Genomic DNA, 56,283 nt, shown 5'->3' with positions numbered 1-56,283 from the left:
CGGCAAGGAGATCGCGCGCACGGTCGCGGGCACCCGCAAGAAGCTCACGCTCGAACTGGGCGGCAAGGGCGCCAACATCGTCTTCGACGACGCCCCGATCGACCAGGCCGTCGAGGGCATCGTCAACGGCATCTTCTTCAACCAGGGCCAGGTCTGCTGCGCGGGCTCGCGCCTGCTGGTCCAGGAGTCGATCCACGACGAGCTGCTGGACTCCCTCAAGCGCCGGCTGTCCACGCTGCGCCTCGGCGACCCGCTGGACAAGAACACCGACATCGGCGCGATCAACTCCGCGGAGCAGCTGGCCCGGATCACCGCGCTGGCCGAGCAGGGCGAGGCGGAGGGCGCCGAGCGCTGGTCCCCGGCCTGCGAACTCCCGGAGAACGGCTTCTGGTTCGCCCCGACGCTGTTCACCGGCGTCACCCAGGCGCACACCATCGCCCGGGACGAGATCTTCGGCCCGGTGCTGTCGGTGCTGACCTTCCGTACGCCCGACGAGGCGGTCGCCAAGGCCAACAACACCCCGTACGGCCTGTCGGCGGGCATCTGGACCGAGAAGGGCTCACGGATCCTGGCGGTGGCGAACAAGCTCCGCGCGGGCGTGATCTGGTCCAACACGTTCAACAAGTTCGACCCGACCTCGCCGTTCGGCGGTTACAAGGAGTCGGGCTTCGGCCGCGAGGGCGGCCGCCACGGCCTGGAGGCGTACCTCGATGTCTGACAAGCCCGAGAAGACCGAGAAGATCGACAAGTCCGGGAAGACCGGGCGCCTCTCCGTCTTCAAGACCTACAAGCTGTACGTCGGCGGGAAGTTCCCGCGTTCCGAGAGCGGCCGGGTGTACGAGGTGACTGACGCCAAGGGCAAGTGGCTGGCCAACGCACCGCGGTCGTCCCGCAAGGACGCCCGTGACGCGGTGGTCGCGGCCCGCAAGGCGTTCGGTGCCTGGTCCGGCGCGACGGCGTACAACCGGGGTCAGATCCTCTACCGGATCGCGGAGATGCTGGAGGGCCGCCGCGACCAGTACGTCGCGGAGGTCGCCGACGCCGAAGGGCTGTCGAAGTCCAGGGCGGCGGCGCAGGTGGAGGCGGCGATCGACCGCTGGGTCTGGTACGCCGGCTGGACCGACAAGATCGCCCAGGTGGTCGGCGGCGGCAACCCGGTCGCGGGCCCGTTCTTCAACCTCTCCTCCCCGGAGCCGACCGGCGTGGTCGCCGTCCTGGCCCCGCAGGAGTCGTCGTTCCTGGGCCTGGTCTCGGTCGTGGCACCCGTCATCGCCACCGGCAACACGGCGGTGGTGATCGCGAGCGAGAGGTCCCCGCTCCCGGCGCTCTCCCTCGGTGAGGTGCTGGCCACGTCCGATCTGCCGGGCGGTGTGGTCAACATCCTGTCCGGCCGTACGGCGGAGATCGCCGCGCCGCTCGCCGCGCACCAGGACGTCAACGCGATCGACCTCGCGGGCGCCGACGAGGTGCTGGCGAAGGAGCTGGAGATCGCGGCGGCGGACAACCTGAAGCGCGTCCTTCGTTCACAGCCTGTGGACGACTGGTCGGCGACGCCCGGCACGGACCGCATGACGGCCTTCCTGGAGACCAAGACGGTCTGGCACCCGACGGGCTCCCTGGGCGCGTCCGGCAGCGCCTACTGAGCCGCACGCCCCCACGACCGGAGCGCCGTGCCCCTCCTCCGTCCGGGAGGGGCACGGCGCTCCGCCGTGTCGTCCACGCTCCCCGTCAGCGCCTCAACGCGTCCGTCACCGAGCCCACCCCCGGGACGCCGTCCACCGACTCCGCCTGGGCGACCGGGCCGGTCAGCTCGCGCGAGTCCAGTCCGCGGAAGTCGGCGACCTGTGTGGCGACCCCGTTGTCCAGCGGGTCCACGCCCGTGCCCGCGAGCGGGTTGGGCTTGAGGTCCGCGACCGTCCCCACGACCTGCCCGGGATCGTCGGGCAGCACGTTCGCCTCCGCGGCGGACGCGGCCGCCGCCCCGACGCCGAGCGCCACCCCCGCCGTCGCGAGAACGGCCATGCCGCGCCGGACGGCGGGAGTCCTCGGTGCCTTGTGTCGGGCCATCGCTGTGCCACCTCTTGGCTTCGCAGGGTCAACAGTCCGACGCGCAGCGTAGTTGAGATGTGAGCCGCGCTTCAAAGTCGCCCCCACGGGTCGTACGCCACCCGAACGATGCGTCACACTGGTGTCCCGTGAGTTCCCAGTCGCCCATATCCGCGCGAGTCGTGCTGCTCTGCGGCCCCTCCGGCTCCGGCAAGTCCCTCGTCTCGGCCCGCTCCGGCCTTCCGGTGCTGCGCCTGGACGACTTCTACAAGGAGGGCGACGACCCGACGCTGCCGCTGGTGGCGGGCACCTCCGACATCGACTGGGACGACCCCGCCTCCTGGGACGCGGACACCGCCGTCGCCGCGATCGAACGGCTGTGCAGGACCCGGAGCACCCAGGTGCCGGTCTACGACATCTCCCTGAGCGCCCGTACGGGCGAGACGACCGTCGACATCGGCGGGACACCCCTGTTCATCGCCGAGGGCATCTTCGCCGCGGAGATCGTCGACCGCTGCCGTGAGCGGGGGCTGCTGGCCGACGCGCTGTGCCTGAGCCGGGGTCCGGTGCGCACGTTCCGCCGGCGCTTCGTGCGGGACCTGAAGGAGGGGCGCAAGTCGGTGCCGTTCCTGCTGCGGCGCGGCTGGCGGCTGATGCGGCTGGAGCGGTCGATCGTCGCCCGCCAGACGGCGCTGGGCGCGTACGCCTGCGACCGGGAGGAGGCGCTGACCCGCCTGGCCACCGCGGCGGTCGCGGGCCGCCCGACGACCCCCTCTCCGCAGCAGCTCTAGAACGAGCCGATCAGTCCGTCGAGCACGAACAGCTCGGCGAGGTAGAAGGCGACGGCGAACACGGGGGCGAGGACGGCACACCACCAGAAGCGGCGCTCCCCGGCGCGCGCCAGGTGGACGGTCAGAAGCGCCGTGAGGAGCGCGCCGACGGCCAGGAAGACGACCGCCTCCCCCCAGTAGTGCAGCGTCAGCCCCATCCAGAGGCCCTCCCCCAGCACCACCATCGCGACGGCCGCTCCCGCCGTCGCCCGTACCGCCCCCTGCCCGTACCGCACGGTCCAGCCGCCCCATCCGAGCAGCGGGCCTCCCACCAGTCCGGCCACCGACCAGACGGCGGCGGTACCGAGCCCTCCGGAACCGAAGGTGTCCCCCAGGGCGGACGCCGTGTAGTAGCCGGCGCAGGTGGCGAGCATCATCAGGCCCCCGCTCCAGGCGGCGAGCCCACGGGTCCGGATCAGCGCGCCTGCCGCGGCGGTCCAGATGATCCAGGTGGACACGGAGTTGGTGGCCCGCTCCAGCAGGGGTGTCGTCCCGTGGAGGGTGTACGTCGCCCAGCCGAGCAGCAGTCCGAAGGCCGTCACGGCGGCGAGGACGGTGCCGGGGGTGTCGCTGCGCGGCGCGGTCACGGTGGCCATGCACCGAACTATACACATCGCGTATACACGGGGTGTGTAGTGTCGTGGGAACCCACCTCGTGGGAACCCGCCTCCGTGACCGGGCACACGAAAAAGCGGGACCGCGTGACGGGCCCCCCGGCCCCGCGCAGTCCCGCTGTTTCCGCACCCCGTGGTGCTCCCCCTCCTGTCCCCCGGATCCCCGATCCCCCGTTTCCCGCGGTGACGCCCCCGGCGCCCCGCGGTTCCCCCGTGTCCTACTCCCGGCCCCCCGGCCCGGAGTCCCCCGGTCCCCGGTTCCCCGTTTGTTCCCCCGGACCTCAGGCGACGAGCTCGCCGAAGGCGTTCTCCTCGTCACGGCCGAAGCTGAGGACCTCGTCCTCGCGCAGCCGGCGGAGCGACCGCCAGATGCTCGACTTCACCGTGCCGACACTGATGTTGAGGATGTCCGCGATCTCCGGGTCCGTGCGGCCCTCGTAGTAGCGCAGGACCAGCATGGTGCGCTGGAGCTCGGGCAGCCGGGCCAGCGCCTGCCACAGCACGGCGCGCAGCTCGGTGCCACGCATCGCGTCCGTGTCACCGGCCGTCTCCGGCAGTTCCTCGGTCGGGTACTCGTTCAGCTTGCGGCGGCGCCACGCGCTGATGTGCAGGTTGGTCATGGTGCGGCGGAGGTACCCGCCGACCGCCGCCTTGTCGCTGATCCGGTCCCACGCCCGGTAGGTCGAGAACAGCGCGCTCTGCAGCAGGTCCTCGGCCTCGAAGCGGTCGCCGGTCAGGTGGTAGGCGGTGGCGTACAGGGAGGCGCGGCGCTCCTGGACGTAGGCGGTGAACTCCACCTCGCTCAGCGAACGGCGCTCCCCCGAGCCCTCCCCGTACGCGGTTCCCCCGTTGCCGTCCCCCGTGGACGTGTCAACCACCGTCATGATCGCGGTGTGCTGACGCCCGGTGCCGCGAGCGCACCCCCGCATGCCCGCGGCACCGGACTTCTCGGAACCCCGGTGCACGTCGTGCAGACGCGTGACCACTGCGCTGGTGCTGGTGCCGTGCAGCGTGTTCATCTCGCGCCCCCCGTCGTGGACTTCCGGTGCTCTGCCTGCTGTTGTGCTGTGCCGAAAAGCTTGCCGCGCCACTTTCATGGCCGTGTCCGCCGACTGTCACAGACGTGTCACAGGGGTCGGTCACCGTGACGGCACAGTTCCTTCACTCCCGTCCGCGTACGAAAGCGGCACGTATCCGGGCCCAAGGGGCATGAGCCGCCCACGGGTCGTACTGGAAGCCCTCCATGGGCCAGAATGAGCCCGTGCCTTCCCTGTTGCTGATCGAGGACGACGACGCCATCCGCACGGCCCTGGAGCTCTCACTGACGCGCCAGGGTCATCGCGTGGCGACCGCTGCCAGTGGTGAGGACGGTCTGAAGCTGTTGCGCGAGCAGCGGCCCGATCTGATCGTGCTGGACGTGATGCTGCCGGGCATCGACGGCTTCGAGGTGTGCCGTCGCATCCGGCGCACCGACCAGTTGCCGATCATCCTGCTGACCGCGCGCAACGACGACATCGACGTCGTGGTCGGCCTGGAGTCCGGCGCCGACGACTACGTCGTCAAGCCCGTGCAGGGCCGGGTGCTCGACGCCCGCATCCGCGCGGTGCTGCGGCGCGGGGAGCGGGAGTCCAGCGACTCGGCGACCTTCGGCAGCCTCGTCATCGACCGTTCGGCGATGACGGTGACGAAGAACGGCGAGGACCTCCAGCTGACGCCGACCGAGCTGCGGCTGCTCCTCGAGCTGAGCCGGCGGCCCGGACAGGCGCTGTCCCGCCAGCAGCTGCTGCGGCTGGTGTGGGAGCACGACTACCTGGGCGACTCGCGTCTGGTGGACGCCTGCGTCCAGCGGCTGCGGGCCAAGGTCGAGGACGTGCCGTCGTCCCCGACGCTCATCCGTACCGTCCGTGGTGTCGGCTACCGGCTGGACCCGCCTCAGTGACACAGGAGCACCAAGGGGGGAGCCGCGGTTGGTTCGCGGCACGCAAGGGAGTCTGGTCACGGCTGCGCTTCACCAGCCTGCGGCTGCGCCTGGTCGTGGTGTTCGGCCTGGTCGCGCTGACCGCGGCGGTGTCCGCGTCGGGAATCGCGTACTGGCTGAACCGTGAGTCGGTGCTGACCCGCACGCAGGACGCGGTGCTGCGCGACTTCGAGAAGGAGATGCAGAACCGCGCGGGCGCGCTGCCCGAGCACCCCGCGCAGGACGAACTGCAGCGCACGGCGGGACAGATGGCGAACAGCAGCCAGCGCTTCACGGTGCTGCTGGTCGCCGAGAACCCCGAGGGCCAGACCGTGTACGGCAGTTCGGGCGGGCTGAACGGCTTCTCGCTGGGGGACGTGCCGGAGGCGCTGCGTGAGGCGGTGACCGAGCAGCAGGCGATCACCGACGGCAACAAGTACCCGCACCATCTGTACTGGCAGCGGATCGTCGAGGACGACACCCCGTACCTGGTGGCGGGGACCCGGCTGATCGGCGGCGGCACCACCGGCTACATGCTGAAGTCCCTCGCGCCGGAGGCCAAGGACCTGAGCTCGCTGGCCTGGTCGCTGGGGATCGCCACCGGGCTGGCGCTGATAGGCAGCGCGCTGCTCGCGCACGCCGCCGCGACCACCGTGCTCAAGCCGGTGCAGCGGCTGGGGACGGCCGCCCGCCGGCTCGGCGAGGGCAAGCTGGACACCCGCCTGAGGGTGTCCGGCACCGACGAACTCGCCGATCTGTCCCGCACGTTCAACAAGGCCGCCGAGGCGCTGGAGAAGCGGGTGGCCGACATGGCGGCGCGGGACGAGGCGTCCCGCAGGTTCGTCGCGGACATGAGCCACGAGCTGCGGACACCGCTGACCGCGATCACCGCGGTGACGGAGGTCCTGGAGGAGGAGCTGGAGTTCGAGGGCGGCGGCATCGACCCGATGATCCAGCCCGCGGTCCGGCTGGTGGTGAGCGAGACGCGCCGGCTGAACGACCTGGTGGAGAACCTGATGGAGGTCACCCGCTTCGACGCGGGCACCGCCCGGCTGGTCCTCGACGACGTCGACGTCGCCGACCAGATCACCGCCTGCATCGACGCGCGCGCCTGGCTGGACGCCGTCGACCTGGACGCCGAGCGCGGCATCCACGCCCGGATCGACCCGCGGCGCCTCGACGTCATCCTCGCCAACCTCATCGGCAACGCGCTCAAGCACGGCGGTTCGCCGGTGCGGGTGTCGGTGCGGGAGATCCCCGCGACGGCGACGGCGGGCGCGGACGGCACCGGCCATGTGAGCGGCACCGTGGTGATCGAGGTCCGGGACCACGGTCCGGGCATCCCGGAGGAGGTCCTGCCGCACGTCTTCGACCGCTTCTACAAGGCCAGCGCCTCCCGGCCGCGGTCCGAGGGCAGCGGTCTGGGGCTGTCCATCGCGCTGGAGAACGCCCACATCCACGGCGGTGAGATCACGGCGGCGAACTCGCCCGAGGGCGGTGCCGTGTTCACCCTGCGGCTGCCCCGGGACGTGTCCGCGACGGACTCCGAGGGGCAGGCCGGTGACGAGGGCGCGGAGGGGGACGCCTGATGAACGGACGACGGAGGACGGCCCTGCGGGCCGCTGTGGGGCTCGCGGCGCTGGGCGCGCTGCTGTCCGGGTGCGGCATCCGGGCCACCGAGGTGCCGACCGACTTCGGGCCGGCGCCGTCGCGGGTGGGCTGCTCACTGGGCGAGCCGGAGGGGGCGGGACGGGCCGCTCGCGGACTGCCGGTGCAGGTGTTCCTGGTGTGCGGGTCGTCCCTGGTGGCCGTGGACCGCGAGGTGCGGGTGACGGACGGTGCGGCGGACGCGCGCCGCGTGCTGGCCGCCCAGGGGCTGCTGGACGAGCTGACGCGGGAGCCGACGGCCGCCGAGCGGGAGGCCGGGTACACCACACGGGTGCGGGCCAGGACGACCGTGACCGGACCGCGCGCCGGTGACCCGGAGGACACGTTGCGGCTGAGCCTGCCGCCGGCCGCCCTGTCGTCCACCGCGCTGGCACAGGTCGTGTGCACCTTCTCCGACTCGGCGGCGGCCGAGGGTGACGGCTCGGTGATCCTGGGCGGCCCCGACGACAGCCGGCCGCGCCGCTACCGGTGCACGGAGGAGGTCCGGTCCCGTCCGGCGGCCGGACGGCCGCCCTCGGCCGAGGCCACCGGAAGCTGACCGGCGGCCGCCGCGCGGGGCGGCGCCGCAGTGTGGCGCATGCCTCAGCGGTTGAACGGGTGACTTCCCGGAACCGCTCGCGGCGCGCGTCGCGTCTTGGGTGGCGTGCAGCGTCAAGGCGTCATCGGCGGCACCGCCGCGTCCCGTATCCGTGCGACCGGAGGCTTCCTCCTGGCCGCACACCTCGCGTTCGTCGCCTGGTACACGCTGCGCCCGCTGGACGTCCCCTGGGTGATGCCGGCCAATCTGCGGCCGTTCGACGGGATCCGCGCCGACTTCGCGCTGGGCTGGGTGACGGGCCTGCGCCGCACCGGTGAGGCGATGGCGCTGCTGGCGCCGCTGGGCGTGCTGCTGCCGATGGCCGGGGGCCGGCCGGCCGTGTCCCGGCTGGGCTCGCTGATCCGCACCTCGGCGGCGACGGCCCTGGTGTCGCTGGCCGTGGAGCTGCTGCAGACGGCTGTGCCGGGCCAGGTGGTGGACGTCGACTCGCTGCTGCTGAACACGGCGGGCGCGGCGCTCGCCCACGCCGCCGTGGTACCCGCGGGACGCGCCTGGCTACGCCGCCGGGCGGACCGGACCCCGGGGACGGCCGTCCTCCGGGAGGAGCCCCCTCAGGGGAGGACCCCGACGATTCCCAGGGTCGGGATCGCCCCATGGAGCGACGCTTTGCCCCCTTCTTCTCCGTAACGTGGAGGTACGGAGGCAGCCGGACAGGATGCCTCGCACCGTTCACGAAGGAGCCGCGATGAGCAGCCTCGCCCGCCCCACCAACGGCCGCATGATCGGCGGAGTGTGCGCCGCGCTGGCCCGGCGCTTCGGCACCTCCGCGACCACGATGCGGGTCGTGTTCCTGGCCTCGTGCCTGCTCCCGGGTCCGCAGTTCCTGCTGTACATAGCACTGTGGATCCTGTTGCCCTCGGAGGACAAGGCCCGCACGGCCTGGTAGGCCGGGCCGCGCGGCGCCCTCACCCCCGAGGTTCCGCGCGGCGCCGTCCGCCCGGTCCCCGCGCGGCATCATCTCCCTGAGGCCTGGCGTGGGGCCGTGCACCTCCGAGCACGCCGATGGGGCGCGACCCGTTACCGGGTGCGCCCCATCGGCCCGTCGTCGACCGGGAAGGTCAGCGGCCGCCCAGCGGGATGCCGTTGACGTTGACGCCCTGGCCCGGCGCGGCGTCCAGCGGCAGACCGCCGAGGAGACCGGCGCCCGGCACCTTGGAGCCCAGCTCGTCGACGACCGGCTTGGCGGTCCCGAGGCCCTTGCCGGCCACGTCCTGGCCCGCCGACAGCGCCTGGGCCGGACCCGTCAGCGGCGTGGACGCCTGGTCGGCCGGCAGGGCCTGGGTGACGGTGTCCAGCGCCGGGGCGTCCGGCAGCGCCGGGGCCGCCTGGGCGGCACCCGCGCCGACGGCGGCGAAGGCGGCACCGAGAGCGGCGACACCGAGGGTCTTGACAGCAGACTGCTTCATGAAAGGCGTCCTCGAAATGGGATACGGGGATGTGAGCGGTGCTGTGACCGTAATCAGGCGCCCCCTCCGCCGCAAACATCGAAATGCGGACGGTTGGTGGAAGCGGTGCGTGTTCACCTTTCCCAGCGAGGCCCTCTTCAGCCCTCCGTCGGGGAAGAACTGCTGGTGGAGGCGGTCTGGCGGAACAGCCATTCGGATTTCAGCTCGGCGTATCCGGGCTTGATGACGTCATTGATCATGGCCAGGCGTTCATCGAAAGGAATGAAAGCCGACTTCATCGCATTGACGGTGAACCACTGCATGTCGTCGAGTGTGTATCCGAATGCGTCGACCAGGTGCTCGAATTCCCGGCTCATGCTGGTGTGGGACATCAAGCGGTTGTCGGTGTTCACCGTGGCCCGGAAATGCAGCCGCCGCAGCAGCCCGATGGGGTGCTCGGCGTACGAGGCGGCGGCGCCGGTCTGCAGGTTGGAACTGGGGCACAGCTCCAGCGGGACGCGCTTGTCCCGGACGTAGGCGGCGAGCCGGCCGAGCTCCACGGTGCCGTCGTCACGGACCTGGATGTCGTCGATGATCCGCACCCCGTGCCCGAGCCGGTCGGCGCCGCACCACTGCAGCGCCTGCCAGATGGACGGCAGCCCGAACGCCTCCCCGGCGTGGATCGTGAAGTGGTTGTTCTCCCGCTTCAGGTACTCGAAGGCGTCGAGGTGCCGGGTGGGCGGGTAGCCGGCCTCGGCGCCCGCGATGTCGAAGCCGACGACGCCCAGGTCCCGGTGGCGGTTGGCGAGTTCGGCGATCTCCAGCGCGCGGGCGGCGTGCCGCATGGCGGTGAGCAGGGCGCCGACGCGGATGCGGTGGCCGTTCTCCCTGGCCCGCCGCTCGCCCTGGCGGAAGCCCTCGTTGACGGCCTCGACGACCTCCTCCAGGGTGAGCCCGCCGTCGAGGTGCTGCTCGGGCGCGTAGCGCACCTCGGCGTAGACGACGCCGTCCTCGGCGAGGTCCTCGGCGCACTCGGCGGCCACCCGGACCAGGGCGTCACGGGTCTGCATGACCCCGACGGTGTGCGAGAACGTCTCCAGGTACCGCTCCAGGGAACCGGAGTCGGCGGCCTGGTGGAACCACAGGGCGAGCTTGTCGGGGTCGGTGTGCGGGAGGTCGGTGTAGCCGGTCTCCCGGGCCAGGTCGACGACGGTGCCGGGGCGCAGTCCGCCGTCGAGGTGGTCGTGCAGCAGAACCTTGGGCGCCCGGCGGATCTGGTCCGTGGTCGGGGCGTTCGCGATGGTCTGGCTCGTCATTTCCGCACCATAACTCCTACGCGCGTAGATCACCCGGTGCGCGCGGGCGCCGATACGGAACGGTGACCGCACGGAGGGGTCGCGTTCGCCGCCCCTTCTGAGAATGTTCTGTCATGGCACAGCAAGCGACGCCGGTCCGCACGGCCCGGCTGGGGAGGGCGCTCGGCGCGGAGCCGACGACGGTGAGCGGGGTGCTGCTGCTGCTCCCGAACGGCGAGGAGGCCTCCGCCCGCAGACCGTCGCCGATGAGGGCGGCCGTCTCGGTGCGCGGCCTGGGGCGCCGGCTGGCCCGCGCGGGACGGGACCAGCACCTGGCCACCCATGTCGTCCACTACCGCTACCGCGGCTGGAACGGTGACGAGGCACATCTCGCGCACGACGCCGCATGGGCCGCCGACGAGGCCGTACGGCGCTACGGGGACGTCCCCGTCTGTCTGGCCGGGCTCGGCATGGGCGGCAGGGCGGCCCTGCGCGCGGCGGGCCACGAGGCCGTCAACTCCGTGGTGGCACTGGCCCCCTGGCTGCCCGAGGAGGACGGGACGGCACCACCCGAACCGGTGAAACAGCTGGCCGGGCGGCGCGTGCTGATCGTGCACGGCACGAACGACGCGCGCACCGACCCCGAGCTGTCGTTCCGGCTGGCGGCGCGGGCGAAGAAGGCGAACCGGGAGGTGTGCCGGTTCGAAGTGCACGCGGACGGCCATGGGTTGAGCCAGTACCGGGAGGAAGTGCTGGCCCTGGCCGAGGACTTCGTCATGGGTGTGCTGTTCGGGCGGGCGTTCTCCCGTCCCGTGCAGGACGCCCTGGCGGCGCCGCCTCCGCTGGGGCTGCGGATGCCGCTGGCGGCCGGGTTCGGCAAGTCGCTGCGGCGGTAGGGGGCGGACGCGTACGGCTCCGTTGCCCCACGGGCCGCGGGCACGGGTCCGCGGTCACCCCGGCAGCAGGCTCCCCCGCCTCGACAGCAGGAACCTCTTGAACGCCGCCACCGGGGGCGTGTCCGGGCGGCCCGCCAGCCAGGCCACGCCGATCTCACGGGCCGCCCGGGGGGCCGTCACCGTCAGCTCCACCACTCCGGGGCGGGGGAACGGGGGCGGGGGCAGCAGGGCGACGCCCAGGCCGGCCGCGACCAGGCCGCGCAGGGTCTCGGCCTCCTCGCCCTCGAAGGCGACGCGCGGGGCGAAACCGGCCCTAGCGCACAGGTCGTCGGTGATGCGGCGCAGCCCGTAGCCGGGTTCCAGGGTCACGAACGTCTCGTCGGCGGCCTCCGCGAGACGGACCCGGCGGCGGCCCGCGAGGCGGTGGTCGGCGGGGACGACCAGGCGCAGCTTCTGCTCGTCGAGACGGCGCGCGACGAGGTCGGGGGCCTCCGGCACCGGCGAGGTCAGGCACAGGTCCAGCTCGCCCGCGCGCAGGCCCTCCAGCATCGCCTCGCCGTGGTTCTGGACCAGGCTGAAGCGGATGCGCGGATGGTCGGCGCGGAAGGCGTGCAGCAGTCCCGGCACGGTCTCGGCGCCCATGGTGTGCAGGAAGCCGAAGGCGACCTTGCCGGTGGCCGGGTCGGCGTCGGCGCGGACCTCCTCGGCGGCGCGTCCGATCTCGTCCAGCGCGCGCTCGACGGAGGCGAAGAAGGTACGGCCCGCGGGGGTGAGGGAGACGGTGCGGCCGTGCCGGGCGAACAGGTCGACGCCCAGGTCCTCCTCGAGGCGGACCAGCGCGCGGGAGAGGGTGGACTGCGGCACCTGCATCTCCTGGGCGGCCCGGGTGACGTGCTCGGTGCGGGCCACCCCGGCGAAGTGGGCGAGGCGGGGCGCGAGCACCCGGGCCATCTCTTCTCTGTCTCGTGTGTCACCGGACTGTGACAGGCGACCGTCCGACCTCCGCTGATGCTCCATGGGAACGATTATGGCGATTCCATGCATTGGACGGATGAGCGGAGACCTCCGTACGTTCGAGGCATGACTCCCGCCAGTACCGGGGCGTCCACCCGTGTGGACGCCGTCGCCCCCCTCCCCGCCGCCCAGCCGTCCGCCGAGGAGACCCGGATGTCCCCGGGCGGTCCCGGTTACCGCCGGATGAGTCTCGCCCTGTTCCTCGCAGGCGTCGCGACCTTCGCGCTCCTCTACTCCACCCAGGCCCTGCTGCCGCTGGTCTCCGGTGACTTCGCGGTCAGCGCGAGCGACGCGAGCTGGACGGTGTCGGCGGCGACCGGTGGTCTGGCGCTGTTCGTGCTGCCGATGAGCGCCCTGTCCGAGCGGTTCGGGCGGCGCACGGTCATGACGGCCTCGCTGGCCGTCGCGGTGACCCTGGGGCTGCTGGTGCCGTTCGCGCCGTCGCTCGGGGCGCTGGTGGCGCTGCGGGCGCTGCAGGGCGCGGCGCTGGCCGGGCTGCCCGCCTCGGCGACGGCGTACCTCGCGGAGGAGGTCACGCCGAAGGCGCTGGTGACGGCGATCGGGCTGTTCGTGGCCGGCAACAGCGTCGGCGGGATGAGCGGCCGGGTGATCACCGGCTGGGTGGCGCAGGAGTGGGGCTGGCGCGTCGCGGTGGCGGTGATCGGGCTGGTCGCGGTGGCCTGCGCGGTGGCCTTCCGGCTGCTGCTGCCGGTGCCGCGGCACTTCACGCCGGGCTCGCTCGCGCCGCGCGTGCTGGCCGGCACGGTCCGCCGTCACCTGGCGAACCCGCTGCTGCGGCGGCTGTTCGCGATCGGCGCGCTGTTCATGACGGTGTTCGGGGGCGTGTACACGGTCATCGGGTACCGGCTGACCGAGGCGCCGTTCTCGCTGCCGCAGGGTGTCGCCGGATCGGTGTTCCTGGTGTACCTGGTGGGCACGGTGTCGGCCTCCGCGGCCGGACGGCTCGTGGGCCGGCTGGGCCGCCGGGGCGCCCTCTACGCGGGCGGCGGGACCACCGCGGCCGGGCTGCTGCTGTCGCTGGCCGGGTCGCTGCCGCTGGTGCTGCTGGGTCTGGTGCTGATCACGGCCGGGTTCTTCGCGGGGCACGCGGTGGCGTCGTCGGCGGTGGGCAGGACCGCGACGGAGGGCCGGGCGCAGGCGGCGGCGCTGTACCAGTCCGCGTACTACATCGGGTCGAGCGCCGGCAGCACGGTGGGGGCGCTGGCCTTCCACGCGGGCGGCTGGGCCGGGACGGTGGCGGTCGGGCTGGTCGCGGTGGCGGGCGTCGCGGCGATCACCCTGGCCGGGACCCGGGCGGCGGCCCGCGCGGCGGAGGTCCAGCCCGCCTGACGGCCCGTCCGGGCCGCGCACGACCCGTTCGTCCGTGGCCCGTCCGAGCCGCGCACGACCGGGTTCGCCCGCCCCCTTTGACCTGCGGATTAGCTCACTCGGGGGGCCGTTGTCAGTGGGCTGCGGTAGCTTCCGGAGTGGTGGTGCGACGGGGCGCCACGAAAAGGCCACATGGGGTGGGTGGACGATGACGAACGGCACGGCGACGACGGACCTGGACGCCACGCTCGAGCAGTACCGGGTCGAGCTGACCGGATACTGCTACCGGATGCTCGGCTCGTCCTTCGAGGCCGAGGACGCGGTGCAGGACACGATGATCCGCGCCTGGCGCAGCCTCGACAAGTTCGAGGGCCGTTCCAGCCTCCGCTCCTGGCTCTACCGCATCGCGACGAACGTCTGCCTGGACATGCTGTCCGCGGGCAACAAGCGCGCCCGCCCGATGGACCTCACGGAGTCCACGCCGCTCGCGCGGGCCGCCCTCTCGCCCCGCCCCGACCACACCTGGCTGGAGCCGATGCCGGACAACCGGGTGCTGCCCACGCCCGCCGACCCGGCGGAGGCCGCGGTCGCCAAGGAGTCCGTGCGGCTCGCGTTCATGGCGGCGCTCCAGCAGCTGCCCGCCAAGCAGCGGGCGGTGCTGATCCTGCGCGAGGTGCTGGCCTGGAAGGCGAGCGAGGTCGCCGAGCTGCTCGGCACGTCGGTCGCGTCGGTCAACAGCGCCCTGCAGCGCGCCCGGGCCACGCTGGCCGAGCGCAGGCAGCCGGGCGAGGACGCGGCGGTCTCCGACCCGCTGGACGAGGACCAGAAGAAGCTGCTCGACCGCTATGTCGCCGCCTTCGAGGGGTACGACATGTCGGCGCTGACCGAGCTGCTGCACGAGGACGCCATCATGACGATGCCGCCGTTCGACCTGTGGCTGACCGGCGCCGGCGACATCACCGGCTTCATCACGACGCTGGGCGCCCCGTGCGCCGGCTCCCGGCTGGTGCCGGTGCAGGTCAACGGCCTGCCCGGGTTCGCGCAGTACAAGCCCGACCCCGAGAACGGCGGCTTCGCCCCGTGGGCGATCCAGGCGCTGGAGATCTCAGACGGCCGGATCACCGGGTTCCACTGCTTCCTGGACACCCAGCGGTGGTTCCCGCTGTTCGGGCTGCCCCTCCGTCTCGAAGCGGAGACCGACGAGGTCGAGCAGGGCGCATAGCGCCGGGGAGGGGTCCCGCAGCCGTATCCGCCCGCCGGCCCGGCGGGCCGTGAGCTGCAGCCGGGCCAGCAGGTTGACGGCGGCCAGGCCCGGCGGCCCCAGCCCGGCCACGTCGCACACCACCACGGCGCCTCGCCCCCCGCCGTCCAGCAGAGCGCGCAGCGCCTCGCACGGCCCGCTCACCTCGTCCATGGTGAGGGGGCCGCTGAGCACGAGTACGGGCGGTGTCATGGCGTCCACGAGCGGTAGACCGGCGGCACACCGGTAACTCATCGCGTGGCGCCGAGGATCACATTGACCTGGGCACGGCCTCCCCCGGAGGGTTGGCTGTATGCGCCACAGATCATCGCCGCCCCTGGTGTCCGGTGCCCTTCACCGCCAGGGGGAGCCGCCGTGCAGGGGGTGCTGAGCGGGTTCCTGGTGATCGCCGTCGTCATCGGCGTCGGCTACCTCATCGGCCGCCGGGGCGATCTGGGCGCGCAGGGCCGTGAGGTCCTGACCAAGCTGGCGTTCCACGTGGCGTCCCCGGCGCTTTTGTTCACGACGCTCGCCCGCGCCGACCTGTCGGTGGTGTTCTCCGGCCGCCTGCTGGTCACCGCGCTGAGCACGGCGGCCGTGGCGGGTGTCTTCGTGGCGGTGGGCGTGGCCCGCGGCTGGGGCGTGGGCCGCACCACCGTCGGCGCCCTGTGCTCCAGCTACGTCAACTCCGGCAACCTGGGCATCCCCATCGCCGTGTACGTGCTGGGGGACGCCTCGCTGGTGGCGCCGGTGCTGCTGTTCCAGCTGGTCGGGGTCACGCCGGTCGCGCTGACGATCCTGGACCTGTCGACGGCGGGCGGGAAGCTGCCCCTGTGGCGCCGGCTGCTGACCCCGCTGCGCAATCCGATCGCGCTGGGGTCGCTGGCGGGGGTGGCGGTGTCGGCGGCCGGGGTGGAGATACCTGGACCGGTGTGGGACCCGGTGCAGCTGATCGGCAACATGGCCGTCCCCGCCGTGCTGCTCGCGTTCGGCATCTCGCTGCGGGGCAGCACCCTGCCGCTGCGTGGAGGCGACCGGGGGGCCGTGCTCCTGGCCGTGGGGCTCAAGGCGGTGGGCCAGCCGCTGGCCGCCTGGCGCTGGGGTGGGGGTGTTCGGCCTGCGCGGGCGCACCTGCTGGACGTGGTGGTGACCTCGGCGCTCCCGGCCGCCCAGAACCTCTACACCTACGCGAGCAGCTACGGCGTCGGCGAACGCCTGGCCCGCGAGACCATCCTCGTCTCGACGGCGCTCTCGGTCCCCGTCCTGGTGGCGGTGGCGGCGGTGCTGGGCTGAGCCGGGCCGGCCCCACGCACCCGCCGGACACGGCGAACGGGACCGGCGGGGGTCCACCGGTCCCGTTCACCCGGAAGGGAGAAGTCCTGGTCAGGCGATGCGTTCCAGGACCACCGGCGTGGCGGTGAAGTCCCCGCCGGAGCCGATGTCGAAGGAGCCCTCCAGGGACTGGAGCGCGTAGTCGAAGCGGTCCGGGGTGTCGGTGTGGAGGGTGAGGAGCGGCTGGCCCTCGGTCACGCGGTCGCCGGGCTTGGCGTGCATCTCCACGCCCGCGCCCGCCTGTACCGGGTCCTCCTTGCGGGCACGGCCGGCGCCCAGGCGCCAGGCGGCGACGCCGACGTCGTAGGCGTCCAGGCGGGTCAGGACGCCGGAGGACGGAGCCTTGACGACGTGCTGCTCGCGGGCCACCGGGAGTGCGGCGTCCGGGTCGCCGCCCTGGGCGCTGATCATGCGGCGCCAGACGTCCATCGCGGAGCCGTCGGCGAGGGCCTTCGCCGGGTCGGCGTCACGGATGCCGGCCGCCTCCAGCATTTCCCGGGCCAGCGCGATCGTCAGCTCGACGACGTCCGCCGGGCCGCCGCCCGCGAGGACCTCGACGGACTCGCGGACCTCAAGCGCGTTGCCGGCGGTGAGGCCGAGCGGGGTGGACATGTCGGTGAGCAGGGCGACCGTCTTCACGCCGGAGTCGGTGCCGAGGCCCACCATGGTCGAGGCCAGCTCGCGGGCGTCCTCGACCGTCTTCATGAAGGCGCCGGAACCGACCTTGACGTCCAGAACCAGCGAGCCGGTACCCTCGGCGATCTTCTTCGACATGATCGACGAGGCGATCAGCGGGATCGCCTCGACGGTGCCGGTGACGTCACGCAGGGCGTAGAGCTTCTTGTCGGCGGGGGCGAGACCGTCGCCCGCCGCGCAGATCACCGCGCCGACGCCGTCCAGCACGGACAGCATCTCCTCGTTGGAGAGCAGGGCGCGCCAGCCGGGGATCGACTCCAGCTTGTCGAGGGTGCCGCCGGTGTGGCCGAGGCCCCGGCCGGAGAGCTGCGGGACGGCGGCGCCGCAGGCGGCGACGAGGGGCGCCAGCGGAAGGGTGATCTTGTCGCCGACGCCGCCGGTGGAGTGCTTGTCGGCGGTGGGGCGGGACAGGGACGAGAAGTCCATGCGCTCGCCGGAGGCGATCATCGCGGCGGTCCAGCGGGCGATCTCGCGCCGGTCCATGCCGTTGAGCAGGATCGCCATGGCGAGGGCCGACATCTGCTCGTCGGCCACCTCCCCGCGGGTGTACGCGTCGATGACCCAGTCGATCTGCTCGTCGGTGAGTTCGCCGCGGTCCCGCTTGGTGCGGATGACGGAGATGGCGTCCATGGCCATGGCTGGCGTTCCTTCCGGGGTGCGAAGAGCACGGCCCCTCCGTTCGACGCCGCCCGGTGTGCCGGGCGGCGTCCGGAGGGGCCGCACGGGAGTTACTTGGTGAGGTGCTGGGGGCCGAAGGCCTGGGGCAGCATCTCCGACAGGGGCAGGATGCCCGCGGGCGTCTCCAGCAGCAGTCCGGGTCCGCCGAACTCGTACAGCAGCTGCCGGCAGCGGCCGCACGGGACGAGGACCTCGCCGCCGCCGTCCACGCACGTGAAGTGCGTGAGCCGGCCGCCCCCGGTGCGCTGCAGCTCCGAGACCAGCCCGCACTCGGCGCACAGTCCGATGCCGTACGAGGCGTTCTCGACGTTGCAGCCGGTGACCGTGCGTCCGTCGTCGACGCGGGCCGCGGCGCCGACCGGGTACCCCGAGTAGGGGGCGTAGGCGTGGGACATGGCGTCCCGCGCCGCCGCGCGCAGCGTCTCCCAGCCGGCGTCGTCGGCCCCGGTCACTTGCCCTGTCCCTTCCGGTACGGCATGCCGTCCGCCTTCGGCATGCGCAGCCGCTGGGCGGACAGGGCGAGGACGACCAGGGTGATGACGTACGGCGTGGCGGCGACGACCTGGCTCGGGACCTCGTTGGTGCCGGCGTACCAGGCGAAGACGAGGGCGCCGACCATCAGGGTGATCACCGCGTTGACGTACTTCTTGCGGACGGCCAGCCAGATGGCGCCGATCACCAGGAGCAGCGCGCCGAGCAGCAGCAGGGCGTGCACGTTGGTGGAGCCGCCGCGCAGGTTGAGGCTGTCGGTGTAGCCGAACAGGCCGGCGCCGATGGCGAGGCCGCCCGGCATCCAGTTGCCGAAGATCATCGCGGCGAGACCGATGTAGCCGCGTCCGCTGGTCTGGCCCTCCAGGTAGAAGGGGTTGGCCACGATGGACAGGAAGACACCGCCGAGGCCGGCCAGTCCGCCGGAGATGATCACGGCGAGGTACTTGTACTTGTAGACGTTCACGCCGAGGGACTCGGCGGCCACCGGGTTCTCGCCGCAGGAGCGCAGGCGCAGGCCGAACGCGGTGCGCCAGAGGATCCACCAGGTGGCGGGGACGAGCGCGACGGCGATCAGGGTCAGCCAGGAGACGTTGGTGACCAGTCCGCCGAGCAGGCCGGCGATGTCGGAGAGGAAGAACCAGCCCTTGGCGTTGAGATCGGTCAGCCAGTCGGACAGTCCCGGCACGGTGAAGTGGCCGAGGGACTCGACCGCCGGGGACTGCTTGGCGGAGCCGCCCTGGTGGCCCTCGAAGGCGAGCGGTGCCAGGTAGCGGGTGGCGCCGAGGGCGAGGATGTTGATCGCCACACCGGAGACGATGTGGTTGACGTTGAAGGTGACGGTCACGATGGCGTGCAGCAGGCCGCCGAGGCAGCCGCCGACGATGCCGACGAGGACGCCGGTCCACGGACCCCACTGGAATCCGGCCCAGGCACCGAACCAGGTGCCCAGGATCAGCATGCCTTCGAGGCCGATGTTCACCACGCCCGCGCGCTCGGCCCACAGACCGCCGAGACCGGCGAGGCCGATCGGCACGGCGAGCTGGAGCGCGGTGGACATCTGGCTGACGTTGGTGATGCCGTCGGCGCCGGTGATCAGGCGCACGATCGAGGTCAGGGCCAGGGCTCCGGCGATGACCAGCATCAGGACGGGCAGCGACATGCGGCGGCCGGTCTGCGGGGCGTGCTCCAGCGACGGCTGGTTGACGTCGGTCGCTGTGGTCGGAGCGGTCATCGGCCGGCCACCTCCTTCGTGGTGTTGTTGTCGGCGCCCAGGACGTGTCCCGCGGCGAGTTCGGCGCCGACCCGGCGCTGCTGGCGGCGCAGGCCCCACTCACGGACGGCCTCGTAGGAGACGACCACCGAGAGGACGATCAGGCCCTGCATGATGACCGCGATCTCCTTGTCGTAGCCGTGGAAGTCCAGCTCGGGCGAGGCCTTGTCGAGCCAGGCCCACAGCAGGGCGGCGAAGACGATGCCGACCGGGCTGTTGCGGCCGAGCAGGGCGATGCCGATGCCGAGGAAGCCGATGCCGGTGGGGAAGTTCAGGTTGTAGGTGTGCGAGTCGCCGAGCAGGATCGGCAGGCCCGCGAGGCCGGCGATGGCGCCGGAGAGCAGCATGGCGGTGAGGACCATGCGCTTGGGGTCGACGCCGCTGGCGGCCGCCGCGGAGGTGGAGGAGCCGGAGGCGCGCAGGTCGAAGCCGAAGCGGGTGCGGTTGAGGACGACCCAGTAGCCGATGCCGAGGAGGACGGCCAGGATCACCAGGCCGTAGATCTCGCCGGACTCGCCGAGGTCGATGCCGGGGATCCAGCCGGACTCGTGCATCTCGCCGGTGGTGCTGTTGTTGCCGATCTTGACGCCGAAGACGTCCGGCTTCCACATGTAGACGATCAGCGAGGTGGCGATCGCGTTGAGCATGATCGTGGCGACGACCTCGCTGACGCCGCGGGTGACCTTGAGGACACCGGCGATGCCGGCCCAGAAGGCGCCGGTGCACACGGCGGTCAGCAGCAGCAGCGGGACCTGGAGGAACGCCGGCAGGTCGGCGTGCGCGCCGACGATGGCGGCCATCATCGCGGCGAGCTGGTACTGGCCGTCGACGCCGATGTTGAACAGGTTCATGCGGAAGCCGATGGCCACCGCGAGGGCCGCGATGTAGTACATCGAGGCCTGGTTGATGATCAGGACCTGAACGTCCGAGAACCCGGCCTGTTCGAACATGAGGGCGAACGGCTCGACGGGGTTCTTGCCGGAGGCGATCAGCACGATCGCGCTCAGCACGAAGGCCACGGCGAGCGCGATGACCGGTCCGGCCACCGCGAGGAGCACGCGCTCCTTGTCGAACTTCTTCATCAGCGGGCCTCGTCTTCCGGAGACTCGGCGGACTTGGACAGGTCGGCCTGGGTCTCGGCAGGGGTCTCTTCGTGTTCGAGGTGGCCCTCGGCGGAGCCGGTCATGGCGGTGCCGAGTTCCTCCGGGGTGATGGTGGCCGGGTCGGCGTCGGCGACCAGCTTGCCGTCGTAGATCACGCGGAGGGTGTCGGACAGGCCGATCAGCTCGTCCAGGTCGGCGGAGATCAGCAGCACGGCCAGGCCCTCGCGGCGGGCCTCGCGGATGTGGTCCCAGATGGCGGCCTGCGCGCCGACGTCCACGCCCCGGGTGGGGTGCGCGGCGATCAGGAAGCGGGGCTTGTGGCTCATCTCGCGGCCGACGATCAGCTTCTGCTGGTTGCCGCCGGACAGGGAGGCCGCGGTGACGTCGATGCCGGGCGTGCGGACGTCGTACTCCGTCACGATCCGGCGGGTGTCCTCCTGGGCCGCCTTCGGGTCCAGCCAGACGCCCTTGGCGTTGGGCTTCTCGGTGACGTGGCCGAGGATGCGGTTCTCCCAGAGGGGGGCCTCCAGGAGCAGGCCGTGGCGGTGGCGGTCCTCGGGGATGTAGCCGATGCCCTGCTCGCGGCGCTTGCGGGTGGGCCAGGCGGTGATCTCCTCGTCGGCCAGCCGGATGACGCCGGAGTCGGCGTGACGCAGGCCGATCAGGGCGTCGACCAGTTCGGTCTGGCCGTTGCCCTCCACGCCGGCGATGCCCAGGACCTCGCCCTCGTGGATGGTGAAGGTGATGTCGTCCAGCAGCGGCTTGCCGCCGGGGGCGGCCATGCGCAGCTTGTCGACGGTGATCACGGGCCGGTCGGTGACCGTGGACTCGGCCGTCTCCGGGGTGGGCAGCTCGCTGCCGACCATCAGCTCGGCGAGCTGGCGCGGGGTGGTCTCGGAGGGGACGGCGGTGCCGACCGTGGTGCCGCGGCGGATGACGGTGATGTCGTCGGCGACGGAGAGGACCTCGCCCAGCTTGTGGGAGATGAAGATGACGGACAGGCCCTCGGCCTTGAGCTCGCGCAGGTTGTCGAAGAGCGCGTCGACCTCCTGCGGGACGAGGACCGCGGTGGGCTCGTCGAGGATCAGGGTGGTGGCGCCGCGGTAGAGGACCTTGAGGATCTCCACGCGCTGACGGGCGGCGACGCCGAGCTCCTCGACCAGGACGTCGGGACGGACCTCCAGGCCGTAGCGCTCGGAGAGCTCCTTGATGCGGCGGCGGGCCTTGCCGCCGATGCCGTGGAGCTTCTCGCTGCCGAGGACGACGTTCTCGAGGACGGTGAGGTTGTCGGCCAGCATGAAGTGCTGGTGCACCATGCCGATACCGCGGGCGATGGCGTCGGCGGGCGAGGAGAAGCTGACCTGTTCGCCGTGGACCGTGATGGTGCCCTCGTCCGGCTTCTGCATGCCGTAGAGGATCTTCATCAGGGTCGACTTGCCGGCGCCGTTCTCACCGACGAGTGCGTGGACGGTGCCCTTGCGGACGGTCAGGTGGATGTCGTGGTTGGCGACGACACCGGGGAAGCGCTTGGTGATCCCGGCGAGCTCCACGGCGGTCACCGTTTTGTTGACCGCCGCTCCGGCCGGAGGGCTGCTGGACGCGTTGATGACGCACTCTCCTGGGGACGGGGGCCGTCTACGCGCGTAGCGCCCCTACGGCATACAAAGGGGTGGCACACCTGACCGACGGGGTGCGAGGAGCCTGGCTCCTCGCACCCCGTCGAGCGGTCGCGACCCCGCGTGGTTCAGGGTGTGACTCAGCTCGACTTGACCTTGATCTCGCCGCTGATGATCTTCTCCTTGGCCGTCTCGATGGCTTTCTGGAGCTCGGCGTCGTCCGCGAACTTCGGGTTGGAGTTCGACAGGCTCACCTCACCCGTCTTGAGATCGCCCTTGACGATACCGGTCGCGGGCTTGCCGTCCTCGACCGACTTCGCCAGGTTGTACACGGCCTTGGCGACATCCTTCATCGCCGAGGTGAGGATCGAGTCCTTGTACTTCGCGAGGGCTTCCTGCTTGTACTGGTCGGAGTCGACACCGATCGCCCACACCTTGTTGGCGGCGGCGGCCTCGATGACACCCTGACCGGACAGACCGGCGGCCGCGTAGACGACGTCGGCCTTCTTCTCGATCTGGCCCTCGGCGGCGCTCTTGCCCTTGTCGGGGCTTGAGAAGCCGCCCTCCTCCGCGGTCTGCGTGAGGAACTGGGAGATGACCTTGACCTTGGGGTCGGTGTCCTTGACGCCCTGCTCGAAACCGGCGCGGAACTTGTGGATCAGCGGGATGTCCACACCGCCCACGAAGCCCACGGTGTTGCTCTTGGTGGTCTTGGCGGCGGCGACGCCGGCCAGGTAGGAGGCCTGCTCCTCGGAGAACACCAGGTCGGCGACGTTCTTCGACTCGACGGTGGCGTCGTCGACGATGCCGAAGGTGGTGTCGGGGAACTTCTCCGCGGCGGCCTTCACGGCGGACGCGTAGGCGTAGCCGACGCCGACGATCGGGTTGTAGCCCTGCTTCGCCAGCGAGACCAGGCGCTGCTCCTTGTCGGCGTCCGTCTCACCGTCGGTGGGCTCGACGTCGGCCGTCTCGTAGCCGAACTCCGTCTTGGCCTTCTCCAGGCCGGCGAAGGCGGCGTCGTTGAAGGACTGGTCGCCCTTGCCGCCGACGTCGTAGGCGATGGCGAGGCCCTTGTCACCCTTCGACTCCGAGGAGCCCGAAGAGGTCGAGGTGCCGCCGCAGGCGGAGAGGGCGAGGGCCAGGGAGGCGGTCGCTGCGCCTGCGACCGTGATCCGGGAAATCCGGCGCATGTGTGGTGCTCCTAGTCTTACAAGCGCCGGGAACGGTACGGGGTACGGCGCTGGCTTCGCCGCAGATTAACGCGCGTAGACCTGCCTGAAAACCCCTTCTGTCCACCTTGTTATGCGCCCGTGAGCAACCCGGTTCCGCTGACCGGGACGGGGCGTCGCTGTGCGCAGACGCGGGGTGGCTTTGGGTGAGCGCGCGGCCCCTCCTGGACACTCTGCGGAACACCCCGGCGGCGGTACGACGAAGAGGGCGGGCGCCCGGGGCGCCCGCCCGCTTCGTACGGGGGGTCCGTGCCGGGCGGGACCCGGCACGGGGGGGTCACTCGGTGTTGACCTTGATGGTGCCGTCGGTGATGCCCTTCTTGGCCTCGTCCACGGCCTCCTTCAGGCCCGGGATCTCGGCCATCTTGGGGTTGCTGTCGGACAGGCCGACGCCGTTCACCTTCAGGTCGAAGACCTGGGTGCCGGTGAGCGGCTTGCCGTCGTGCACGGACTTGGTCAGGGTGTAGACCGCGCCGCCGACGTCCTTCAGGGCGGAGGTGAGGATGAAGTCCTTGTAGCCGGCGAGGGCTTCCTGGTTGTACTGGTCGGAGTCGACACCGATCGCCCAGACCTTCGCCTTGGCCGCGGCCTCGATGACGCCCTGGCCGGACAGGCCGGCGGCCTGGTAGATGACGTCGGCGCCCTTCTCGATCTGGCCCTCGGCGGCGGCCTTGCCCTTGTCGGGGCTGGAGAAGCCACCCTCCTCCGCGGTCTGCGTCAGGTACTGCGAGACGACCTTGACCTTGGAGTTGGTCGCCTTCACGCCCTGCTCGTAACCGGCCTGGAACTTGTGGATCAGCGGGATGTCCACACCGCCCACGAAGCCCACGGTGTTGCTCTTGGTCGCCTTCGCGGCCGCCACACCGGCGAGGTAGGAGGCCTGCTCCTCGGCGAAGACCAGGGAGGCGACGTTGTCGCCCTCGACGACGGAGTCGACGATGCCGAAGGTGGTGTCGGGGTACTTGGCGGCGACGGCCTCCATGGCGGGGCCGTAGGCGAAGCCGACGCCGATGACCGGGTTGTAGCCCTGGCGGGCCAGCGAGGCCAGGCGCTGCTCCTTGTCCGCGTCGGTCTCGCCCTCGGTGGGCTCGACGTCGGCGGTCTTGAAGCCGAATTCCTTCTTGGCCTTCTCCAGGCCCGCGAAGGCGGCGTCGTTGAAGGACTGGTCGCCCTTGCCGCCGATGTCGTAGGCGATGGCGAGACCGAGGTCGTCCTTGGAGGAGCCCCCGCTGTCACCGTTGTCACTGCTGGTTCCACCGCAGGCGGTGGCGGCGAGCGCGAGCGAAGCGACCCCCACCGCTACGCGGGTCAGTTTGGATATCCGACGCATCTGAAGTTCCCCATTCTCCAAAGCCCCGCAGCGGGTGCTCGGTTCGGCGCACATTAACGCGCGTAGACACTCCTGGGAACGGGGTCGAGCGGGGCCGTTATCCATTCGTGCCGATGGCCGGTTACGCCCTTGTGAACCAGGGGGTCGCAGGGGAGCGAATCGGGCATACGCGTCTGCACGCCGCCCACGCTGCCTCCCGCAGGACCGCGCCGCAACCGGGGTGCGCGGGGCAGGTGACACAGGTGAGGGCGGCCGCGTCCACCGGGGACACGGCCGCCCTCACCACGCGTACGCCTCTACCGCAGGGCGTCCAGGAAGGCCGCGGCGGTGAAGAGCTCCACGCCCACCGTGATCGCGTGCTCGTCCACGTCGAAGTCGCCCTGGTGCAGGTCGCGCACGGTGCGCTCGCCGGGGGTGCGGACGCCGAGGCGGGCCATGGCGCCGGGGACGCGCTCCAGGTACCAGGAGAAGTCCTCGCCTCCCAGGCTCTGTTCGGTTCCCTCGACGGACTCCACCCCGCGCCGCGCGATCATCGCGTCGCGCAGCAGCTCGGTGGCCCCGGCCTCGTTGACGACGGGCGGGACGCCGCGCACGTAGTTGATCTCCGACTTGGCCCGGTGCAGGTTGGCCACCTCGTCGATGGCCGCGACCACCAGGTCGGGCGCCTGCCGCCAGGTCTCCAGGTCCAGGCAGCGCACGGTGCCGGAGAGTTCGGCGTGCTGCGGGATGACGTTGGGCGCGTGGCCGGACTCGACCCGGCCCCAGGTGACGGCGAGCCCGCTGCGGCTGTCGACCCGGCGGCCGACCAGCGCGGGCACGTCGGTGACGACCCGGGCGGCGGCGGTGACCAGGTCGGTGGTCAGGTGCGGGCGGGCGGTGTGCCCGCCGGGGCCGTCGAGGGCGATCTCCAGCCGGTCGCAGGCGGAGGTGATGGGGCCCTGGCGCAGCCCGATCCTCCCCGCGTCGACCCGGGGGTCGCAGTGCACGGCGAGGATCCGGCCGACGCCCTCCAGCGCGCCGTCGGCGATGGCGTCGGCGGCGCCGCCGGGCAGCACCTCCTCGGCGGGCTGGAAGATCAGCCGGACCGGGCGGGGCAGCAGGCCCTGGCGGTGCAGTTCGGCCAGCACCAGGCCGGTGCCGAGGACCACGGTGGTGTGCACGTCGTGACCGCAGGCGTGGGCGCGGTCGGGCACGGTGGACCGGTAGGCGCAGCCGGTCTTCATGTCGGGGATGGGGAGGGCGTCGATGTCGGCGCGCAGGGCGAGCATCGCCGAGTCGGTGCCTGCCTCGTCGTCGGTCCCGATGTCACAGACCAGGCCGGTGCCGCCGGAGAGCACCCGGGGGCGCAGTCCCGCTCGCTGGAGGCGTTCCTTGATCGCGGCGGTGGTACGGAACTCCTGGTTGCCCAGCTCCGGGTGCATGTGGAGGTCTCGCCGGAACGCCACGAGTTCGGCGCGCAGGGCCTCGGGCAGCGCGCCGGGGAGCACAGCTCCCCCGGGGAGATCGATCTCGGACTCCAGTGACATCAGTGGCTTCACCCTTTGAAGAGTAGGGCGCCGGAGCCGTCCACTGACCCCTGATCAAGAAAAATCAGCCCGTTGGAGGGAGAAAATCCGGCTGCCCTACGCATAGCCGTTCAGCGAGATGGGTACACTCACCGCCTTTTTGGGAGGGTAGGAGCTCTCGGCCTGCCGGGCCATGAGGTCGGTCACAGCCGCGGCGCCGGCGTCGGCACCTTCCGTTCCTCCACGGTTACCACGCTCGGCCCAACCCACGCTGAGCGGTTCATCTGGCGGACACCCGGGCGCCGTCCGGGTGTGTCCGCGCGGTTCAGCTCGTGCGGAGGCGGGCCGCCGTCGGGCCGGCGGGGCGGGGCGCGGGGACGGAGCGCAGCCGGTGGACGTCCTTCGCGGTGCTCGTGACGTCGGCGAGGAAGCCGCGGGCGCGCGGGGAGGCGTGCGCGGTGAGCCAGGCGGGGTCGATGTCGCACACCGCCACCTCCACGCCGGTCCCGGCCAGGGCGAGGGGCAGGGTGTGGACGACCGTGGAGGGGAAGCTGACGACCGTACGGCCCACGGGGCCGCGGCGGGCGACCAGTTCCAGGGGCAGTTCCGGGCGGACGATCTCCAGGCCGGTCTCCACCGCCAGCCGGTGCAGCTTCTCGGTGGTCTCGCGGCGGTGCGCGAAGTAGCGCCGGGCGCCGTGCGTCCGGGCCAGGGAGCGGACGGCGGCCACGTAGGCGTCGGCGTCCACCACACCGGTCTCCACCAGGGACGTGCCCACCAGGTCGGCGCCCCGGGTGACGCGCGGCGGTCCGAAGCGGTCCCGGGTCCAGGCGAAGGTGTGGGTGCGGACGGTGACACCGGACGGGACGTCCGCCATCGGCATGGAGGTGAAGACCTCCACCGTGCGTCCCGCGCCGGGGGTGAGCCGGCGCCGGGCGGCGGCGGAGACGGGGGCGAGGAACAGGTCGCGGGGGCCGGGGCGGCCGCCCTTGCGGTGCCAGCGCACCAGGCGCTCGCCCCGGGCCAGCTGGCCGGCGAACTCCATGGTGGCCGTGCCGTCGTCGACGACCACCACGTCGGGGGCGCGGGTGATGGTCAGCAGCAGCTGCACGTACCGGGAGAACGGGTCACCGAGGACGACCCGTCCGGCCCGGCGCAGCGGCACGGCCAGTCCGCCGATGGTGCGCAGCGGGGCGCCCGCTCCCCCGCGCGCCTCCTCCCAGCGGATCTCGTGGCCCTCCTCGCGGGCCAGCTCCGCCATCCTGCGCAGCTGGCCGCGGGTCATCGGGTCGACCGGGGACAGCACCACGAGGTCGAGTCCCGCGCCGGGCGCGTGCGCGTGCGCCCACTCCAGCACGTTGAGCAGCTGCACCGGGCTCTCGACGAAGGCGAGGGTGCGGGGGCCGGTCCGGCCGGCGCGGGGGCTCATCGACGTACGACCGTCCCGTCGTAGGGGTGGGTGGGGGGCGGGTCAGACGGCCACGGGCTCGCCGGCGGCCGTGGCGATCTCCGCCTCGGCGACGGCACCGGCCACGCGGCGCAGCTTCTTCATCGGGCCGAGCTCGGAGTCGTAGACCTTCTTCACGCCGTCGCCGAGGGACGCCTCGATGGTGCGGATGTCGCGCACCAGGCGGGCCAGGCCCTGCGGTTCGACGGAGGCTGCCTGGTCGGAGCCCCACATGGCGCGGTCGAGGGTGATGTGCCGCTCGACGAAGACGGCGCCGAGGGCGACGGCCGCGAGGGTGGTCTGCAGGCCCGTCTCGTGGCCGGAGTAGCCGATCGGAACGTTCGGGTACTCCTGCTGCAGGGTGTTGATGACCCGCAGGTTCAGCTCCTCGGCCTTCGCCGGGTAGGTGGAGGTGGCGTGGCAGAGCAGGATGTTGTCGCTGCCCAGCACCTCCACCGCGTGCCGGATCTGCTTCGGGGTGGACATGCCGGTGGACAGGATGACCGTGCGGCCGGTGGCGCGAAGTTCGCGCAGCAGCTCGTCGTCGGTGAGGGAGGCGGAGGCGACCTTGTGGGCGGGCACGTCGAACTTCTCCAGGAAGGCGACGGCCTCGGTGTCCCACGGGGAGGCGAACCAGTCGATGCCCTTCTCCTTGCAGTAGGCGTCGATCTGGCGGTACTCGTCCTCGCCGAACTCCACGCGGTGGCGGTAGTCGATGTACGTCATCCGGCCCCAGGGGGTGTCGCGCTCGATGTCCCACTGGTCGCGCGGGGTGCAGATCTCCGGGGTGCGCTTCTGGAACTTGACGGCGTCGCAGCCGGCTTCCGCGGCGGCGTCGATGAGCTTGAACGCGTTCTCGATGTCGCCGTTGTGGTTGATGCCGATCTCGCCGGTGACGTAGACGGGACGGCCGGGGCCGGCCTCGCGCGAACCGAGGGTGCGGATGCGGGAGTTGGTGCTCATGACCAGGATTTCCTTACTGGGGGTGGGAATCGAGAGAGGGACCGAGGATCCAGCCGGCGATCTCTCGGATCGCGCCGTCACCGCCGCGCAGGGTGGTGACGGCGCGGGCGGCGCCGCGCACGGCGTCGTGGGCGCTCGCGACGGCCACGGGCCAGCCGACGAGGGAGAAGCAGGGGAGGTCGTTGACGTCGTTGCCGACGTACAGCACGCGCTCGGGCGCGATGCCCTCCTCCTCGCACCACTGCTTGAGGGCGAGGTCCTTGCGGTCGATGCCGTGCAGCACGGGGAGCTTCAGCTTGCGCGCGCGGGCGGCGACGACCGGGTTCTGCTCGGTGGACAGGATCAGCAGCTTCAGGCCGCTGCGGCGCAGTGCGGCGACGCCGAGGCCGTCGCCGCGGTGCACGGAGACGAACTCCCGTCCGTCCGCGTCGATCAGCACCCGGTCGTCGGTCTGGGTGCCGTCGAAGTCGAGGACCACCGCGTCGATGTCGGCGGCGGTCGGCAGGCCGGTCCGGCCCGTGTCGAGGAGGGGGGCGAGGGCACGGGCCCGGGCGAGGTCGTGCGGGTCGTCGATCTCCAGGACGCGTGCCGGGTCGGTGCGGACCAGTTCGGTGCGGCCGAAGAAGCGGTGGCCGTGTGTGCGGAAGCCCGCGGCGTCCATGGCGTAGGCGGCGCCGGTCTCCAGGAAGTCCTGGGGGCGGTCCTGGCGGCGGGGGCGGACGGCCTTGTCGTGGTTGACGCCGTGGCCGTCGCCTTCCCCGGCCGTCCTGGCACCGGTGTCGCGCCAGACGAAGCCGTGGAACGGGGCTACCGTCACCGCCGTGTCGGCGCCGCCGTGGGCGACCGCGGCGGCCACCCCGTCGACGTCCTCGCGGGTGAGGAAGGGGCTGGTGCACTGCACGAGCAGGACGACGTCGGTCCGGGCGCCGTGCAGCGCCTCGTGGGCGTCCAGGGCGTGCAGCACGGCCGCCTCGGAGGTGGCGGTGTCCCCGGCGAGATCGGCGGGCCGCAGCACGACCTCGGCGCCCGCCTGCCGCGCGGCCTGCGCGACGGCCGCGTCGTCGGTGGAGACGACCACGTCCGTGACGTACCGCGCGGCGCGGCACTCGCGCACGGCGCGGGCCACCAGGGGCACGCCGCCGACGGGGGCGAGGTTCTTCGCGGGTACTCCCTTGGAGCCGCCGCGGGCGGGTATCACGGCGAGCACCCGGCGTACGGCCGGAGAGTCGGGCATGGGGTCAGCTCCTCGATGAAGGGCGGGCGCGGTCACAGCTCGCCCATGCGGCGGATCACGGGGGCCACGCGCTGCACGCCGTGGCGGTAGGCGCCGCGTGCCGTGCGGCGCACGATCCGGCGGACCGGACCGGGCTCCCGGCCGGCGTCGGGCGCGCCGGGCAGCGGTGTCCCGTCGGGGGCCAGGTGGTGGCGGGCGAGGACGCCGGGCAGATAGCCGGGCGCGGTGACGGGTGTGTAGTACGGGGCGAGCGGCGGGAGTCCGCCGGGTGCGTCGAGCAGGTCGGCGATGCGGGCGCGGGCGGTGTCGAAGGCGGTCGCGTACGAACCGTCGGCCGCGACGCCCTGCCGGGTCAGCCAGCGCGGGTCGGGCACCGGGCGGTGTCCGGCGTCGAGCTGGTCCCAGGAGGCGAGGCAGCCGGAGCCCGTGAAGTGGTGGTTGCCGAGCGCCTCGCGGACGCCGAGGTCGGTGAGGACGGCGGTCGGCACGCGCCGGTGCAGCGCCTCCAGGGCGGCCGTCGAGCTGACGGTGACGAGAAGGTCGGTGCGGTCCAGGACCTCGCCCATGTGCCCGTACACCAGGCGGAAGTTGGCGGGCAGGTCGAGGCCGCGGGCCAGCTTCTGGTAAGGCAGCTCCTCGATGTGCGTGGTGTGTTCGCCGGGCCGGGAGCGCAGCTTCAGCAGCACCTCGCGCTCCGGGTGGAGGCGGGCGTGCCGCACCAGGCGGTCCAGCAGGTACGTACGGTCCGTGCGGGTCTCCGGCACGGAGGGCTGGGCGGCGAAGACGACCGTGCGAGGCTCGTGCTCGCCGGTGTGGGGCTCGCCCCCGAGGAACGGCAGCGCGACCTCCGTGACCGCGCCGGCGTCGGCGCCCACCCCCTCGTACACGGCGCGGAAACGCTCCGCGTCCTGGCGGGAGTTGGCCAGCACCAGGTCGGCGCCGTGACGCAGCAGCAGACCGTCGGTGAGCTTCTCGTAGACGACGCCGACGTAACCGGTGACCACCACGGGCCGGTCGGGCCGGTCCTCCCACACGCGTCGCAGCCCGTGCAGCATCGCCTGCACCCCGCCGCCGACCAGCGCGAGCACGAGAACGTCGTACGGCTCCTCGCGCATGGCGCGCAGGAACCCGGCCGCGGTGACCTCCCGCAGGGAGTCCGCGCGGACGCCGACCTCGCCGAGCTGGCGGGCGGTGGGGGTCGCGCGGCCCCGCAGCAGATATCCGTCCAGGCGGATGTCGCGCGGCGCGACGCGTTTCGCGGTGAGCGTGCCCCATTTCCACCGGGTGTCGGAATCCGCGAGGACCGCCACCCTGAGGGGCTTCGTTGCACTTGCTGGCACGCCGAAGACGTTAGGAAGCGAATTCCGCCAACGGCCCAACCGTGCCTCAACGAAAAGTTAACAGCACCCCACGGAGAACCGAACCGGCCCGCGAGAACTCCCGAGGTAGGCGCGGTCCACCGGACCGACACACGGAGTTCACGGTCCGTACGACCGGTGGAAAGAAAGCCCGCCGGGCGGTCTCCTAATGTTTTACGGGTGCCGAAGCTTTCCGTGATCGTCCCCTTTCACAATGTCCAGCGATACGCGCCGGACGCGCTCAGAAGTCTGCGGGAGAATGCCCGGAGCGATTTCGAGTTCGTCCTGGTCGACGACGGTTCACGGGACGACACCCCGGTGATCGTCGAGCGGGCGGCCGGGGAGCTGGCCCATGTCGCGCGGGTGCGTCACATCCGCCGTGACCGCAACGGCGGGATCGCCACCGCCCGCAACACCGGCCTGGACGCGGCACGCGGCGAGTACCTGGCCTTCCTGGACGGCGACGACTGGTTCGCCCCGGGGTATCTGCCCCGGCTGGTCGCGGCGGCCGAGGAGTCGGGGTGCGACTTCCTGCGCACCGACCACGTACGGGTCACCGGCCGCGCCCGGACCGTGCACCGGGTGCCCGTGGGACTGCGGGACGAGGTGCTGGACCCGCGCGGGGCGATCCTGCCCGCCGACCGGACGACCGCGGTGGACTACCCGCAGGCGTGGGCGGGTGTGTACCACCGGCGGCTGCTGGAACGGGGGTTGCTGCACTTCCCGGAAGGGCTGCGCACCGCCGAGGACCGGCCGTGGATCTGGCGGCTGCACCGGGAGGCCGAGTCGTTCGCCGTGGTGGGGTTGCTCGGGGTGTTCTACCGCAAGGGCGTCGCCTCCTCCCTCACCCGGATCGGGGACGAGCGGCAACTGGACTTCGTCCGCGCCTTCGACCGGGTGGTCGCGGAGACGGCGGCGGACCGGGACGCGGCCCGGTTGCTGCCCAAGGCGGTGCGGACGTACTGCGCGGTGATCGCCCACCACCTGGCCGAGCAGGACAAGTTCGAGCCGGCGGTGGCCGCGCGGCTGCGGGCGACGTGCGCGGCGGCGCTGCGGAGGCTGCCGCGGGACGTGCTGGACGGGGTGCTGGACTCGATGGACCCGCGACGGGCGGCTCGGCTGCGGAGGCTGCGGCGGGCGCCGCTCCGCGTGGGGAAGGAGGCCGCGTGATGGCGGCGAGGACGCAGATCTTCTGTGCCTCCGGACCGTCGGCGGTGGTCACCATGGTGGCCGCGGTCGAGGCCGGACGGCTCCCGGACGCGGAACGCCGGGTGCTGCTGGTGTGCGACGACTCCCCGGTGCCGGAGGCGGCACCGGCGTGGGACGAGGTGCCCGGCTTCGGCCGGCTGCGCGCCCGCTTCGACGCGGTGCTGTCCTGGAACGAGACCGTCCGGCCGTTCCACCCGGCGGCCTGGACACCCCGCGCGGAGGACGTGCCGCTCCTGGAGCGGCACGTCCGGCGGCTGTGGGGGCTCGGCGACGACCGGGTGGAGCTGGTGCTCGGTTCCCCGGACGTCCCGCCCGCCCTGGCGGTGGCGCGGGTGTTCACCGGGGCGCCGCTGCACGTCTGCGTGGGCGGTCCGGCGGACTACGGGCCCACCCGGGGCAAGCTCGACCCGCTGATCGGCACGCGCGTACGGCAGGTGCTGCACCTGGACCTGGTGCCGGGTCTGGAGCCCCTGCTGCTGGGCGAGTTCGGGGTGCCGGCCCGGGTGGTCCCGGCGGACGCCTACCGGGCCGTGGCCGGTGAGATAGGCCCGGCGGCGGCGGTGGTGCCGGAGGGGGCGGCGCTGGTCGTCGGGGAGAGCCTGGCCGCGCTCGGCGCCGGCGCGGAGGGCGGGGAGGACGCCCTGCACGGGGAGATGCTGCGGGCGGCGGCCGGGCGCGGTCACCGCCGGGTGGTGTTCGCACCGCACCCCGCGGCCGGGACGGGGCACGGCGGCGCGCTGCGGGCGGAGGCGGAGCGGCTGGGGGTGGACCTCACCGTCCCGGACTCCCCCGTCCCCGCCGAGCTGCTGCTCCAGGCGTCCCGCCCGGCCCTGGTCGTCGGCTGCTCGTCGGCCGCGCTGTTCACGGCGTCGGCGCTGTACGGCCTCCCGGTGGCCCGGGTCGGCACGGAACGCCTGCTGGCCCGGCTCACGCCGTACGACCACCCGCACCGGGTGGCGCTGGTGCTGGCGGAGGCGGTACTGCCGGGGGCGGGGCCCGAGGACGGCTCGACGGCGCCCGGGGCGGGCGGGGACACGTTGCCCGGTGAGAAGGCGCCGACGGGTGCGGAGCGGGGCGGTGGGGGCGTGCCGTCGGCCACGGAAGGGGGTGACGGCGACGCTCCGGCGCGTGCGCGGCACGGCGACGGGAAGGCACCGCCGGACGCGCGGGACGGCGCCGGGCAGGCACCGGTGCGTGCCGAGCTGGGTGAGCTGCTGGCCGCGCTCTCCTTCACCATGCGGCCGCGGGTGCACCCCGCGCTGAGGGGCGTCGCCGAGCGGTACCTCGGCGCGCGGGCGCGGGACCGGCGGTGGTTCCCCCGCGGGCGGCTCACCTCGCTGGGACTGCCCGGGGGTGTGCCGAAGGGGCTGGCGTTCCTGCCGCGCACCCGGGCCGCCCGGCGGGTGGTGCGGAGGGTGCGGGCGGTGCGGAAGGTTGTAGGGGGCTGACGCGCACCACGCGGCGGCATCCGTGAGGGGCCCGCCGCCCCCGGGGGGGGTGGGCGAGCACCCCAGGGGCCCCACGGACCCACGGCGGGCCCGGACAGCGGCATCCGCGCCGGGCGGGCCTGGCGGGCCGCCCCCCACCCCGCTCCTCGCCCGCCACCGTGGGGTGGGCGAGCACCCCAGGGGCCCCACGGACCCACGGCGGGGCCCGACAGCGGATGCGCGCCCGGCGTGCCGCCCCCCGTCCCGCTCCTGCCGTCGAGCCCCCGGTCCGCCGCCCCGCACCCGGTCGGCCCGAACACGACGGCGTCGGCAGCCGGCGGCCGGCGGCGGCAGCCAGGTCCTCGCAGCCCTACGGCACTCCTCCTCCCTCCTCACCGCGCGGGAGCGGCCCGCGCACGGCGGGAAGGGAGGTCCCCGCCGGCCGGCACGGCGCCGGGCGGGGGCCCGCGTCCGGCAGGGCCGAACCGTTCAGGTGCGCCGGGGCCGGGCCCCGGGCTCGGGTACGGGCGCCCGGGCGGGGTCGGAGTACGAACGCCCCGCGCCGGGTCGGCTGTTGGCAGGGGACTGTTCACCGGGTGTCCACCCGGACGCCACCGGCGGACCGCCGTGCTGGGGCACATTCGGCCTCCGGGGCCGCGTGCGCCCGCCGCACCCGGCCGTCGGCCCGGGCCGCCGCCCGCCGCGCCGCCCGACGGCCCCGCCGTGCCGGACAGCAGGGGCGCCGCGCCCCGTACCCGCGAGAAAGAGGTCCACGTGCCCAAGCTGTCCGTCGTCGTCGCCCTGCACAACGTGGAGGCGTTCGCGGAGACCACGCTGCGCAGTCTCGCCCGCAACGCGGGCCCGGACGTCGAGTTCCTGCTCGTCGACGACTGCTCCACGGACGCCACCACCGAGGTGGTCGACCGGTGGGCGGAGCGGCTCCCGGGCGCGCGGGTGATCCGGCACGACACCAACCGGGGGATAGCGCAGGCCCGCAACTCCGGCATCGACGCGGCCGGCGGCGAGTACCTCACGTTCCTCGACGGGGACGACTGGTACGGGCCGGGCCATCTCGCCGGGCTGATGCGGGCCATGGACGAGCTGGGCTGCGACTTCGCCCGCACCGACCATGTGCAGGCCACCGGCACCGACCGGGTGGTGAAGCGGCCCCCGGCCCGGGTGCGCCACGCGGTGATGGACCCGCGCGACGGGATCGCCCCCGCCGACACCGAGACGATGGTGGACTACCCGTTCGTCTGGGCGGGGGTCTACCGCCGGCACCTGTTCGAGGACGGCGGCCTGCGCTTCGCCACCGAACTGCGCACCGCCGAGGACCGGCTGTGGATCTGGCGGCTGCACCTGCGGGCCCGGACGTACGCCTCGCTGGGCCTGCACGGCGTGTTCTACCGGCGCGGGGTGGCCACCTCCCTCACCCAGGTCAGGGACGAACGCCAGCTGGACTTCATCCCGGCCTACGACGCCCTGCTGCGGGAGGTCCGCGACGACCCGGAGGCGGACCGCTTCCTGCTCAAGGCGGTCCGCACCTACTGCGCCATGATCGCGTTCCACGTCGGCAAGGCACACGACTACGAGCCCGCGGCGGCCCGGCGGCTGCGCCACGAGGCGCGGGCCGCGCTGCACCGCATGCCCGAGCGGGAGCTCGACCGGACCCTCGCCACCATCGACAGCACCCGGGGCAGGCTGCTCGGCCGCCTGCGCGACGGGCGGAAGGCTGCCTGACCCATGCACACCCAGATCTTCCAGGTCTCCACGCTGTACGGAGCGGCCACGCTGGCCGCGGCGCTGGACGCGGGCCTGTTCGGGCCGCGCGAGCGCTCCCGGCGTCTGCTGCTGGTCTCGCAGAACGCCGCCGTGCCGGAGACGGCGCTGCGCCTGGACGAGATGCGCGGCCACGGCCCGCTCGCCGGCCGGTTCGACGAGGTGGTGAGCTGGAACGAGGCGATCAGCCCGTACCACCCGAGCGCCTGGGGGCCGCGCGGGAACGACACGGTGCTGTGGCAGCGGGCGTTCCGGCTGCTGTGGGGCATCGAGGAGCGGGACACGGTCGAGCTGGCCGTCGAGTCGGTCCAGGCCAACCCGGCGCGCGCGCTGACGGCGATCTTCTCCGAGAGCGCCGTCGACGTGTACGCGGACGGCCTGATGAGCTACGGCCCCACCCGGGAGAGGCTGCCGCTGACCGTCGCGAGCCGGGTACGGCGGCTGCTCCACCTCGACCTGGTCCCCGGTCTGCGGCCGCTGCTGCTGTCCGAGTACGGCGTGGAGCCGGTGATCGTGCCGGACGAGGCGTTCCGCGCGGTACTGGACGAGGTCGCCCGGGACGCGGCGGACGACCCGCTCCTCGCGCCCGTGCGGACGGAGGCGCCGACCGCCGTGCTGCTCGGCCAGTACCTCGCGGCGCTGGGCATCCTGACCGCCGCCGAGGAGGAGGACCTGCACGTCCGCATGCTCACCGGGGCGGTGCGCGCCGGGCACCGGTCGGTGCTGTTCAAGCCCCATCCGACGGCTCCGGCCGGCTACTCGGCGGTGCTGGCGAAGGCGGCGGCGGACGCGGGTGTGCGGCTCACCGTCCTGGACGCGCCGCTGCTCGCGGAGACGCTGTACCACCACGCCCGGCCCGAGCTCGTCGTCGGCTGCTTCTCCACGGCGATGGTCACCGCGTCCGCCTACTACGGTGTGCCCGTGGCGCGGGTGGGGACGGGGCTGGTGCTGGACCGGCTGCGGCCGTACCAGAACAGCAACCGGGTCCCGCTGGTGCTGGTCGACCACCTGGTGCCCGACCTGGAGCGGGACGAGACGCCGGCCGTGCTGGGCGCGGCGCCGGAAAGCCTGGCGCCGCTGGTGCGGACGACGGGCTTCTGCATGCAGCCCCGCACCTATCCGGCGCTGCGCGAGCCGGCCGAGGAGTGGCTGCGCGAGCGTCTCGCCGACAGCCCCGCCGGCTACTTCCCCGCCCTGCGCCTGGCCGAGCTGGGCCTGCCCGGCAGCAGCCCCGGCACCCGGGCCCGGGTCCGCGCGGCGCGCGCCCGGCGGAAGGTGGGCCGGGCGGTCCGCCGTACCGGGAAGGGGTGACGGGGCGGCCCGGTCCACCGTCCGGTCCGGTTCACCGCACCCCGTAGCGGGCCTCGATCCCGGCGACGACCAGGGCGAGGCCCTCCTCGAAGTGTTCCTCGTAGTCGCCGAAGAGGGCCGCTCCGGCCTCGGCGGCGAGGGGATGGCCGGCCATCAGCCGGGCGCGGGCCTCGACGTCGAAGCCCTCGCGGCGCTCCCCCGGGCGCGGCTCCACGCCCTGCTCCTCGGCCACGAAGCCGAGCGTGTAGAGGAACGTCGTCTGCAGCGCCCGTGCCGCCTGGGTGAGGGTGAGGCCGGCGGACGTGAGCAGGCGCAGGTTGGCCTCCTGCTGCTCGGCGTGTTCGAGCCCCGTGAAGCGGGTGCCGCCGAACATCTTGGCGCCGTCGCGGTAGGCGAGCAGGGTCCGGCGCAGCACCCGGTTGCTCCGGAGCAGCCGCTCCTGCCAGCTGTCGTCCGGGTCGAGCTCGATCCCGTCGGTCATGCGGCGGAACATCTCGGTCGCCATCTCGTCGAGCAGCGCCTGCTTGTCCTTGAAGTGCCAGTACAGGGCGGGTGCCTTGACGTCCAGTTCCCTGGCGATGGCGCGCAGCGTCAGGCCGTCGAGGCCGACCTCGTTCAACAGGGTCAGTGCCGTGTCGGCGACCCGTCGGCGGTCCAGCGGGGCGCGTCGTTCCGTGTTCACGCTTGACAACTTAACACCGTTAGGGAGACGCTCGGGGCACTTAACATCGTTAAGGAGAGTGGTCATGAGCGACACCCATGTGCTGATCGCGGGCGCGGGGCCGACCGGCCTGACGCTCGGCATCGACCTGGCCCGGCGCGGTGTGCCGGCCCTGATCGTGGAGCGGGCGGACGGCCTGTTCCCCGGGTCGCGCGGCAAAGGGCTCCAGCCGCGCACCATGGAGGTCTTCGACGACCTCGGCGTGCTGGACAGGATCCGGGCGGGCGGCGGCCGCTACCCGCGCCAGATGCTCTGGCGCGACGGCAGGCAGCTGGGTGAGCACCGCCTGATGGAGCCGGTGGAGCCCACCGAGGAGGCGCCGTACGAGGGCTGGATGGTGCCGCAGTGGCGCACCCAGCGGCTCCTGCGCGACCGGCTGGAGGAACTCGGCGGCAAGGTCGCCTTCGGCCGCGAGGTCACCGGCGTCACCCAGGACGAGGAGGGCGTGACCGCCCACTTCGCCGCCGGCCCGCCGCTGCGCGCCCGCTACCTGGTCGCCACGGACGGGGGACGGTCGGCGGTGCGCCGGGCGGTCGGCACCGCCCTGACCGGCGAGGCGGTCGACCCGCTGCCGATGCTGGTGGCGGACGTGCGGATCAGCGGCCTGGACCGGGACTGGTGGCATCTGTTCCCGCCCCGCGAGGGCGAGGACGAGTTCCTCACCCTCTGCCCGCTCGCCGGGACGGACGACTTCCAGCTGGTCGCCCGGTTCACCGAGGGCACGCGGGTGGACCTCTCCCCCGAGGCCGTACGGCGGGTCGTGGCCGCCCGCACGCATCTCGCCGCCGAGGACGTGACCGAGGTGCTGTGGGCCTCCGACTTCCGGCCGCGTGCCGCGCTCGCCGACCGGTTCCGGGTGGGCCGCGTGTTCCTCGCGGGCGACGCCGCCCACGTGCACTCCCCGGCCGGCGGTCAGGGCCTCAACACCAGCGTCCAGGACGCCTACAACCTGGGCTGGAAGCTGGACGCGGTGCTGTCCGGCGGGGCCGACGCGTCCCTGCTCGACAGCTACGAGGAGGAGCGGCGGACGGTCGCCGCGGCGATGCTCGGCCTGTCCACCCGCATCCACCGGGGCGAGGCGAAGCGCGGCGGCGCCACCCTGCAACTGGACCTGGGGTACCGGGAGTCCTCGCTCAGTGCCGAGACGCGTACGGAGCCCGGCCCGGTGCGCGCGGGCGACCGGGCGCCGGACGGCAGGGTGGACGGCGTGCGCCTCTTCGACGCCTTCCGGGGGCCGCACTGGTCCCTGCTGGCGCTGGGCACGGACGTCCCGGAACCGCCCGCGGGCGTCCGGCTGGTGCGCGGTCCCTCCCATCGGACGTACGGCACGGGCCTGTTCCTGGTCCGCCCGGACGGCTACGTGGGCTGGGCCGGGGACACCCCGGACGGGCTCGGCGCCTACCTCGCCCGGCCCGGACGGCACTGACGGACCGTCCGGGTCACGGCCCCGGACGGTCCGGCGCCCCGGTGAGCAGGTCCGGTGCGTCCGGCCGCGAGGAGGAGGGAGCCGACAGGCCGGAGGTCCACCCGGGGCGCGGGAGGGCGTGCCGGACCCCGCGTCCTCGGCATGATCCGCCGGACGGGCCTTACGCGCTCGCCGTCGACAGCTTCGCCGCGAAGCCCAGGAACAGGGCGCCCGCCGCCGAGGTGGCGCCCGCCGACAGCCGGCGACGGCGGCGGAAGGCGGCGGCCAGCCGGGTGCCGCTGAAGATCAGCGCGCTGAGGTAGAGCACGCTGGCGATCTGGGCGAAGGCGCCGAGGACCACGAAGGACAGCGCCGGGTAGGCGTAGGCCGGGTCGACGAACTGCACGAAGAAGGCGATGAAGAACAGGATCGCCTTCGGGTTGAGCAGGCTGACGACCAGCGCCCGGCGGAAGGGACGCTCACCGGCCGCCTCGGCGGCGGGAGCCTCCCGCACGCTCTCCTCCCGGCGGGTGCGCCACATGCCCCACGCGGCGCGCAGCATCCCGACGGCCAGCCAGGCCAGATAGCCGGCGCCGGCGTACTTCACGATGCCGAACAGCACGGCGTTGGCCTGGAGCAGGGAGGCGACCCCGGCGGCCGACAGCGTCATCAGGACGGCGTCCCCGCACCAGACGCCGGCGGCGGCCGTGTAGCCGGAGCGCACCCCGCGGCGGGCGGCGACGGACAGGACGTACAGCGAGTTGGGGCCCGGCAGCAGGATGATCAGGGCCAGGCCCGCCAGGTAGGTGGGAAGGTCGACGACACCGAACATGGCAAGGAGTGTCGCACGGAGGTACGGCACTCCTCGGCCCTGTCTCGGCCTGCGAGAACGGCGGTCAGAAGGCGTCGCTCGGGACGTAGGTGCCCCACACCTCGCGCAGTGCGTTGCAGACCTCGCCGACGGTGGCGCGGGCCTTGAGGGCGTCCTTCATGGGGTAGAGGACGTTGTCCTCACCCTCGGCGGCCTTCTTCAGTGCGTCCAGTGCGGTGTCGACGGCCTGCTGGTCGCGCTCCGCGCGGAGCTTGGCGAGGCGTTCGGCCTGCTGGGCCTCGATGGCGGGGTCGACGCGCAAGGGCTCGTACGGCTCCTCCTCGTCGAGCTGGAAGCGGTTGACGCCGACCACGACCCGCTCCGCGGAGTCGGTCTCCTGAGCGATGCGGTAGGCGGAGCGCTCGATCTCGTTCTTCTGGAAGCCGTGCTCGATGGCGTTGACCGCGCCGCCGAGATCCTCGACCTTCCGCATCAGCTCCAGCGCGGCGGTCTCGACCTCGTCGGTCATCTTTTCGATGACGTAGGAGCCGGCGAAGGGGTCGACGGTCGCGGTGACGTCGGTCTCGTAGGCGAGGACCTGCTGGGTGCGCAGGGCGAGCCGGGCGGACTTGTCGGTCGGCAGCGCGATGGCCTCGTCGAAGGAGTTGGTGTGCAGGGACTGGGTGCCTCCGAGCACCGCAGCGAGGCCCTGCACGGCGACGCGGACGAGGTTCACCTCGGGCTGCTGGGCGGTCAGCTGCACCCCGGCCGTCTGCGTGTGGAAACGCAGCATCAGCGACTTGGGGTTCTTCGCGCCGAACTCCTCCTTCATCACCCGCGCCCAGATCCGGCGCGCGGCGCGGAACTTGGCGACCTCCTCCAGGATCGTGGTGCGGGCCACGAAGAAGAAGGACAGGCGGGGCGCGAAGTCGTCGACGTCCATGCCGGCCGCCACCGCGGTGCGCACGTACTCGATGCCGTCGGCGAGGGTGAACGCGATCTCCTGCGCGGGCGAGGCGCCGGCCTCGGCCATGTGGTAGCCGGAGATGGAGATGGTGTTCCACTTCGGGATCTCGGCCCGGCAGTACTTGAAGATGTCCGCGATCAGCCGCAGCGACGGCTTGGGCGGGAAGATGTAGGTGCCGCGGGCGATGTACTCCTTCAGCACGTCGTTCTGGATCGTGCCGGTGAGCTTGTCCGCGGACACGCCCTGCTCCTCGGCGACCAGTTGGTAGAGGAGCAGCAGCAGGGCGGCGGGCGCGTTGATCGTCATCGACGTGGACACCTTGTCCAGCGGGATCCCGCCGAACAGCACCCGCATGTCGTCGATGGAGTCGATGGCCACACCGACCTTGCCGACCTCGCCCGAGGCGATCGGCGCGTCGGAATCGTGGCCCATCTGGGTGGGCAGGTCGAACGCGACCGACAGGCCCATCGTGCCGTTGGCGATCAGCTGCTTGTAGCGGGCGTTGGACTCCGTCGCCGTACCGAAACCGGCGTACTGGCGCATCGTCCACGGACGGCCCGTGTACATCGTCGGATAGACGCCCCGGGTGAACGGGTACGCGCCCGGCTCACCCAGCTTCTCGGCCGGGTCCCAGCCCTCGAGGGACTCCGGCCCGTAGACCGGTTCGATGGGCAGTCCGGACTCCGACTCGCGCGCCATGATGTGCATGCCTCCCGCTGAGCAGCGTTGCTCGATCCGATCGCCGGTCACTCGCCATTTACTCACCAGTACAGGGCGACCCTTCGACGGACTGTAGCGGTGCGCGTGCGGCCCGGTGGAGGGGCACACGCTGGGACCTTCCTCACAGCCTCGGTGGGACCCCGCTCACAGGGCCGCCCCCAGACGTCGTCCGGTCACTCCCCACCATGCCCCCTTGTTCCGCCCCGGTCACGTCGGGGGTATGACTCAGGTGACGACCGGGCCGGTCCGGTGGGGCGGGACGAACGGGGGCAGGGGTGCGCGGGAAGAGCACGAACGGACGGGGGATCGCCGTCCTGGCGGCGCTGGCGGCCGGCGCCGTGGGTGCGGCCGGGTGCACGGTGCAGCCGGCCGGTACGGACGGGCAGGGCAGGTCGCCGGTGCGGATCGAGGTGCCGGACCGGACGCCGGACGCGACGCGGTCCGCGCCGCCGGCCCGGACGCCGGACGCCCCGGCGAAGCCGTCGCCGTCGGACCCGCCGTCGACCCGGCCGACGCCCGCGCGCGTGCTGTGGTCTCCGGGGGACAAGGGGCGGGACATACGTGAGCTCCAGGCGCGGCTGCGGCAGATCGCGTGGGTCTTCCACGGGCCCACCGGGACCTACGACGCCCTGACGGCGGAGGCGGTCCGGGGCTTCCAGGGCAAGCGCGGACTGCCGAGGACGGGCGTGACCGACACCGTCACCTGGCAGCGGCTGCTCGCGATGACGCGCGAACCGGGCCGCTGGGAGCTGTACCTGATGGGCGGCCAGCCCGCCGACGCGCCGGACCCTCGCTGCATGACCGGCCGGGTGATGTGCATCAGCAAGTCGAGCCGCACGCTGCGCTGGATGATCGACGGCCGCACGGTGTCGACGATGCCGGTCCGCTTCGGCTCGGAGTACACGCCGACCCGCGAGGGCGTCTTCCAGGTGTTCTGGAAGTCCCGGCACCACGTGTCCACGCTCTACGACTCCCCCATGCCGTACGCGATGTTCTTCAGCGGCGGCCAGGCGGTGCACTTCTCGTCGGACTTCGCCGCCCGGGGCTACGCGGGGGCCTCGCACGGCTGCGTCAACGTGCGCGACGAGGCGGCGATCGCGGAGCTGTACGAGCAGGTGCGCGACGGCGACAAGGTCGTCGTCCACTGGTGAAAGGGGCGCGGGCGGGACCGGGGGAACGTGTCCCGCCCGCGCCAGGTGCACGAGCCGCGGGTACGGGGGGAACCCAGGCTCCGTGCGACGGCCGATGACCAGTCGGCTCACTCATTACTGCGTCACGAGCGCCGGAAGTGTCACACCCGGCGGTACGCCGTCATGTCAAGGAGGGCGTCGCCGCAGGTCAGGAGGGTTTTCCGGGCTCCTTGTCGCCCGCCTTGGCCTTGTTGCCACCGCCCGGCCCCTGGTTCCGGTCCGGGCCCTGGTTCCGACCGCTGCCCTTGCCGTTGCCGTTGCCCTTGGCGCGCCGGTCCTTCTCCTCGGCCGCCGAGCCGCCGCGTCCGCCGTTGCCCCGGCCGGCGCCCTTGCCGTTGCCGCCGCCGTTCCCCTTGCCCTTGTCCTGGCCCTTGCCCTTGTCCTGGCCCTTGCCGTCGTCCCCGCCGTCGTCGCCCGGGTCCTGGTGGCCCTTGCCCTGACCCGGGTTCGCGGCCTGGTCGCCGGCGTCGCCCGGGTCGAGCCGGGTCTCGGCGTCGTGCGTGCCGCCCCGGTCCTCGGAGTCCCGGTCGCCGGTCTTCCCGCCGGCCGTGACACCGCGGCAGTACCCGGGCACGCGGGAGGCGCCGCCCGCCTCCTCGTGCAGCAGCCGGCGGCGTTCGCCGTTCACCGGCCGGCCCTCGTGCCACGCCCGGCACGCCGACACGACCAGCTGCCGGCGGGCGGCGAGGGACGCCGGACCGTCGTCGGGATCGGCCGGCCCGCCGGTGCGGCCGGTGTCCCCGTCGGCCCCGGCGCTCGTCCGGCCGCCGTCGGCGTCTCCGTCCGCCGTCCGGCCGTCGGGTGGGACGGAGTCGCCCGTCGAGGGAGGGGAGACCGGGGGCCGCTCGGGGTGGGTGGCCGTGGCGGAGCCCGCGGGGCCGGACCGGGAGTCGTCGGAGGGTGTGCGCAGCAGTCCGGTCCCGGCCAGCACCGCGGCGCCGCCGACCATGCCCGCGACCAGCGCGGCGGCCAGCAGCAGCCGCGCGGGGCGGGGCCGGCGGGGTCCGCCCGGGGTTCCGTTACGTTCGGCGCGCGGGGCGCCGAGACGGATCAGGCCGACATCGGCGTCCGCCGGGCCGGTGCCCTGACCGGCGGACGGGGCCGAGCCGGCCTGTTCCGCCCGCTCGTCCCTGGACTTGCGGAAGGCGGCCAGCGCGGCCGCCTCACCGGGAAGTTCCTCGCCCGCCGGGGACGGTGGCGCGGAGAGCGCGCGGAGCGTTCCGGCGAGCCGTTCGGCCCGGTCACGGCCGGGCGGGCCGGCAGCCTCGGGGGGCTCACCGCTCAGCAGGCGCTCCGCCGCCTCGGGGTCCAGCCACCTGTACTGCTCATCGGCCATCACATGTCCTTCTGCGTCCGCGTTCGCAACTGCGTCACACTCGCGGACGTCACCGTACGACGGCGTGGTTCTCTCTGGGGCGGGAGGGCGTCGAGCACCCCGGCGGATTCCGGATGGCCTTCCGGATCGTCGAGCAGCTCGGCCAGCCGGCGCAGACCGCGATGGGCCGCCGTCCGTACGGCGCCGGGACGCTTGCCCAGGGTCTCCGCGGCCGTCTTGGCATCCAGGCCGACGACGACGCGCAGGACGACGGCCTCGGCCTGGTCCTGCGGCAGCCGGGAGATGAGGGAGAACGCGCCGTCGGTGGCCAGCGCCTCCATCGCCTCGCCGGCCGTGTCGGACTCGGCGGGCCGGCCGGTCAGCTCGGTCTCGTCGCCGCCTATCGCCGGGCGGCGCCCGCGCATGCGTATGTGGTCCAGCGCGCGGTTGCGGGCGATGCGGGCGGCCCAGCCGCGGAAGCGGTCCGCGTCACCGCTGAAGCGCTCCAGGTCACGGGCGATCTGCAGCCACGCCTCGGACGTCACGTCCTCGGCGTCGGGCTCGCCGACGAGTGTCCTGACGTATCCGAGCAGCCGCGGGTGCACGGCGCGGTACACGGTCCGGAACGCGGTCTCGTCCCCGTCCTGTGCCGCACGCACCGCGGCCGTCAGCTCCGCGTCGTCCCCCAGCACGCGTGCGCCCTTCTGCGCCTAAGCCGGCGCCGCTCTCGCGGACCGGGTTGCTCGCCGTCGTCATTGCTCAGTCGGTCGTTGCGGTCTCAAGGCCGCGCACGGAGGTTGTGGTCGTTTGTCTCCCGCGGCCTGGCGCGAAAGGCACGTTACGACCTGAAACCACTCCCCGTCCATGACCGTACAAGATGCAACTAACCCGTGACACCGGACGTGTGACAGAAAACGCATGCCCGGCGCTGTAGAAGGTACGGGTCGCCGCGCGGCCCGTACCGCGCGACGGCCGGGGCCTCTCCTGTGGGGGGTGGCGGCCCCGGCCGTCTCCGCGCCCACTCCGCAGACCGGTTGACGGACCGTCAGGTTCCGCGCTCCGCGGGCAGTCGTGCCTCGCCCGGCGCCTCAAGGGCCTGGGAGGTACCCCCGGGCGGCACGCGTGGGCGATGGGGGCACCTCCGTCCCGGTGAGGAACGCGACCCCTAGGGCCTGTCTGACAATGTCCGTCGTCGCCCGGAGGGCGGGGGCGCGGCGTCAGGTGCGTGCTCTCGGCGTGCCGGCCCCAGGCCCTTGTACTGGCTGTACTCGGGCCTGGGGCCGGTGCGGCGAGGGTGCGTGCATGGCGTCGCGCAGCAGACGGAGATTGTCAGACCGGCCCTAGGGCTTCCCCGCAGGAGGCACGCGGCCCTCCCCCTGGCCGCCGTTCCCCTTACCCGCACCGTTCGCTTCGCCCCGCGGCTCGGTACCGGCCGTCTCCCCCGCGGAGCGACCACCCTCAGGCGCCGCGGGCGTACTCGGCCGCACCGGCGCCGCAGCCCCGGAGCGGCCGGCGCAATACGCCCCCACCCGCTCCTCACCCCCCGCCGCCGCGACCAACCGCTCCCACCCCGGCGCGTCCAGAGCCCGGCCCCGCCCCGTGACCTGCTCGTAGGCCCGGCAGTGGGCCTCGGTGTCCCGGGCGGTGTCCGGGCGTTCGGCGTCGGACCGTCCGTCGGCGGCCCCCGGAGCGGAGGCGGCGGATTCCGGCGCCTCCCCGGGGGCGACGGGAGCCGGCGGGGCGGTGGTGGCGGACGGCGACCTCGTGGGCCGCGGCTCCTTGGACGGCCCGTCGGTCGAGGAACCCGCCGCGCCGATGCCGGCCACCGCCACCCCGCTCAGCGCACAGCCCGCGACCAGCGCGGCGAGGGTGGCCCGGAGCGAACGCCCGCCGAACCGCCGTCGAGGGCCCGCCAGTCGTCCCGGCGGCGGGTGCGCGCGCCGTGCGCCCCGACTCCCGGGCGGCCACGAACGCGGCGACGGCCCGCTGTTCCGCCCCGGCGTCCACGCGGTCGCGGACCAGCACGGCGGCGAGCGCCGCCTCCAGACGGGCCGTGTCACCGGCCGGCACCTCGACCGAGACGGGAGCGGGACGGCCGTGCGCGGACGGTGTGCCCTCGGGGCGGGCACGCCGGCGGCCGGCCCGCCCGCCGTCGCTCTGCCGTTCACCCATGTCCGTTTCCGTCCCTGCTCGCTCGTGTGCCCGGATGCGCCCGGCCCCGGCCCGTCGTCCGGCCGCCGGGCTCGTGCGTGTGCGGCCGTGCTGCCGTCGCACCCCCTCCCACCAGGCGGGAGACCGGTGGCCCCGGACAAACGGATACGGTCCGTCCGCCCCGGCCGTTCAGCCGCGGGCCCGGCCGTGCCATGTGACGCGACCGCCGTGATGTCCCGCGGTCACGTCGACTCACCCAGCGTCCGCGGTGCCTCATCCGTCACACCGTCGCCGCCGAGCTGCCGCGCCAGGCGCCGCAGACCCCGGTGTGCGGCGGTCCGTACGGCGCCCGGGCGCTTGCCCAGCACCCGGGCGGCGGAGGGCCCGTCGAGGCCGACGACCACGCGCAGCAGCACCGCCTCGGCCTGGTCCCGGGGCAGTCCGCCGACGAGGGCGAGGGCCTGCTCGGTGGACATGGCCTCCATGGCCTGGTCGTGGGTGCTCTGCGGCGCGGGCAGTTCCAGTACGTCCTGCTCCAGCGCGGACGGCCGGGGCCGCACCCGCTGCCGGCGCAGGTGGTCCAGCGCGCGGTGCCGGGCGATGGTCGCCGTCCAGCCGCGGAACCCGGCGCCGTCGCCCTTGAACCGGCCCAGGTCGCGGGCGATCTCCAGCCAGGCGTCCGACATCACGTCCTCGGCGTCGCCGCCGACCAGTCCGCGCACATAGGCGAGCAGCCCGGGCTGCACGAGCCGGTAGGCCACGGCGAACGCGGCCTCGTCGCCCTCCTGGGCGCGCGCGACGGCCTCGCCCAGTTCCCCGTCGTACGCCTGTGTGCGGCGGGATTCCCCTCCGTGGCCCAAGAACCGTCCTCGTCCGTACCGAGCGCTTAGCGCCTCGCTCCCGCATGACGTGTGCACGTCGTTCGTGTCACGCCCCCAGGGTCCTCAGCGCGCGCCGCCGGCAAAGTGTCACAGGTCAACCCGCGTCCCCGACGCCCCACGGCCCCCGCCCGGCACGCGCCGGCCGCCCCTCACCCGCGGGGGGTGCCGCTCGTCGCGTCCCTGCACAGCAGGCGCAGGGAGCCGTCGTGGACGTAGCAGCGGCGGGCCTCGTCGAGGGGGTCCCAGAGGCGGCCGTCGGGGGTGCGCACCCAGTGGTCGCCGCCGGAGGCCCACCACTCGCCCCCGGTCTGACGCACGATCACCTCGCCGGCGTAGGCCCCGAAGCCGCGCAGCACCAGCTCCACGGCGGCGTACGGGGCCGACTCCCGGCGGATGTCCTCGATCATGCGGTCGACGCTCCACAGACTGCGCGCCGAGTAGTCGAGGCGCAGCCGTGCCCCCTCGCGCATCGCCGCCACCGCGTCCGCCGCCCAGCGGACCGGCTTCGTCGCCGCCGAGGGCCTGGTCTCCTGCTGTGTCGTCACAGTGCTCGCAGTCGTCACACTCTGGAGAGCGCTACGGCGAACCGTTTCGTCACCCCGAATCGGCGTCTTCCCAGAACGGGTGCACGACCGCCCCAGGACACGCACACGACCGTCTCCGCACGCCCCCGCCGCGCACGCGGCTTCACGCGTCCCGGCGGCTGCGGCGGGAGACCGCGGCGCGCAGCACCCGGCGCCCCTCCGTGGACGTCTCCAGCGCACCGCGCAGTCCCGCCGCGCCGTGGGCGGCGACGAGCTCCAGGACGGCGATCTGACGGCGCAGTTCGGCGGCGAGCAGCGGCGACAGACCCTCCGCGCGGTCCTCGCGGCGCGCGGCGGCCAGATCGGTGTCACCGGCGCCGTCGAGCAGCAGGTGGATGCGCAGCGCGTCGACGGAGCACCGGTCGGCCCACTCCCGCAACGCCGGCGCGGACCGCGCGGCGGGGGCGGCGGCGAGCATCCCGCGCGCCAGTACCGCCGCCTCGTCCGTAGCGCACGTCGGGCCGGCCGCCGCGTCCAGCTTCCCGCGCGTCTGCTCCAGCAGCTCGCCCCAGTCGCCGTCCGCGGACCCCTCCGCGAGGCTCCCCCACAGCGGCCGCAACGCCTCGTCGTCACCGCCCAGCAGCGGCGCGCACCGATCCAAACAAGCCAACCCGCTCACGGCCAGTCCGCGCTCGTCGGCCTGCGCGATCAGTTCCTCCAGGCTCATCCACGCCTCCCTCAGCGGGTCCCCGCAGGCCCCCTGATGAGGCCTCGACGGGCCTCGTCCCTCACGGAGCCCACATTTCCCCTTACTGCGTGCGACAAGCCGGGAGTGTCACTCGGGCACCACACGCAACCGGTCGAGCAGCCGGAAGAAGAGGTTTTCGGCCAGCGGTCCGGGGTCCGCGGTCAGCACCTCCAGGACGTCCTCGACGGCGACCGTGCGCCCGGCCTCCTCGGCCCAGAAGACGGCGCGCTCGGCGGCGTCGGCGGGTTCCAGGAAGTAGTCGTCGACGGTGAGCCCCTCCTGCCGGCCGTCAAGGTACCCGGCCATCGCGTCCCGGGCGAGGCACGCCGTCCACACCCCGCTCTCGGGGGACGCGGCCTCCACGGCCACGCAGTCACTGTCCATCACGTACCCGAAGAGCGCGGGCGCCCCGGTCTCCCGGGCCAGGCCGGCCATGCCGCCCACATCACCCTCGCGTCCCGGGTACTCCCACACCTGCCACCCGTCCGGGGCCGAGGTGCGCAGGGTCAGTCCCCCGGCCGCGCCGGCCAGCGCGTCCAGTCCGGCGAGCGGCCGCTCCCCGCGGCCCACGACGAAATAGCCCCAGTAACCCATGTGCCGGTGTCCCCCCGTATGTCGGTTCCCGGCCCGGCGCGCCGAGCCGTCGGCTCGCCCAGAACACCACCACAGCCGCCCGGGGGTTCGCAGGCGTTCGCGGCAATCCGCTCAGTCCAGCCGGTCCGCCAGCTCGCGGAACTCGTTCCAGGACAGCTCCGGCTCACCCGGATCCCACAGTTTCTGGATGAGCGCCCGCAGCGGCATCCGGATGCCCGCCGCGACCTGCTCCTGGGTCTGGGAGCGCGGCAGGTCGCCCCAGACGGCGAAGGACCCGCCGAGGATCTGCCGGTCGTACTTCGCGGGGACGGCGGTGGTGCCGCGCAGCACCCGCGGCGTCCACTGCTCGTAGATCCGCTCGCCGGTCGGGTAGACGAAGGTGAGCGGCTCGCCGAGCACGTAGTAGAGGAACTCGTCGTTGTAGTTGATGACGTCGCGGCCCTCGGCGAGGTACTCGGCGGGCTTGCGGGCGCCGATCTCCTTGCCGGTCCAGTAGGCGACCCTGATGTCCTCGTCGGCCCGGACGGACCCGCCGGAGAAGAAGCCGTCGTTCCAGGCGCGGGGGACGCGGTCGTGCGCGCGGACGGTGGCGGCCCGGTCGTTGAGCCAGCCCGTGGTCAGGTCCTCGACGGTGGCGCCGGCACCGTACTTCTCACGGGCCGCGGCGGCGAGGCCGGGGAAGGACGCCTCGGGGTCGGACACCACCAGCGCCTGGTACTCGTCGCCGCCGAGGTGCCACTGGTCGCCGGGGAAGAGCCCGGCGTACTCGTCCAGCAGGTCGTCGACGATCTCGGCGGACTTCGGGTTCGCGATGTCGACGGCGCCGCGCACCGCCTCGCCGCTCGCGTTGCGGAGCTGGAGGTCGGGATGGGCGGCGATGACGGCGCCGAGGTGTCCGGGCGAGTCGATCTCGGGGACCACGGTGATGTGCCGGCTCTCCGCCAGTTCGACGATCTTCCTGACCTGCGCCTTGGTGAGGTGGTCCGCGGAGACGATCTCCGGGTGCGAGTCGGACTCGATTCGGAAGCCCTGGTCGTCGGAGAAGTGCAGACCGATCTCGTTGTACTTCAGGTCGCCCAGCTCGCGTATGCGGTCCTCTATCCAGCCGGCGCTGTAGTGCTTCCGCGCGATGTCCAGCATCAGGCCGCGCCGCGGCTTGGCGGGCTCGTCACGCACCACGCCCTCGGGGGCGGTGCCGGCGCCGCGTATCTCCTGCTTGAGCGTGCGGGTGCCGTGGAAGACGCCCGCCTCGCCCGGCCCGCTCACGGTCACCCGTCCGCCGCGCACCGTCAGGGTGTACGACTCCGGGTTCGCCCCCTCGTCCCGGTTCAGCTCCAGGCGCACGTCCCCGGCCCGCTCGTCGTCCCGCTCGCCCGCGTACGTCAGCCCGAGCTCGCGGGCGGTCAGCCGGCCCTCGTCGGCCAGCGCCGGGTCGGACACGACCACCCGGTGGCCGGGCGCCGGGCGCCAGCCGGGGCCGCGTTCGGCCGTGTGCTCGCGGACGGCGGGTATGGTCCGCGGCGCCTCGGACAGCGGATAGCTGCGGGTCGGGCTGGGCGTCGGTGAGGCGGGGGACGAGGGGGAGGCGGCCGCACCGCCGTCCCCGTCGGAGGCCCACAGGCCGAGACCCACACCGGAGGCGACCACCACCGCGCCCGCGGCCACGGCCGCCGCCAGCACCCGCCGTCGTCGCGTCGCCCCCTCGACGGGGCGACGCCTGCGCTGACCGTGCTGCCTGTGCCGACTCACCCTGCCAACGTACGACCCGTTCGGGTGAGAGGCGTCCACAGGGCGCTCCCAAACTCTGCCGTCCGGGTGAAATGGGGGTACCGATCGGACACGTCTCGGACTCACTCGATAACGTGACGTCACAACTCTCACAGCATCTGCCACCGACACGCACGAGACGCCCACGAGGACCCACGCTGCCTGCGCACCGTCTCCCAGACCTCCCCGGCCGAGTCGCCATACCCGGACAGTCCCGCGGCGCGCCCGGCTCGCCGTCCCCGCTCGAGTGGTTCAACACCGCCCCCGAGCCGGACGCCGAGCGCGCCCTCCTGGCCTGTCTGCGCAGCCGGCGCTGGGCGCTGCTGCTCGCCGGCCACCGCCCCTACCCCGACATGGCGTCCCTCCTGGCGGCCTCGGACGAGGCGACGTACGACCTCTCGCCGGAGGAGATCGCCGAGGCGCTGGCCGCCGAGCCGCTCCCCTCCCTCCCCGAGGACACCTACACGGCCGCCCACACCGCCCTGAACGCCGCCCACGCGGCCTACGAGGCCAAGTTCGGCCACGTGTTCGTCATCTGCCTGGACGGCGTCCCCAGGAACGAGGTCCTGGACCGCGTCCTGGAGAACATCCGGTCACGATTGGCGAACGATCCCGACGAGGAGCACGCGGTCACCAGAGACCAGCTCCGCCTCCTGGCCAGGGAACGTCTGAACGACGCAGTAAGAGGCGCGGGAATGTGACGATGTGCGGCTCCGCCGCGTGAGCGCGAGCAACCCCCCGGCCGCCGCACCCGGCACCTGACCGCCCCCGCCCCGGGGGCCGTTTTGAAACCCCCCGCCCCCTTTTCGAGTGCAAGTTTGATCACACCGGCAGGCCCCCCGTAAGCGCCGCAGGCAAGCGTCGCTACCATGCTGGGGGCCGGTGGACCGTACCCGGCCGGGCCCGACCGACAAGGAAAGCCGGCGCGGCCCCAATCACCGCTCCCGGAGGAAATTTCCGTGCCGGCTGGAACGCTGTACCGCGGCCGGGAAGGAATGTGGTCCTGGGTGGCTCATCGAGTCACCGGCGTCCTCATCTTCTTCTTCCTGTTCGTTCACGTGCTGGACACCGCCCTCGTGCGGGTGTCCCCGGAGGCCTACGACGACGTCGTGGCCACGTACAAGACGCCGATCGTCGCGCTGCTGGAGTACGGCCTGGTGGCCGCCATCCTCTTCCACGCGCTCAACGGCCTGCGTGTCATCGCCGTCGACTTCTGGATCAAGGGCGCCCGGTACCAGAAGCAGATGCTCTGGACCGTCGTCGCCGTGTGGATCGTGCTGATGCTCGGGGCGATCTACCCCGTCCTCGGCCACGCCGCTCGTGAACTGTTCGGGAGCTGACGCAGATGTCCACGACTGAAACCTCCGCCTCGGGCATCGGCCCCGTCGAGGGCGGGTCCCTCTACTCCGTCGACAACCCGGCGCCGGTCATCGAGCCCCCGCGCAAGCGCACCCGGAAGACCCCGAAGTCCACCCGCGGCAACTTCGAGCTGGCCGCGTGGCTGTTCATGCGGCTGTCGGGTGTCGTGCTGGTCGTCCTGGTCATCGGGCACCTGCTGATCCAGCTCGTGCTGGACGGCGGCGTCTCGAAGATCGGCTTCGCCTTCGTGGCGGGCCGCTGGGCGAGCCCCTTCTGGCAGGTCTGGGACCTGGCCATGCTGTGGTTGGCCATGCTGCACGGCGCCAACGGCCTGCGCACGGTCATCAACGACTACGCCGAGCGGCCGAACACCCGCCTGTGGCTGAAGGGCCTGCTCTACACGGCCACGGTGTTCACCATCCTGCTGGGCACGCTGGTGATCTTCACCTTCGACCCGAACATCCGCTAGGCACGGGGCTGCGAGAATCATGAAGATCCACAAGTACGACACCGTCATCGTCGGCGCCGGTGGCGCCGGTATGCGCGCCGCCATCGAGTCGACGAAGCGCAGCCGCACCGCCGTGCTGACCAAGCTCTACCCCACCCGCTCCCACACGGGCGCCGCGCAGGGCGGCATGGCCGCCGCGCTCGCCAACGTGGAGGAGGACAACTGGGAGTGGCACACCTTCGACACGGTCAAGGGCGGTGACTACCTGGTCGACCAGGACGCCGCCGAGATCCTGGCGAAGGAGGCCATCGACTCCGTCCTCGACCTGGAGAAGATGGGCCTGCCGTTCAACCGCACCCCGAACGGCACCATCGACCAGCGCCGCTTCGGCGGTCACTCCCGCAACCACGGCGAGGCCCCGGTCCGCCGGTCCTGCTACGCCGCGGACCGCACCGGCCACATGATCCTCCAGACGCTGTACCAGAACTGCGTCAAGGAGGGCGTGGAGTTCTTCAACGAGTTCTACGTCCTGGACCAGCTGATCACCGAGGTCGACGGCGTCAGGAAGTCGTCCGGCGTCGTGGCGTACGAGCTGGCGACCGGCGAGATCCACGTCTTCCAGGCGAAGTCCGTGATCTACGCGTCCGGCGGCACCGGCAAGTTCTTCAAGGTGACGTCCAACGCGCACACCCTGACCGGTGACGGCCAGGCCGCCGTGTACCGCCGGGGCCTGCCGCTGGAGGACATGGAGTTCTTCCAGTTCCACCCGACCGGCATCTGGCGCATGGGCATCCTGCTGACGGAGGGCGCCCGCGGTGAGGGCGGCATCCTGCGCAACAAGGACGGCGAGCGCTTCATGGAGAAGTACGCGCCGGTCATGAAGGACCTCGCCTCGCGAGACGTCGTCTCGCGCTCCATCTACACGGAGATCCGCGAGGGCCGCGGCTGCGGTCCCGAGGGCGACCACGTCTACCTGGACCTCACTCACCTCCCGCCGGAGCAGCTGGACGCCAAGCTCCCCGACATTACCGAGTTCGCGCGGACCTACCTCGGCATCGAGCCCTACACGGACCCGATCCCGATCCAGCCCACCGCCCACTACGCGATGGGCGGCATCCCGACCAACGTCCAGGGCGAGGTGCTGGCGGACAACACCACCGTCGTCCCCGGCCTGTACGCGGCCGGCGAGGTGGCCTGCGTGTCCGTGCACGGCGCCAACCGGTTGGGCACCAACTCGCTGCTGGACATCAACGTGTTCGGCAAGCGGGCCGGCATCGCCGCCGCGGAGTACGCGCAGACCGCGGACTTCGTCGAGCTGCCGGCGGACCCGGAGTCCTTCGTCGTCGGGCAGATCGAGCGGCTGCGTTCCTCCACCGGCAACGAGCGGGTGGCCGAGCTGCGCCGCGAGCTGCAGGAGACCATGGACGCCAACGTGATGGTGTTCCGCACCGAGCAGACGATCAAGACGGCGGTCGAGAAGATCGCCGAGCTGCGCGAGCGCTACAAGAACGTCGCCATCCAGGACAAGGGCAAGCGGTTCAACACCGACCTGCTGGAGGCCATCGAGCTGGGCAACCTGCTCGACCTGGCCGAGGTCATGGCCGTCTCCGCCCTGGCCCGCAAGGAGTCCCGCGGCGGTCACTACCGCGAGGACTACCCGAACCGCGACGACGTCAACTTCATGCGCCACACGATGGCGTACCGCGAGGTCGGCGCCGACGGCACCGAGACCGTCCGTCTGGACTACAAGCCGGTCGTCCAGACCCGCTACCAGCCGATGGAGCGTAAGTACTGATGGCTACCCCCGTACTGGACAAGGCGGACGCGGCAGGCTCCCCCGAGCCCGGCTTCGCCGACTCCCCCTACATCACCGTCACCATGCGGATCCGCCGGTTCAACCCGGAGGTCTCCGCGGACGCGACCTGGGAAGACTTCCAACTGGAGATCGACCCCAAGGAGCGTGTCCTCGACGCGCTGCACAAGATCAAGTGGGACCTGGACGGCACCCTGACCTTCCGCCGTTCCTGCGCCCACGGCATCTGCGGCTCCGACGCCATGCGGATCAACGGCAAGAACCGCCTGGCGTGCAAGACGCTGATCAAGGACATCAACCCCGAGAAGCCGATCACGGTCGAGGCCATCAAGGGCCTGACGGTCCTGAAGGACCTGGTCGTGGACATGGAGCCGTTCTTCCAGGCGTACCGGGACGTGATGCCCTTCCTGATCACGAAGGACACCAACGAGCCGACGCGTGAGCGGCTGCAGTCCGCCGAGGACCGCGAGCGCTTCGACGACACGACCAAGTGCATCCTGTGCGCCGCGTGCACCTCGTCGTGCCCGGTGTTCTGGAACGACGGCCAGTACTTCGGCCCGGCCGCGATCGTCAACGCGCACCGCTTCATCTTCGACTCGCGTGACGAGGCCGGCGAGCAGCGCCTGGAGATCCTCAACGACAAGGACGGCGTGTGGCGTTGCCGCACGACGTTCAACTGCACGGACGCCTGCCCGCGTGGCATCGAGGTCACCAAGGCGATCGCCGAGGTGAAGCGTGCGCTGATCACGCGCCGCTACTGAGGCACCGCGCCGTACCACCCCGAGGGCCCGTCTCCGATCCGGAGGCGGGCCCTCGGGCGTTCTCGGGTGCCCCGCCGCGGTGCCCACGTGTAGTGCGTCCGCACCAGGCCGGGTGCCTCGTCCGGTGCGTGCGCACCAGTGGGGACGGCACCGCGGGACGATGCCCGGCCGGCGGCGGGACCGGAGGGTGGGAGCCATGCGATCCCGTCCGTGCGTGACACGCTCCCCCGCCCCCGGCGCCTTCGCGGTCCGGTGGCCGCCCCCTATCCTGGGCGGCGTGCTGCCAGATCCGGACGTCGCGGGTGAGGCACCGTTCCGGTGCGTCCCGGCGCGGCTCCCGGCGGGCCCGCGGTGTACCCGGTGGTGACGCGTACCGGCACCCGCCGGTGGCGGGAAGGGGCGGTCGTCGCGGCCGCCTTCGTGATCTGTCTGCTCGGCGGCACCGTGCGGGTCGAGAACACCCTGACCCCGCCGACCGCCGCCGCGTACCTGGTCGCCGTGCTGTCCTGCGCCGTGCTCCCGCCGCGGCACCGAAAGCCCTTGGCCGTGCTGGCGGTCACCACCGCGGCCGGTCTGGTGGCGCAGCCCTCGGACTGGTGCTGACCCGCCGTGATCGCCCCCGCCCTGGTCGCCGCGTACGCCTGCGCGCTCGGCGTGCCAGGCGAACGGCGCGCGGTGGGCGCGGTGTCCCTCTCCGCCGTGGTGCTGGCGGCGTCCGTGCCGCTGTCCGGGGACCTCTCGTGGCGGGACGCGGGCCGGATGGGGACCGTGGCGGCGGCACCGCTGGTGGCGTGGCTGGTCGGGCAGGCGGTGCGGACCCGGCGGGCGTATCTGGCCGCCGTTGAGGAGCGGGCGCGGCGGGCCGAGGACAGCAGGGAGTTGGAGGCGCGGCGGCGGGTCGCGGAGGAGCGGGTGCGTATCGCACGGGAGCTGCACGACCTGGTGGCGCATCAGATCACCCTGGCCAACGCTCAGGCCACGGTCGCCGCCCACTTCTTCGACTCGCGTCCGGAGCAGACCCGCGCGAGCCTGCGGGAGCTCGTCGAGACCACCGGTCACGCCCTCGACGAACTGCGCGCCACGGTCGGCCTGCTGCGCCAGACCGGGGACACGGCCGTGCCCGACGGGCCCGCGCCCGGGCTGGACCGGCTGCCGGACCTGCTGGAGTCCTTCCGGCGGGCCGGGCTGGAGGTGTCGGTGCGTGAGGAGGGCGCGGCGCGGACGGTGCCGCCGGGCGTGGACCTCACCGCGTACCGG

54 protein-coding genes (2 of these 54 running past the window's edge) are annotated in these 56,283 nt (G+C 72.9%); 25 read left to right on the top strand and 29 right to left on the bottom strand.

The genetic code is table 11. The features are described 5' to 3' along the window. Positions 1–718 carry the end of an aldehyde dehydrogenase family protein gene (locus tag F3L20_RS04395; RefSeq protein ID WP_150152359.1) on the top strand. The gene continues 719 nt to the left of window position 1, outside the view, so 718 of the gene's 1,437 nt are visible here — the last part of the coding sequence; the start codon falls outside the window, past its left edge; it ends in the stop codon at positions 716–718. Further along, entirely contained in the window at positions 711–1,643 is a 933-nt protein-coding gene (locus F3L20_RS04390) for an aldehyde dehydrogenase family protein (protein ID WP_150152356.1), read from the top strand. Before F3L20_RS04395 ends, F3L20_RS04390 begins: the two co-directional genes overlap by 8 nt. 85 nt (positions 1,644–1,728) lie before the next feature. Here the strand turns inward: F3L20_RS04390 and F3L20_RS04385 are convergent, their stop codons facing one another. Beyond that, positions 1,729–2,067: a hypothetical protein gene (locus F3L20_RS04385; protein ID WP_145827076.1), complete on the bottom strand. Its 339-nt coding sequence runs from the start codon at positions 2,065–2,067 to the stop codon at positions 1,729–1,731. Between the two features lie 59 nt (positions 2,068–2,126). Between F3L20_RS04385 and F3L20_RS04380 the strand changes: the two genes are divergently transcribed. Beyond that, a complete protein-coding gene (locus F3L20_RS04380; RefSeq protein ID WP_150152353.1) occupies positions 2,127–2,837 on the top strand; it encodes a uridine kinase family protein in 711 nt (236 codons plus the stop codon). Here the strand turns inward: F3L20_RS04380 and F3L20_RS04375 are convergent. Next, positions 2,834–3,472: a DUF6518 family protein gene (locus F3L20_RS04375; protein WP_150152351.1), complete on the bottom strand. Its 639-nt coding sequence runs from the start codon at positions 3,470–3,472 to the stop codon at positions 2,834–2,836. The genes F3L20_RS04380 and F3L20_RS04375 overlap by 4 nt on opposite strands. Positions 3,473–3,771: 299 nt before the next feature. Further along, on the bottom strand, positions 3,772–4,509 hold the full coding sequence (locus tag F3L20_RS04370) for a SigE family RNA polymerase sigma factor (protein ID WP_150152349.1): 738 nt from the start codon (positions 4,507–4,509) through the stop codon (positions 3,772–3,774). Positions 4,510–4,751: 242 nt separating this feature from the next. Between F3L20_RS04370 and afsQ1 the strand changes: the two genes are divergently transcribed. The 5 genes from afsQ1 (at position 4,752) to F3L20_RS04345 (ending at position 8,599) form a co-directional block, all read left to right on the top strand. Next, a complete protein-coding gene (afsQ1, locus tag F3L20_RS04365; protein WP_024883374.1) occupies positions 4,752–5,429 on the top strand; it encodes a two-component system response regulator AfsQ1 in 678 nt (225 codons plus the stop codon). Next, the gene (locus F3L20_RS04360) at positions 5,426–7,036 is read left to right on the top strand and encodes a sensor histidine kinase (RefSeq protein WP_150152347.1); all 1,611 of its coding nucleotides are present in this window, start codon (positions 5,426–5,428) and stop codon (positions 7,034–7,036) included. Before afsQ1 ends, F3L20_RS04360 begins: the two co-directional genes overlap by 4 nt. Continuing rightward, complete coding sequence (locus tag F3L20_RS04355; protein ID WP_150152345.1) at positions 7,036–7,653, top strand: hypothetical protein; 618 nt, start codon at positions 7,036–7,038, stop codon at positions 7,651–7,653. The genes F3L20_RS04360 and F3L20_RS04355 overlap by 1 nt, the downstream gene beginning before the upstream one ends. A 105-nt stretch (positions 7,654–7,758) precedes the next feature. Beyond that, the gene (locus F3L20_RS04350; RefSeq protein WP_150152343.1) at positions 7,759–8,340 is read left to right on the top strand and encodes a VanZ family protein; all 582 of its coding nucleotides are present in this window, start codon (positions 7,759–7,761) and stop codon (positions 8,338–8,340) included. Positions 8,341–8,398: 58 nt separating this feature from the next. After that, entirely contained in the window at positions 8,399–8,599 is a 201-nt protein-coding gene (locus tag F3L20_RS04345; RefSeq protein ID WP_145827069.1) for a PspC domain-containing protein, read from the top strand. Between the two features lie 172 nt (positions 8,600–8,771). On the opposite strand, the gene F3L20_RS04340 is transcribed toward F3L20_RS04345, so the two are convergent. Then, the gene (locus tag F3L20_RS04340) at positions 8,772–9,119 is read right to left on the bottom strand and encodes an ATP-binding protein (protein ID WP_150152341.1); all 348 of its coding nucleotides are present in this window, start codon (positions 9,117–9,119) and stop codon (positions 8,772–8,774) included. 137 nt (positions 9,120–9,256) lie between these two features. Continuing rightward, positions 9,257–10,414 (bottom strand): adenosine deaminase, encoded by a 1,158-nt coding sequence (locus tag F3L20_RS04335; RefSeq protein WP_150152339.1) that lies wholly within the window; start codon positions 10,412–10,414, stop codon positions 9,257–9,259. A 113-nt stretch (positions 10,415–10,527) separates the two neighbouring features. Between F3L20_RS04335 and F3L20_RS04330 the strand changes: the two genes are divergently transcribed. Then, positions 10,528–11,289 (top strand): alpha/beta hydrolase, encoded by a 762-nt coding sequence (locus tag F3L20_RS04330; protein ID WP_145827066.1) that lies wholly within the window; start codon positions 10,528–10,530, stop codon positions 11,287–11,289. A 54-nt stretch (positions 11,290–11,343) separates the two neighbouring features. Here F3L20_RS04330 and F3L20_RS04325 read toward each other — a convergent pair whose 3' ends face one another. Beyond that, positions 11,344–12,306 carry a LysR family transcriptional regulator gene (locus F3L20_RS04325; RefSeq protein WP_150152337.1) on the bottom strand — a complete coding sequence of 321 codons (963 nt, stop codon included), beginning with the start codon at positions 12,304–12,306 and terminating at the stop codon, positions 11,344–11,346. Between the two features lie 63 nt (positions 12,307–12,369). Here F3L20_RS04325 and F3L20_RS04320 point away from each other — a divergent pair, with 63 nt between their 5' ends. After that, positions 12,370–13,653, top strand: a complete 1,284-nt coding sequence (locus F3L20_RS04320; protein WP_150152335.1) for an MFS transporter — start codon at positions 12,370–12,372, stop codon at positions 13,651–13,653. Between the two features lie 187 nt (positions 13,654–13,840). Then, positions 13,841–14,854, top strand: a complete 1,014-nt coding sequence (locus F3L20_RS04315; RefSeq protein ID WP_145827063.1) for a sigma-70 family RNA polymerase sigma factor — start codon at positions 13,841–13,843, stop codon at positions 14,852–14,854. Here F3L20_RS04315 and F3L20_RS04310 read toward each other — a convergent pair. Then, entirely contained in the window at positions 14,738–15,127 is a 390-nt protein-coding gene (locus tag F3L20_RS04310) for an STAS domain-containing protein (protein WP_150152333.1), read from the bottom strand. The genes F3L20_RS04315 and F3L20_RS04310 overlap by 117 nt on opposite strands. A 120-nt stretch (positions 15,128–15,247) precedes the next feature. On the opposite strand from F3L20_RS04310, the gene F3L20_RS04305 reads away from it, so the two are divergent. Beyond that, complete coding sequence (locus F3L20_RS04305; protein WP_150152331.1) at positions 15,248–16,165, top strand: AEC family transporter; 918 nt, start codon at positions 15,248–15,250, stop codon at positions 16,163–16,165. A gap of 90 nt (positions 16,166–16,255) precedes the next feature. Here F3L20_RS04305 and F3L20_RS04300 read toward each other — a convergent pair whose 3' ends face one another. The 12 genes from F3L20_RS04300 to F3L20_RS04245 form a co-directional block, all read right to left on the bottom strand. Next, positions 16,256–17,530: a thymidine phosphorylase gene (locus F3L20_RS04300; protein WP_206338905.1), complete on the bottom strand. Its 1,275-nt coding sequence runs from the start codon at positions 17,528–17,530 to the stop codon at positions 16,256–16,258. A 98-nt stretch (positions 17,531–17,628) separates the two neighbouring features. Continuing rightward, positions 17,629–18,030, bottom strand: coding sequence for a cytidine deaminase (locus tag F3L20_RS04295; RefSeq protein ID WP_145827059.1), 402 nt, complete (start codon positions 18,028–18,030; stop codon positions 17,629–17,631). Next, a complete protein-coding gene (locus F3L20_RS04290) occupies positions 18,027–19,301 on the bottom strand; it encodes an ABC transporter permease (RefSeq protein WP_150152327.1) in 1,275 nt (424 codons plus the stop codon). Before F3L20_RS04290 ends, F3L20_RS04295 begins: the two co-directional genes overlap by 4 nt. Then, the gene (locus tag F3L20_RS04285; RefSeq protein ID WP_150152325.1) at positions 19,298–20,422 is read right to left on the bottom strand and encodes an ABC transporter permease; all 1,125 of its coding nucleotides are present in this window, start codon (positions 20,420–20,422) and stop codon (positions 19,298–19,300) included. Before F3L20_RS04285 ends, F3L20_RS04290 begins: the two co-directional genes overlap by 4 nt. Beyond that, on the bottom strand, positions 20,422–22,002 hold the full coding sequence (locus tag F3L20_RS04280; RefSeq protein WP_150152323.1) for an ABC transporter ATP-binding protein: 1,581 nt from the start codon (positions 22,000–22,002) through the stop codon (positions 20,422–20,424). The genes F3L20_RS04285 and F3L20_RS04280 overlap by 1 nt, the downstream gene beginning before the upstream one ends. A gap of 197 nt (positions 22,003–22,199) precedes the next feature. Beyond that, a complete protein-coding gene (locus F3L20_RS04275; RefSeq protein WP_150152321.1) occupies positions 22,200–23,249 on the bottom strand; it encodes a BMP family lipoprotein in 1,050 nt (349 codons plus the stop codon). Positions 23,250–23,565: 316 nt separating this feature from the next. Continuing rightward, the gene (locus tag F3L20_RS04270) at positions 23,566–24,618 is read right to left on the bottom strand and encodes a BMP family lipoprotein (protein WP_145827054.1); all 1,053 of its coding nucleotides are present in this window, start codon (positions 24,616–24,618) and stop codon (positions 23,566–23,568) included. Positions 24,619–24,914: 296 nt separating this feature from the next. Continuing rightward, positions 24,915–26,144 carry an amidohydrolase gene (locus F3L20_RS04265; RefSeq protein ID WP_150157215.1) on the bottom strand — a complete coding sequence of 410 codons (1,230 nt, stop codon included), beginning with the start codon at positions 26,142–26,144 and terminating at the stop codon, positions 24,915–24,917. A 304-nt stretch (positions 26,145–26,448) separates the two neighbouring features. Further along, positions 26,449–27,552 (bottom strand): hypothetical protein, encoded by a 1,104-nt coding sequence (locus tag F3L20_RS04260; protein ID WP_150152319.1) that lies wholly within the window; start codon positions 27,550–27,552, stop codon positions 26,449–26,451. A gap of 42 nt (positions 27,553–27,594) precedes the next feature. Continuing rightward, entirely contained in the window at positions 27,595–28,533 is a 939-nt protein-coding gene (locus F3L20_RS04255) for an N-acetylneuraminate synthase family protein (protein ID WP_145827052.1), read from the bottom strand. Positions 28,534–28,546: 13 nt separating this feature from the next. Then, positions 28,547–29,767: an N-acylneuraminate cytidylyltransferase gene (locus F3L20_RS04250; protein WP_150152317.1), complete on the bottom strand. Its 1,221-nt coding sequence runs from the start codon at positions 29,765–29,767 to the stop codon at positions 28,547–28,549. 32 nt (positions 29,768–29,799) lie between these two features. Beyond that, positions 29,800–31,107: a DUF6716 putative glycosyltransferase gene (locus tag F3L20_RS04245; protein ID WP_150152315.1), complete on the bottom strand. Its 1,308-nt coding sequence runs from the start codon at positions 31,105–31,107 to the stop codon at positions 29,800–29,802. Positions 31,108–31,305: 198 nt separating this feature from the next. Between F3L20_RS04245 and F3L20_RS04240 the strand changes: the two genes are divergently transcribed. From F3L20_RS04240 to F3L20_RS04220, 4 genes are all read left to right on the top strand, one after another. After that, complete coding sequence (locus F3L20_RS04240; RefSeq protein ID WP_150152313.1) at positions 31,306–32,295, top strand: glycosyltransferase family 2 protein; 990 nt, start codon at positions 31,306–31,308, stop codon at positions 32,293–32,295. Continuing rightward, positions 32,295–33,782, top strand: coding sequence for an alpha-2,8-polysialyltransferase family protein (locus tag F3L20_RS04235; protein ID WP_240810833.1), 1,488 nt, complete (start codon positions 32,295–32,297; stop codon positions 33,780–33,782). The genes F3L20_RS04240 and F3L20_RS04235 overlap by 1 nt, the downstream gene beginning before the upstream one ends. A 753-nt stretch (positions 33,783–34,535) precedes the next feature. Next, entirely contained in the window at positions 34,536–35,501 is a 966-nt protein-coding gene (locus tag F3L20_RS04225) for a glycosyltransferase family 2 protein (RefSeq protein WP_150152311.1), read from the top strand. A 3-nt stretch (positions 35,502–35,504) separates the two neighbouring features. Next, positions 35,505–36,851, top strand: coding sequence for a polysialyltransferase family glycosyltransferase (locus F3L20_RS04220; RefSeq protein WP_150152309.1), 1,347 nt, complete (start codon positions 35,505–35,507; stop codon positions 36,849–36,851). Positions 36,852–36,882: 31 nt separating this feature from the next. Here the strand turns inward: F3L20_RS04220 and F3L20_RS04215 are convergent, their stop codons facing one another. Beyond that, positions 36,883–37,533, bottom strand: a complete 651-nt coding sequence (locus F3L20_RS04215; protein WP_150152307.1) for a TetR/AcrR family transcriptional regulator C-terminal domain-containing protein — start codon at positions 37,531–37,533, stop codon at positions 36,883–36,885. A 64-nt stretch (positions 37,534–37,597) separates the two neighbouring features. On the opposite strand from F3L20_RS04215, the gene F3L20_RS04210 reads away from it, so the two are divergent. Beyond that, positions 37,598–38,998, top strand: a complete 1,401-nt coding sequence (locus tag F3L20_RS04210; protein WP_150152305.1) for an FAD-dependent oxidoreductase — start codon at positions 37,598–37,600, stop codon at positions 38,996–38,998. 160 nt (positions 38,999–39,158) lie between these two features. On the opposite strand, the gene leuE is transcribed toward F3L20_RS04210, so the two are convergent. Both leuE and F3L20_RS04200 read right to left on the bottom strand, forming a co-directional pair. Further along, positions 39,159–39,809: a leucine efflux protein LeuE gene (gene leuE, locus F3L20_RS04205; protein WP_150152303.1), complete on the bottom strand. Its 651-nt coding sequence runs from the start codon at positions 39,807–39,809 to the stop codon at positions 39,159–39,161. Positions 39,810–39,873: 64 nt separating this feature from the next. Next, entirely contained in the window at positions 39,874–41,454 is a 1,581-nt protein-coding gene (locus F3L20_RS04200) for an acyl-CoA mutase large subunit family protein (RefSeq protein WP_150152301.1), read from the bottom strand. A 296-nt stretch (positions 41,455–41,750) separates the two neighbouring features. Here F3L20_RS04200 and F3L20_RS04195 point away from each other — a divergent pair, with 296 nt between their 5' ends. Continuing rightward, positions 41,751–42,626: a L,D-transpeptidase family protein gene (locus F3L20_RS04195; RefSeq protein WP_382682921.1), complete on the top strand. Its 876-nt coding sequence runs from the start codon at positions 41,751–41,753 to the stop codon at positions 42,624–42,626. A gap of 187 nt (positions 42,627–42,813) precedes the next feature. Here the strand turns inward: F3L20_RS04195 and F3L20_RS04190 are convergent, their stop codons facing one another. The 7 genes from F3L20_RS04190 to F3L20_RS04150 all read right to left on the bottom strand — a co-directional run bounded on the left by F3L20_RS04190 (position 42,814) and on the right by F3L20_RS04150 (position 50,543). Continuing rightward, entirely contained in the window at positions 42,814–44,001 is a 1,188-nt protein-coding gene (locus tag F3L20_RS04190) for a hypothetical protein (RefSeq protein ID WP_206338859.1), read from the bottom strand. Then, positions 44,001–44,672: an RNA polymerase sigma factor gene (locus tag F3L20_RS04185; RefSeq protein ID WP_145830058.1), complete on the bottom strand. Its 672-nt coding sequence runs from the start codon at positions 44,670–44,672 to the stop codon at positions 44,001–44,003. The genes F3L20_RS04190 and F3L20_RS04185 overlap by 1 nt, the downstream gene beginning before the upstream one ends. Before the next feature lie 1,701 nt (positions 44,673–46,373). Beyond that, positions 46,374–46,991, bottom strand: a complete 618-nt coding sequence (locus tag F3L20_RS04170) for an RNA polymerase sigma factor (protein WP_150152299.1) — start codon at positions 46,989–46,991, stop codon at positions 46,374–46,376. A gap of 170 nt (positions 46,992–47,161) precedes the next feature. After that, positions 47,162–47,557 carry a hypothetical protein gene (locus F3L20_RS04165; protein WP_186568612.1) on the bottom strand — a complete coding sequence of 132 codons (396 nt, stop codon included), beginning with the start codon at positions 47,555–47,557 and terminating at the stop codon, positions 47,162–47,164. Between the two features lie 142 nt (positions 47,558–47,699). Continuing rightward, entirely contained in the window at positions 47,700–48,263 is a 564-nt protein-coding gene (locus F3L20_RS04160) for a hypothetical protein (protein WP_150152297.1), read from the bottom strand. 108 nt (positions 48,264–48,371) lie between these two features. Then, positions 48,372–48,878, bottom strand: a complete 507-nt coding sequence (locus F3L20_RS04155; protein WP_150152295.1) for a hypothetical protein — start codon at positions 48,876–48,878, stop codon at positions 48,372–48,374. Positions 48,879–48,989: 111 nt separating this feature from the next. Next, on the bottom strand, positions 48,990–50,543 hold the full coding sequence (locus F3L20_RS04150) for a beta-N-acetylhexosaminidase (protein ID WP_150157213.1): 1,554 nt from the start codon (positions 50,541–50,543) through the stop codon (positions 48,990–48,992). A gap of 197 nt (positions 50,544–50,740) precedes the next feature. Between F3L20_RS04150 and F3L20_RS04145 the strand changes: the two genes are divergently transcribed. The 7 genes from F3L20_RS04145 to F3L20_RS04120 form a co-directional block, all read left to right on the top strand. After that, positions 50,741–51,346, top strand: a complete 606-nt coding sequence (locus F3L20_RS04145; protein ID WP_240810832.1) for a 2-oxo-4-hydroxy-4-carboxy-5-ureidoimidazoline decarboxylase — start codon at positions 50,741–50,743, stop codon at positions 51,344–51,346. Between the two features lie 258 nt (positions 51,347–51,604). Next, positions 51,605–51,985 carry a succinate dehydrogenase, cytochrome b556 subunit gene (gene sdhC / locus F3L20_RS04140; protein ID WP_026244279.1) on the top strand — a complete coding sequence of 127 codons (381 nt, stop codon included), beginning with the start codon at positions 51,605–51,607 and terminating at the stop codon, positions 51,983–51,985. A gap of 5 nt (positions 51,986–51,990) precedes the next feature. Then, the gene (locus F3L20_RS04135) at positions 51,991–52,473 is read left to right on the top strand and encodes a succinate dehydrogenase hydrophobic membrane anchor subunit (protein WP_145830052.1); all 483 of its coding nucleotides are present in this window, start codon (positions 51,991–51,993) and stop codon (positions 52,471–52,473) included. Positions 52,474–52,492: 19 nt separating this feature from the next. After that, entirely contained in the window at positions 52,493–54,247 is a 1,755-nt protein-coding gene (gene sdhA / locus F3L20_RS04130; protein WP_145830051.1) for a succinate dehydrogenase flavoprotein subunit, read from the top strand. Next, positions 54,247–55,026, top strand: a complete 780-nt coding sequence (locus F3L20_RS04125) for a succinate dehydrogenase iron-sulfur subunit (RefSeq protein ID WP_145830050.1) — start codon at positions 54,247–54,249, stop codon at positions 55,024–55,026. The genes sdhA and F3L20_RS04125 overlap by 1 nt, the downstream gene beginning before the upstream one ends. Before the next feature lie 360 nt (positions 55,027–55,386). Continuing rightward, positions 55,387–55,629 (top strand): hypothetical protein, encoded by a 243-nt coding sequence (locus F3L20_RS35545; protein ID WP_431193183.1) that lies wholly within the window; start codon positions 55,387–55,389, stop codon positions 55,627–55,629. A gap of 6 nt (positions 55,630–55,635) precedes the next feature. Next, positions 55,636–56,283 carry the 5' portion of a sensor histidine kinase gene (locus F3L20_RS04120; protein WP_431193182.1) on the top strand. Its footprint extends 342 nt past the window's final position, so only the first 648 of its 990 coding nucleotides appear in the window; it begins with the start codon at positions 55,636–55,638; the stop codon falls past the right edge of the window.

The sequence above is a fragment of the Streptomyces tendae genome, from assembly GCF_008632955.1.
Lineage (GTDB): Bacteria > Actinomycetota > Actinomycetes > Streptomycetales > Streptomycetaceae > Streptomyces.
Note: the sequence above shows the minus strand (reverse complement) of the source record. Positions and strands in the feature narration are given on the sequence as shown.

What these genes read in the sequence shown, in the direction of transcription:
- sdhA (WP_145830051.1), top strand. Translation starts at nt 52,493, where the DNA reads ATGAAGATCCACAAGTACGACACCGTCATCGTCGGCGCCGGTGGCGCC.
- F3L20_RS04370 (WP_150152349.1), bottom strand. Translation starts at nt 4,509, where the DNA reads ATGAACACGCTGCACGGCACCAGCACCAGCGCAGTGGTCACGCGTCTG.
- F3L20_RS04345 (WP_145827069.1), top strand. Translation starts at nt 8,399, where the DNA reads ATGAGCAGCCTCGCCCGCCCCACCAACGGCCGCATGATCGGCGGAGTG.
- F3L20_RS04210 (WP_150152305.1), top strand. Translation starts at nt 37,598, where the DNA reads ATGAGCGACACCCATGTGCTGATCGCGGGCGCGGGGCCGACCGGCCTG.
- F3L20_RS04235 (WP_240810833.1), top strand. Translation starts at nt 32,295, where the DNA reads ATGGCGGCGAGGACGCAGATCTTCTGTGCCTCCGGACCGTCGGCGGTG.
- F3L20_RS04265 (WP_150157215.1), bottom strand. Translation starts at nt 26,144, where the DNA reads ATGTCACTGGAGTCCGAGATCGATCTCCCCGGGGGAGCTGTGCTCCCC.
- F3L20_RS04255 (WP_145827052.1), bottom strand. Translation starts at nt 28,533, where the DNA reads ATGAGCACCAACTCCCGCATCCGCACCCTCGGTTCGCGCGAGGCCGGC.
- F3L20_RS04385 (WP_145827076.1), bottom strand. Translation starts at nt 2,067, where the DNA reads ATGGCCCGACACAAGGCACCGAGGACTCCCGCCGTCCGGCGCGGCATG.
- F3L20_RS04355 (WP_150152345.1), top strand. Translation starts at nt 7,036, where the DNA reads ATGAACGGACGACGGAGGACGGCCCTGCGGGCCGCTGTGGGGCTCGCG.
- F3L20_RS04315 (WP_145827063.1), top strand. Translation starts at nt 13,841, where the DNA reads ATGACGAACGGCACGGCGACGACGGACCTGGACGCCACGCTCGAGCAG.
- leuE (WP_150152303.1), bottom strand. Translation starts at nt 39,809, where the DNA reads ATGTTCGGTGTCGTCGACCTTCCCACCTACCTGGCGGGCCTGGCCCTG.
- F3L20_RS04260 (WP_150152319.1), bottom strand. Translation starts at nt 27,552, where the DNA reads ATGAGCCCCCGCGCCGGCCGGACCGGCCCCCGCACCCTCGCCTTCGTC.
- F3L20_RS04310 (WP_150152333.1), bottom strand. Translation starts at nt 15,127, where the DNA reads ATGAGTTACCGGTGTGCCGCCGGTCTACCGCTCGTGGACGCCATGACA.
- F3L20_RS04155 (WP_150152295.1), bottom strand. Translation starts at nt 48,878, where the DNA reads ATGGGTTACTGGGGCTATTTCGTCGTGGGCCGCGGGGAGCGGCCGCTC.
- F3L20_RS04190 (WP_206338859.1), bottom strand. Translation starts at nt 44,001, where the DNA reads ATGGCCGATGAGCAGTACAGGTGGCTGGACCCCGAGGCGGCGGAGCGC.
- F3L20_RS04125 (WP_145830050.1), top strand. Translation starts at nt 54,247, where the DNA reads ATGGCTACCCCCGTACTGGACAAGGCGGACGCGGCAGGCTCCCCCGAG.
- F3L20_RS04330 (WP_145827066.1), top strand. Translation starts at nt 10,528, where the DNA reads ATGGCACAGCAAGCGACGCCGGTCCGCACGGCCCGGCTGGGGAGGGCG.
- F3L20_RS04200 (WP_150152301.1), bottom strand. Translation starts at nt 41,454, where the DNA reads ATGGCGCGCGAGTCGGAGTCCGGACTGCCCATCGAACCGGTCTACGGG.
- F3L20_RS04335 (WP_150152339.1), bottom strand. Translation starts at nt 10,414, where the DNA reads ATGACGAGCCAGACCATCGCGAACGCCCCGACCACGGACCAGATCCGC.
- F3L20_RS04300 (WP_206338905.1), bottom strand. Translation starts at nt 17,530, where the DNA reads ATGGACGCCATCTCCGTCATCCGCACCAAGCGGGACCGCGGCGAACTC.
- F3L20_RS04320 (WP_150152335.1), top strand. Translation starts at nt 12,370, where the DNA reads ATGACTCCCGCCAGTACCGGGGCGTCCACCCGTGTGGACGCCGTCGCC.
- F3L20_RS04270 (WP_145827054.1), bottom strand. Translation starts at nt 24,618, where the DNA reads ATGCGTCGGATATCCAAACTGACCCGCGTAGCGGTGGGGGTCGCTTCG.
- F3L20_RS04275 (WP_150152321.1), bottom strand. Translation starts at nt 23,249, where the DNA reads ATGCGCCGGATTTCCCGGATCACGGTCGCAGGCGCAGCGACCGCCTCC.
- F3L20_RS04340 (WP_150152341.1), bottom strand. Translation starts at nt 9,119, where the DNA reads ATGAAGCAGTCTGCTGTCAAGACCCTCGGTGTCGCCGCTCTCGGTGCC.
- F3L20_RS04220 (WP_150152309.1), top strand. Translation starts at nt 35,505, where the DNA reads ATGCACACCCAGATCTTCCAGGTCTCCACGCTGTACGGAGCGGCCACG.
- F3L20_RS04135 (WP_145830052.1), top strand. Translation starts at nt 51,991, where the DNA reads ATGTCCACGACTGAAACCTCCGCCTCGGGCATCGGCCCCGTCGAGGGC.
- F3L20_RS04325 (WP_150152337.1), bottom strand. Translation starts at nt 12,306, where the DNA reads ATGGAGCATCAGCGGAGGTCGGACGGTCGCCTGTCACAGTCCGGTGAC.
- F3L20_RS04375 (WP_150152351.1), bottom strand. Translation starts at nt 3,472, where the DNA reads ATGGCCACCGTGACCGCGCCGCGCAGCGACACCCCCGGCACCGTCCTC.
- F3L20_RS04160 (WP_150152297.1), bottom strand. Translation starts at nt 48,263, where the DNA reads ATGAGCCTGGAGGAACTGATCGCGCAGGCCGACGAGCGCGGACTGGCC.
- F3L20_RS04390 (WP_150152356.1), top strand. Translation starts at nt 711, where the DNA reads ATGTCTGACAAGCCCGAGAAGACCGAGAAGATCGACAAGTCCGGGAAG.
- F3L20_RS04285 (WP_150152325.1), bottom strand. Translation starts at nt 20,422, where the DNA reads ATGAAGAAGTTCGACAAGGAGCGCGTGCTCCTCGCGGTGGCCGGACCG.
- F3L20_RS04290 (WP_150152327.1), bottom strand. Translation starts at nt 19,301, where the DNA reads ATGACCGCTCCGACCACAGCGACCGACGTCAACCAGCCGTCGCTGGAG.
- F3L20_RS04250 (WP_150152317.1), bottom strand. Translation starts at nt 29,767, where the DNA reads ATGCCCGACTCTCCGGCCGTACGCCGGGTGCTCGCCGTGATACCCGCC.